This is a genomic window from Citrobacter sp. KTE30 (assembly GCF_000398825.1).
Lineage (GTDB): Bacteria > Pseudomonadota > Gammaproteobacteria > Enterobacterales > Enterobacteriaceae > Citrobacter > Citrobacter freundii.
In genome coordinates, this window is record NZ_KB976058.1 from 1 (window position 1) to 42642 (window position 42642).

Consider the following 42642-nt stretch of genomic DNA (forward strand, 5'->3'; position numbering starts at 1 on the left):
GTCTCTTGAGTGAACATACGTAATTCATTACGAAGTTTAATTCACGAGCATCAAACTTAAATTGAAGAGTTTGATCATGGCTCAGATTGAACGCTGGCGGCAGGCCTAACACATGCAAGTCGAACGGTAGCACAGAGGAGCTTGCTCCTTGGGTGACGAGTGGCGGACGGGTGAGTAATGTCTGGGAAACTGCCCGATGGAGGGGGATAACTACTGGAAACGGTAGCTAATACCGCATAACGTCGCAAGACCAAAGAGGGGGACCTTCGGGCCTCTTGCCATCGGATGTGCCCAGATGGGATTAGCTAGTAGGTGGGGTAACGGCTCACCTAGGCGACGATCCCTAGCTGGTCTGAGAGGATGACCAGCCACACTGGAACTGAGACACGGTCCAGACTCCTACGGGAGGCAGCAGTGGGGAATATTGCACAATGGGCGCAAGCCTGATGCAGCCATGCCGCGTGTATGAAGAAGGCCTTCGGGTTGTAAAGTACTTTCAGCGAGGAGGAAGGCATTAAGGTTAATAACCTTAATGATTGACGTTACTCGCAGAAGAAGCACCGGCTAACTCCGTGCCAGCAGCCGCGGTAATACGGAGGGTGCAAGCGTTAATCGGAATTACTGGGCGTAAAGCGCACGCAGGCGGTCTGTCAAGTCGGATGTGAAATCCCCGGGCTCAACCTGGGAACTGCATCCGAAACTGGCAGGCTAGAGTCTTGTAGAGGGGGGTAGAATTCCAGGTGTAGCGGTGAAATGCGTAGAGATCTGGAGGAATACCGGTGGCGAAGGCGGCCCCCTGGACAAAGACTGACGCTCAGGTGCGAAAGCGTGGGGAGCAAACAGGATTAGATACCCTGGTAGTCCACGCCGTAAACGATGTCGACTTGGAGGTTGTGCCCTTGAGGCGTGGCTTCCGGAGCTAACGCGTTAAGTCGACCGCCTGGGGAGTACGGCCGCAAGGTTAAAACTCAAATGAATTGACGGGGGCCCGCACAAGCGGTGGAGCATGTGGTTTAATTCGATGCAACGCGAAGAACCTTACCTACTCTTGACATCCAGAGAACTTAGCAGAGATGCTTTGGTGCCTTCGGGAACTCTGAGACAGGTGCTGCATGGCTGTCGTCAGCTCGTGTTGTGAAATGTTGGGTTAAGTCCCGCAACGAGCGCAACCCTTATCCTTTGTTGCCAGCGGTCCGGCCGGGAACTCAAAGGAGACTGCCAGTGATAAACTGGAGGAAGGTGGGGATGACGTCAAGTCATCATGGCCCTTACGAGTAGGGCTACACACGTGCTACAATGGCATATACAAAGAGAAGCGACCTCGCGAGAGCAAGCGGACCTCATAAAGTATGTCGTAGTCCGGATTGGAGTCTGCAACTCGACTCCATGAAGTCGGAATCGCTAGTAATCGTAGATCAGAATGCCACGGTGAATACGTTCCCGGGCCTTGTACACACCGCCCGTCACACCATGGGAGTGGGTTGCAAAAGAAGTAGGTAGCTTAACCTTCGGGAGGGCGCTTACCACTTTGTGATTCATGACTGGGGTGAAGTCGTAACAAGGTAACCGTAGGGGAACCTGCGGTTGGATCACCTCCTTACCTTAAAGAAACGTTCTTTGTAGTGCTCACACAGATTGTCTGATGAAAATTAGCAGTAAGAAAATCTCTGCAGGCTTGTAGCTCAGGTGGTTAGAGCGCACCCCTGATAAGGGTGAGGTCGGTGGTTCAAGTCCACTCAGGCCTACCAAATTCTTTCTGATACCGCGTTGTGAAACGACTCGCATACTTCAGTATGCTTCGCCGCTCCACGCCTTGTCTCAGCAGGAATTAAGGTGAATGAGATAACTACGATGGGGCTATAGCTCAGCTGGGAGAGCGCCTGCCTTGCACGCAGGAGGTCTGCGGTTCGATCCCGCATAGCTCCACCATCTTTACTGCAAAAACACAAGAAAACTTCAGAGTGTACCTGAAAAGGTTCACTGCGAAGTTTTGCTCTTTAAAAATCTGGATCAAGCTGAAAATTGAAACGACACACTGTTTCATTTCTCCGTAATAAGAAATGAAAAATGGTGTGTTCGAGTCTCTCAAATTTTCGCAACACGATGGTGTTTTACGAAACATCTTCGGGTTGTGAGGTTAAGCGACTAAGCGTACACGGTGGATGCCCTGGCAGTCAGAGGCGATGAAGGACGTGCTAATCTGCGATAAGCGTCGGTAAGGTGATATGAACCGTTATAACCGGCGATTTCCGAATGGGGAAACCCAGTGTGATCCGTCACACTATCATTACGTGAATACATAGCGTAATGAAGCGAACCGGGGGAACTGAAACATCTAAGTACCCCGAGGAAAAGAAATCAACCGAGATTCCCCCAGTAGCGGCGAGCGAACGGGGAGCAGCCCAGAGTCTGAATCAGCTTGTGTGTTAGTGGAACGGTCTGGAAAGTCCGACGATACAGGGTGATAGTCCCGTACACCAAAATGCACAGGTTGTGAACTCGAAGAGTAGGGCGGGACACGTGGTATCCTGTCTGAATATGGGGGGACCATCCTCCAAGGCTAAATACTCCTGACTGACCGATAGTGAACCAGTACCGTGAGGGAAAGGCGAAAAGAACCCCGGCGAGGGGAGTGAAAAAGAACCTGAAACCGTGTACGTACAAGCAGTGGGAGCCTCTTTATGGGGTGACTGCGTACCTTTTGTATAATGGGTCAGCGACTTATATTCTGTAGCAAGGTTAACCGTATAGGGGAGCCGAAGGGAAACCGAGTCTTAACTGGGCGTTAAGTTGCAGGGTATAGACCCGAAACCCGGTGATCTAGCCATGGGCAGGTTGAAGGTTGGGTAACACTAACTGGAGGACCGAACCGACTAATGTTGAAAAATTAGCGGATGACTTGTGGCTGGGGGTGAAAGGCCAATCAAACCGGGAGATAGCTGGTTCTCCCCGAAAGCTATTTAGGTAGCGCCTCGTGAACTCATCTTCGGGGGTAGAGCACTGTTTCGGCTAGGGGGTCATCCCGACTTACCAACCCGATGCAAACTGCGAATACCGAAGAATGTTATCACGGGAGACACACGGCGGGTGCTAACGTCCGTCGTGAAGAGGGAAACAACCCAGACCGCCAGCTAAGGTCCCAAAGTCATGGTTAAGTGGGAAACGATGTGGGAAGGCACAGACAGCCAGGATGTTGGCTTAGAAGCAGCCATCATTTAAAGAAAGCGTAATAGCTCACTGGTCGAGTCGGCCTGCGCGGAAGATGTAACGGGGCTAAACCATGCACCGAAGCTGCGGCAGCGACACTATGTGTTGTTGGGTAGGGGAGCGTTCTGTAAGCCGTTGAAGGTGTGCTGTGAGGCATGCTGGAGGTATCAGAAGTGCGAATGCTGACATAAGTAACGATAATGCGGGTGAAAAACCCGCACGCCGGAAGACCAAGGGTTCCTGTCCAACGTTAATCGGGGCAGGGTGAGTCGACCCCTAAGGCGAGGCCGAAAGGCGTAGTCGATGGGAAACAGGTTAATATTCCTGTACTTGGTGTTACTGCGAAGGGGGGACGGAGAAGGCTATGTTAGCCGGGCGACGGTTGTCCCGGTTTAAGCATGTAGGCGGAGGTTCCAGGTAAATCCGGTACCTTTTTAACGCTGAGGTGTGATGACGAGGCACTACGGTGCTGAAGTAACAAATGCCCTGCTTCCAGGAAAAGCCTCTAAGCATCAGGTAACACGAAATCGTACCCCAAACCGACACAGGTGGTCAGGTAGAGAATACCAAGGCGCTTGAGAGAACTCGGGTGAAGGAACTAGGCAAAATGGTGCCGTAACTTCGGGAGAAGGCACGCTGATATGTAGGTGAAGTGATTTACTCATGGAGCTGAAATCAGTCGAAGATACCAGCTGGCTGCAACTGTTTATTAAAAACACAGCACTGTGCAAACACGAAAGTGGACGTATACGGTGTGACGCCTGCCCGGTGCCGGAAGGTTAATTGATGGGGTTATCCGTAAGGAGAAGCTCTTGATCGAAGCCCCGGTAAACGGCGGCCGTAACTATAACGGTCCTAAGGTAGCGAAATTCCTTGTCGGGTAAGTTCCGACCTGCACGAATGGCGTAATGATGGCCAGGCTGTCTCCACCCGAGACTCAGTGAAATTGAACTCGCTGTGAAGATGCAGTGTACCCGCGGCAAGACGGAAAGACCCCGTGAACCTTTACTATAGCTTGACACTGAACACTGGTCCTTGATGTGTAGGATAGGTGGGAGGCTTTGAAGTGTGGACGCCAGTCTGCATGGAGCCATCCTTGAAATACCACCCTTTAATGGCTGGTGTTCTAACGTGGACCCGTTACCCGGGTTGCGGACAGTGTCTGGTGGGTAGTTTGACTGGGGCGGTCTCCTCCTAAAGAGTAACGGAGGAGCACGAAGGTTAGCTAATCCTGGTCGGACATCAGGAGGTTAGTGCAAAGGCATAAGCTAGCTTGACTGCGAGAGTGACGGCTCGAGCAGGTGCGAAAGCAGGTCTTAGTGATCCGGTGGTTCTGAATGGAAGGGCCATCGCTCAACGGATAAAAGGTACTCCGGGGATAACAGGCTGATACCGCCCAAGAGTTCATATCGACGGCGGTGTTTGGCACCTCGATGTCGGCTCATCACATCCTGGGGCTGAAGTAGGTCCCAAGGGTATGGCTGTTCGCCATTTAAAGTGGTACGCGAGCTGGGTTTAGAACGTCGTGAGACAGTTCGGTCCCTATCTGCCGTGGGCGCTGGAGAATTGAGGGGGGCTGCTCCTAGTACGAGAGGACCGGAGTGGACGCATCACTGGTGTTCGGGTTGTCATGCCAATGGCATTGCCCGGTAGCTAAATGCGGAAGAGATAAGTGCTGAAAGCATCTAAGCACGAAACTTGCCCCGAGATGAGTTCTCCCTGAGACTATAAGTCTCCTGAAGGAACGTTAAAGACGATGACGTTGATAGGTCGGGTGTGTAAGTGTAGCGATACATTGAGCTAACCGATACTAATGAACCGTGAGGCTTAACCTTACAACGCCGAAGATGTTTTGGCGAAAGACAGACATCATATTCAGCTTGATACAGATAACATTAACCGGCGAAAAGCGGGTTAATAACAGAATTTGCCTGGCGGCTGTAGCGCGGTGGTCCCACCTGACCCCATGCCGAACTCAGAAGTGAAACGCCGTAGCGCCGATGGTAGTGTGGGGTCTCCCCATGCGAGAGTAGGGAACTGCCAGGCATCAAATAAAGTGAAGAAGCCCATCCTGACGGATGGGCTTTTTTGCGTGTGTGCGGGGTAAAAACCGCCGGGCTGAACGTATTGTGCAGGCCTGATAAGCGCAGCGCATCACGCACATCGCAGCACCATCGGGTGCAAAGCAATATCCTGAGCCTCCATAACACAAGCCATCCTGCGGTATATGCGGTAAACTAGGCGCGATTTTGCATCAGGAAAGCGTCTATGAATCACTCCCTTAAAGCCTGGAACACCTTCGGTATCGATCAGCAAACGAATGAACTTGTCTGCGCCGAAAATGAACAACAATTACTGAATGCCTGGCAATTAGCCAATGCATCGCATCATCCAGTACTGATTCTGGGCGAAGGGAGTAACGTCCTGTTTCTTGATACCTTCCAGGGTACGGTGATCGTCAATCGTATTAAGGGTATTGAGATTACAGAGCAACCTGATGCGTGGCATTTGCACGTAGGCGCGGGTGAAAACTGGCATCAGTTGGTGTGCTATGCGCTGGAGCACAACATGCCTGGCCTGGAAAATCTGGCACTTATTCCGGGCTGTGTCGGCTCATCGCCAATCCAGAACATTGGTGCTTATGGTGTGGAACTTCAGCGTGTTTGCGAATATGTGGACTGCATTGAACTGGCGACCGGCAAACATCTGCGCGTCAGTGCTACAGAATGCCGTTTTGGTTACCGTGACAGCATCTTCAAGCATGAATACCAGGATCGTTTCGCAATTGTAGCCGTTGGTCTGCGCTTACCTAAACAGTGGCAGCCCGTTTTGACTTACGGTGACCTGACGCGTCTGGATCCTACAACAGTTACACCTCAGCAGGTTTTTGATTCAGTCTGCCATATGCGCACGACAAAACTGCCCGATCCGAAAGTAAACGGTAATGCGGGTAGCTTCTTTAAAAACCCAGTTGTCACTGGGAATATTGCGCAGGAGCTCCTGGCTAAATTCCCAACAGCACCTCATTACCCGCAGGCTGATGGTTCTGTGAAACTGGCAGCAGGCTGGCTTATCGATCAGTGCCAGCTAAAAGGTATGCGCATTGGTGGCGCGGCGGTACATCAGCAGCAGGCACTGGTGCTGATCAATGCAGATAATGCGACGAGTCAGGATGTAGTGCAACTTGCACACCATGTGCGCCAAAAAGTCGGTGAGAAATTTAATGTCTGGCTCGAACCAGAGGTCCGGTTTATTGGTCCGCAGGGTGAAATGAATGCTGTGGAGATCATTGCATGAAGGATAATACCGTCCCTCTGACGCTTATTTCATTATTGGCCGATGGAGAATTTCATTCCGGTGAGCAGCTCGGTGAAACGTTGGGAATGAGCCGTGCCGCAATCAATAAGCATGTCCAGACGTTGCGCGACTGGGGGGTTGATGTCTTTACTGTTCCAGGTAAAGGATACAGCTTACCGGAGCCTATCCAACTATTAGATGCCTCACTTATTCATTCTCAACTGGATGGTGGAAATATCACTGTCCTGCCGGTTATCGACTCAACCAATCAGTACCTGATGGACCGAATAGGTCAGCTGGAGTCAGGGGATGCCTGCGTCGCTGAATATCAGCAGGCCGGGCGCGGCCGCCGTGGTCGGAAATGGTTTTCACCGTTTGGTGCCAACCTTTACCTCTCAATGTTCTGGCGGCTGGAACAAGGACCGGCCGCCGCGATTGGCCTGAGTCTGGTTATTGGTATCGTCATGGCTGAGGTTTTGCGCGATCTGGGTGCGGATAAAGTCCGTGTAAAATGGCCCAACGACCTCTATTTACTCGACCGTAAACTGGCAGGGATCCTGGTTGAACTGACCGGTAAGACAGGTGATGCCGCGCAAATTGTTATCGGCGCAGGTATTAATATGTCCATGCGCCGGGTTGAGGAAAATGTGGTTAATCAAGGCTGGATTAACCTGCAGGAAGCGGGCATTAACATTGACCGCAATACCCTTGCTGCCCGACTGATACGTGAGTTGCGCGCTGCGTTGGTGCTCTTTGAGCACGAAGGATTAGCACCGTATCTGTCTCGCTGGAAGAAACTGGATAACTTTATCGACCGCCCGGTAAAACTTATTATTGGTGATAAAGAAATATTTGGTATCTCTCGTGGAATAGACGCGCAAGGTGCATTATTGCTTGAACAAAATGGCGAGATCAAACCCTGGATGGGTGGAGAAATATCGCTGAGAAGTGCTGAATAATAAAAAAGGGGAGCTGAGGCTCCCCTTTTTTATTTATTTACGTAGCCTGACTTGCTCAACGGCATGATTGGCGCTTTTAGTCATAATCAAGCTGGCTCTTTCACGTGTTGGTAAAATGTTTTGCTTTAAATTCAGCCAGTTAATTTCTTTCCATAGCGATGTGGCAGTATTGATAGCCTCATCTTCTGATAATTTTGCATAGTTATGGAAATAAGAGTCCGGGTTGGTAAACGCCCCTTCACGGAATTTCAGAAAGCGGTTGATATACCACGTCTGGAGTAATTCTTCTGGCGCATCAACATAAATAGAAAAGTCGACAAAGTCAGAAACAAATACATGATGTGGATCGTGAGGATAGTCCATCCCGCTTTGTAATACATTTAACCCTTCGAGTATTAATATGTCGGGCTGGGCAACGGTTTTGTCGCCATCAGGGATCACATCATAGATGAGATGGGAATAGACCGGTGCCGTGACGTTAGGTACACCTGATTTCAGATCGGAAACGAATTTAACCAAGCGATGCATATCATAGGACTGGGGGAAGCCTTTCTTCTTCATTAGTCCACGATCTTTCAATACCTGGTTAGGGTGGAGAAAGCCATCGGTAGTAATCAATTCAACCTTACGATGCTCTGGCCAGCGACTGAGCAAGGCCTGCAAAACACGCGCTGTCGTACTTTTACCGACGGCAACGCTGCCAGCAATACTAATAATATAAGGAATACGCTCGCCATTCGTGCCTAAAAATTGCTCCAGCACTGCCTGACGTCGCAGGTTTGAACTGATGTAAAAGTTTAGCAAACGCGAGAGAGGCAAATAAATCTCGGCAACTTCTTCCAGCGATAAGTCTTCGTTAATGCCTTTAAGACGAGCAATCTCTTCCTCGGTCAGGGTCATCGGCACGGAATCACGAAGCGCAGCCCACTGGTTGCGATCAAACTGTAGGTAAGGCGACGTTAACGCTTGCTCTTTTATACTCATACGCATGGTCTGGCTGTCATTGCTATATCAGGTCTGCGGTAAAAAACGAAATCATCCCCGGTACGCAATGGCACGCACATTTCAGTTAATTTGGACAATGGGCAGGAGGGTAACACCAGATGGAGGGGAATAATAAGAAAAAATCATCCTCTGAAATGCAATGTGACGGGTATTCCAGATGTATAAAGATGTGCTTTCTCTCTATCAACGCGCGCATGCCGGAGCAAAATTCCTCCCTGAGGTGGCACCTGGCGTTGGAAATTTGTCCAATCCAAAGAAGAAATAGATTATTTATCGGTCGCATAGTGCAAAATGTGAGCGATAGAACATTTTATGCAATTTTTTAGTTGCATGAGTGCGCATGTCTCCATAAAATGCGCGCTACTTGATGCCGACTTAGCTCAGTAGGTAGAGCAACTGACTTGTAATCAGTAGGTCACCAGTTCGATTCCGGTAGTCGGCACCATCAAGTCCGGTGGGGTTCCCGAGCGGCCAAAGGGAGCAGACTGTAAATCTGCCGTCACAGACTTCGAAGGTTCGAATCCTTCCCCCACCACCACTTTCTGGCAGCGTTATCGCCGCCTGAGTTGATTAAAAAATTAATCAGCTCGAACAGAAAAGAGAGAAATCTCTTTTTTGTTACAGAAAGAACTGGGTAGCCGAGTTTCAGGATGCGGGCATCGTATAATGGCTATTACCTCAGCCTTCCAAGCTGATGATGCGGGTTCGATTCCCGCTGCCCGCTCCAGACGTGCTGATATGGCTCAGTTGGTAGAGCGCACCCTTGGTAAGGGTGAGGTCCCCAGTTCGACTCTGGGTATCAGCACCACTTCACTTCTCCTTCCCGTTTCTCTCTGTTTACTTTTAAAAGCATTCAACAGCTCAGGTATATTGCCTGGTTGATGTGGTGATATCACCGATTTATCCGTGTCTTAGAGGGACAATCGATGTCTAAAGAAAAATTTGAACGTACTAAACCGCACGTTAACGTCGGTACTATCGGCCACGTTGACCATGGTAAAACAACGCTGACCGCTGCAATCACTACCGTACTGGCTAAAACCTACGGCGGTGCTGCTCGCGCATTCGATCAGATCGATAACGCGCCGGAAGAAAAAGCACGTGGTATCACCATCAACACTTCTCACGTTGAATATGACACCCCGACTCGCCACTACGCACACGTAGACTGCCCGGGCCACGCCGACTATGTTAAAAACATGATCACCGGTGCTGCGCAGATGGACGGCGCGATCCTGGTTGTTGCTGCGACTGACGGCCCGATGCCGCAGACTCGTGAGCACATCCTGCTGGGTCGTCAGGTAGGCGTTCCGTACATCATCGTGTTCCTGAACAAATGCGACATGGTTGATGACGAAGAGCTGCTGGAACTGGTAGAAATGGAAGTTCGTGAACTTCTGTCTCAGTACGATTTCCCGGGCGACGACACGCCGATCGTTCGTGGTTCTGCTCTGAAAGCGCTGGAAGGCGAAGCAGAGTGGGAAGCGAAAATCATCGAACTGGCTGGCTTCCTGGATTCTTACATCCCAGAACCAGAGCGTGCGATTGACAAGCCGTTCCTGCTGCCTATCGAAGACGTATTCTCCATCTCCGGTCGTGGTACCGTTGTTACCGGTCGTGTAGAGCGCGGTATCATCAAAGTTGGTGAAGAAGTTGAAATCGTTGGTATCAAAGAGACTGCTAAGTCTACCTGTACTGGCGTTGAAATGTTCCGCAAACTGCTGGACGAAGGCCGTGCTGGTGAGAACGTTGGTGTTCTGCTGCGTGGTATCAAACGTGAAGAAATCGAACGTGGTCAGGTACTGGCTAAGCCGGGCTCTATCAAGCCGCACACCAAGTTCGAATCTGAAGTGTACATTCTGTCCAAAGACGAAGGCGGCCGTCATACTCCGTTCTTCAAAGGCTACCGTCCGCAGTTCTACTTCCGTACTACTGACGTGACTGGTACCATCGAACTGCCGGAAGGCGTAGAGATGGTAATGCCGGGCGACAACATCAAAATGGTTGTTACCCTGATCCACCCGATCGCGATGGACGACGGTCTGCGTTTCGCAATCCGTGAAGGCGGCCGTACTGTTGGTGCGGGCGTTGTTGCCAAAGTAATGAGCTAATTGCCGAATAACATTTGACGCAATGCGCAATAAAAGGGCATCATTTGATGCCCTTTTTGCACGCTTTCACACCAGAACCTGGCTCATCAGTGATTTTTTTTGTCATAATCATTGCTGAGACAGGCTCTGAAGAGGGCGTTTAGTCCGAAACGCACCAGAGCATTTCGGTTTGGATCGCCTCGCTTACGCGGGGTGAAAATGTTTGTAGAATACTTCTGACAGGTTGGTTTATGAGTGCGAATACCGAAGCTCAAGGAAGCGGGCGCGGCCTGGAAGCGATGAAGTGGGTTGTTGTCGCTGTATTGCTGCTTGTAGCTATCGTTGGCAACTACCTCTATCGTGACATGATGCTGCCGCTGCGTGCGCTGGCCGTAGTGATTCTGATTGCCGCAGCGGGTGGTGTCGCGCTGTTGACAACAAAAGGTAAAGCGACCGTTGCTTTTGCCCGTGAAGCGAGAACCGAAGTCCGTAAGGTCATTTGGCCAACTCGCCAGGAAACATTGCACACCACATTAATTGTGGCTGCGGTTACCGCAGTAATGTCACTGATCCTGTGGGGACTGGATGGTATTCTGGTTCGCCTGGTATCCTTTATCACTGGCCTGAGGTTCTAAGATGTCTGAAGCCCCTAAAAAGCGCTGGTACGTCGTTCAGGCGTTTTCCGGTTTTGAAGGCCGCGTAGCCACGTCGCTGCGCGAATATATCAAGTTACAAAATATGGAAGAGCTGTTTGGCGAAGTCATGGTGCCGACCGAAGAAGTGGTCGAAATCCGTGGTGGCCAGCGTCGCAAGAGCGAACGTAAATTCTTCCCGGGCTATGTACTGGTCCAGATGGTGATGAATGACGCAAGCTGGCACCTGGTGCGTAGCGTGCCGCGTGTGATGGGCTTTATCGGTGGTACATCTGACCGTCCGGCGCCGATCAGCGACAAAGAAGTTGATGCGATCATGAACCGTCTGCAGCAGGTTGGTGATAAACCGCGTCCGAAAACGATGTTTGAGCCAGGTGAAATGGTTCGCGTTAGTGACGGTCCGTTTGCTGACTTTAACGGCGTGGTTGAAGAAGTGGACTACGAGAAGTCCCGCCTGAAAGTCTCTGTTTCTATCTTTGGTCGTGCGACCCCGGTAGAACTGGACTTTGCCCAGGTAGAAAAAGCCTAAACAGCGATCAAAAAAGCGGCGATTTAATCGTTGCACAAGGCGCGAGATTGGAATACAATTTCGCGCCTTTTGTTTTTATGGACCCTGTCCGTAAAACGAATTTAATCACGGGGAGCCTCCTTGAGGCGCTATAACCCAACTAGAGGAATTTAGAATGGCTAAGAAAGTCCAGGCCTATGTCAAGCTGCAAGTTGCAGCTGGTATGGCTAACCCGAGTCCGCCGGTAGGTCCAGCACTGGGTCAACAAGGCGTGAACATCATGGAATTCTGCAAAGCGTTCAACGCAAAAACTGATTCCATGGAAAAAGGTCTGCCGATCCCGGTTGTTATCACCGTTTACGCTGACCGTTCTTTCACTTTCGTTACCAAAACGCCTCCGGCAGCAGTTCTGCTGAAGAAAGCGGCTGGTATCAAGTCTGGTTCCGGTAAGCCGAACAAAGACAAAGTGGGTAAAATTTCCCGCGCTCAGCTGCAGGAAATCGCGCAGACCAAAGCTGCCGACATGACTGGTTCCGACATTGAAGCGATGACTCGCTCCATTGAAGGTACTGCACGTTCCATGGGCCTGGTAGTGGAGGACTAAGAAATGGCTAAACTGACCAAGCGTATGCGCGTGATCCGTGACAAAGTTGATGCAACTAAACAGTACGACATCAACGAAGCTATTGCTCTGCTGAAAGAGCTGGCCACTGCTAAATTCGTAGAAAGCGTAGACGTTGCCGTTAACCTCGGCATCGATGCTCGTAAATCTGACCAGAACGTACGTGGTGCAACTGTACTGCCGCACGGTACTGGCCGTTCCGTTCGCGTAGCCGTATTTGCCCAGGGCGCAAACGCTGAAGCTGCTAAAGCTGCAGGCGCTGAGCTGGTAGGTATGGAAGATCTGGCTGACCAGATTAAGAAAGGCGAAATGAACTTTGACGTTGTTATTGCTTCCCCGGATGCAATGCGCGTTGTTGGCCAGTTGGGTCAGGTTCTGGGCCCGCGCGGCCTGATGCCAAACCCGAAAGTTGGTACTGTAACCCCTAACGTTGCTGAAGCGGTTAAGAACGCTAAAGCAGGTCAGGTTCGTTACCGTAACGACAAAAACGGCATCATCCATACCACCATCGGTAAAGTGGATTTTGACGCTGACAAACTGAAAGAAAACCTGGAATCTCTGCTGGTTGCGCTGAAAAAAGCGAAACCGACTCAGGCTAAAGGCGTGTACATCAAGAAAGTTAGCATCTCCACCACCATGGGTGCTGGTGTTGCCGTTGATCAGTCCGGTCTGACTGCGACTGTGGCGAACTAATATTCGCCTTTACGTGGGCGGTGATTTTGTCTACAATCTTACCCCCACGTTTCTGTTGAAATAAACAGAACTCTATGCGAGTCATTTGAATTGTAGCAAGGCAGCAATTGAGTGAATCGCCGGGAGTGTAGTTAACTACATGACCGGTGTGAACGAGAGCAGCTAACACAGCTACGGTTCAAAGGGCGAAGTCATAGACAAGATTTGTTCGTTGGAGCCTGGCCTATCCAGGCCTCCGTCGAAGACCGCAGGTGTTTCGTAAGAAACTTAATGCCCTGCGTAGACGGTGACAGAACGCTAAGATTATTTCTGATACTCTGGCTTGTTTCTGCTCACCGTATTTAGACGCTCTCTCCGTTGGTGAGAGTGAAGTGAGTTCCGGAACATGAGTTCCGGCAAACATCCAGGAGCAAAGCTAATGGCTTTAAATCTTCAAGACAAACAAGCGATTGTTGCTGAAGTCAGCGAAGTAGCCAAAGGCGCGCTGTCTGCAGTAGTTGCGGATTCCCGTGGCGTAACTGTAGATAAAATGACTGAACTGCGTAAAGCAGGTCGTGAAGCTGGCGTATACATGCGTGTTGTTCGTAACACCCTGCTGCGCCGCGTCGTTGAAGGTACTCAGTTCGAGTGCCTGAAAGACACGTTTGTTGGTCCGACCCTGATTGCATACTCTATGGAACACCCGGGCGCTGCTGCTCGTCTGTTCAAAGAGTTCGCGAAAGCGAATGCAAAATTTGAGGTCAAAGCCGCAGCCTTTGAAGGTGAATTGATCCCGGCATCGCAAATCGATCGCCTGGCAACTCTGCCGACCTACGAAGAAGCAATTGCACGCCTGATGGCAACCATGAAAGAAGCTTCGGCTGGCAAACTGGTTCGTACTCTGGCTGCTGTACGCGATGCGAAAGAAGCTGCCTAATCGCAGTTATCTTTCTCAAGCATCTGCTTACGTATAAACTTATTCTGATTTTCAGGAACAATTTAAATGTCTATCACTAAAGATCAAATCATTGAAGCAGTATCCGCTATGTCCGTAATGGACGTTGTAGAACTGATCTCTGCAATGGAAGAAAAATTCGGTGTTTCCGCTGCTGCTGCTGTAGCTGTAGCTGCTGGCCCGGCTGAAGCTGCTGAAGAAAAAACTGAATTCGACGTAATTCTGAAAGCTGCTGGCGCTAACAAAGTTGCTGTTATCAAAGCAGTACGTGGCGCAACTGGTCTGGGTCTGAAAGAAGCTAAAGACCTGGTAGAATCTGCTCCGGCTGCCCTGAAAGAAGGCATCAGCAAAGACGACGCAGAAGCACTGAAAAAATCTCTGGAAGAAGCTGGCGCTGAAGTTGAAGTTAAATAAGCCAACTTTTCTGGTTGCAGCCTAAGAAATTAGGCTGATGGCTGGTGACTTTTTAGTCACCAGCCTTTTTGCGCTGTAAGGCGCCAGTAGCATTTCACACTGTTTGACTACTGCTGTGCCTTTCAATGCTTGTTTCTATCGACGTCTTAATATACTGCGACAGAGCATCAGTTCTGTGTAAATCGCAATGAAATGGTTTAAGCGTGATAGCAACAGGCATTGCGGAAAGTATTCGATTTTCCGGTCAACAAAATAGTGTTGCACAAACTGTCCCTTCGTCGGACAGATGGGTCGACTTGTCAGCGAGCTGAGGAACCCTAATGGTTTACTCCTATACCGAGAAAAAACGTATTCGTAAGGATTTTGGTAAACGTCCACAAGTGTTGGACATACCTTATCTCCTTTCTATCCAGCTTGACTCGTTTCAGAAGTTCATCGAGCAAGATCCTGAAGGGCAGTATGGTCTGGAAGCAGCTTTCCGTTCCGTTTTCCCGATTCAGAGCTACAGCGGTAATTCCGAGCTGCAATACGTCAGCTACCGCCTTGGCGAACCGGTGTTTGACGTTCAGGAATGTCAGATCCGTGGCGTGACCTATTCCGCACCGCTGCGCGTAAAACTGCGTCTGGTGATCTACGAGCGCGAAGCGCCGGAAGGCACCGTAAAAGACATTAAAGAACAAGAAGTCTACATGGGCGAAATTCCGCTCATGACTGACAACGGTACCTTTGTAATCAATGGTACTGAGCGTGTTATCGTTTCTCAGCTGCACCGTAGTCCTGGCGTCTTCTTTGACTCCGACAAAGGTAAAACCCACTCTTCGGGTAAAGTGCTGTATAACGCGCGCATCATCCCTTACCGTGGTTCCTGGCTGGACTTCGAATTCGATCCGAAGGACAACCTGTTCGTACGTATTGACCGTCGCCGTAAACTGCCTGCGACCATTATTCTGCGTGCACTGAACTACACCACTGAGCAGATCCTTGACCTGTTCTTTGAAAAAGTTGTTTTCGAAATTCGCGACAACAAGCTGCAGATGGAACTGGTGCCGGAACGCCTGCGTGGTGAAACCGCCTCCTTTGACATTGAAGCTAACGGCAAAGTCTACGTCGAAAAAGGCCGTCGCATCACTGCGCGCCACATTCGCCAACTGGAAAAAGACGATATCAAACATATCGAAGTTCCGGTTGAATACATTGCTGGTAAAGTTGCGGCTAAAGACTACGTTGACGAATCTACTGGCGAGTTGATCTGCGCAGCTAACATGGAGCTCAGCCTGGATCTGCTGGCTAAGCTGAGCCAGTCTGGTCACAAGCGTATCGAAACGCTGTTCACTAACGATCTGGACCACGGTCCGTACATTTCTGAAACTGTACGCGTCGACCCAACCAACGATCGTCTGAGCGCACTGGTAGAAATCTACCGCATGATGCGTCCTGGTGAGCCGCCGACTCGTGAAGCTGCTGAAAGCCTGTTCGAGAACCTGTTCTTCTCCGAAGACCGCTATGACCTGTCTGCGGTCGGTCGTATGAAGTTCAACCGTTCTCTGCTGCGCGACGAAATCGAAGGTTCCGGTATCCTGAGCAAAGACGACATCATCGAAGTGATGAAGAAGCTCATCGATATCCGTAACGGTAAAGGCGAAGTCGATGATATCGACCACCTCGGCAACCGTCGTATCCGTTCCGTAGGCGAAATGGCGGAAAACCAGTTCCGCGTTGGCCTGGTACGTGTTGAGCGTGCGGTGAAAGAGCGTCTGTCTCTGGGCGATCTGGATACCCTGATGCCTCAGGATATGATCAACGCCAAGCCGATTTCTGCAGCAGTGAAAGAGTTCTTTGGTTCCAGCCAGCTGTCTCAGTTTATGGACCAGAACAACCCGCTGTCTGAGATTACGCACAAACGTCGTATCTCTGCACTCGGCCCAGGCGGTCTGACCCGTGAACGCGCAGGCTTCGAAGTTCGAGACGTACACCCGACTCACTACGGTCGCGTATGTCCAATCGAAACGCCTGAAGGTCCGAACATCGGTCTGATCAACTCCCTGTCCGTGTATGCACAGACTAACGAATACGGCTTCCTCGAGACTCCGTACCGTAAAGTGACCGACGGTGTTGTAACTGACGAAATTCATTACCTGTCTGCTATCGAAGAAGGCAACTACGTTATCGCTCAGGCGAACTCCAACCTGGATGACGAAGGCCACTTTGTAGAAGATCTGGTTACCTGCCGTAGCAAAGGCGAATCCAGCTTGTTCAGCCGTGATCAGGTTGACTACATGGACGTATCCACCCAGCAGGTGGTATCCGTCGGTGCGTCCCTGATCCCGTTCCTGGAACACGATGACGCCAACCGTGCATTGATGGGTGCGAACATGCAACGTCAGGCGGTTCCGACTCTGCGCGCTGATAAGCCGCTGGTTGGTACCGGTATGGAACGTGCTGTTGCCGTTGACTCCGGTGTTACTGCAGTTGCTAAACGTGGCGGTACTGTTCAGTACGTGGATGCTTCCCGTATCGTTATCAAAGTTAACGAAGACGAGATGTACCCGGGCGAAGCAGGTATCGACATTTATAACCTGACCAAATACACCCGTTCTAACCAGAACACCTGTATCAACCAGATGCCTTGCGTATCTCTGGGCGAGCCGGTTGAACGTGGTGATGTGCTGGCTGACGGTCCGTCCACCGACCTCGGTGAACTGGCGCTGGGCCAGAACATGCGCGTGGCATTCATGCCATGGAATGGTTACAACTTCGAAGACTCCATCCTCGTATCCGAGCGTGTTGTCCAGGAAGACCGTTTCACCACCATCCACATTCAGGAACTGGCATGTGTGTCCCGTGACACCAAGCTGGGGCCAGAAGAGATCACCGCTGACATCCCGAACGTGGGTGAAGCTGCGCTCTCCAAACTGGATGAATCCGGTATCGTTTATATCGGTGCGGAAGTGACCGGTGGCGACATTCTGGTTGGTAAGGTAACGCCGAAAGGTGAAACCCAACTGACGCCAGAAGAGAAGCTGCTGCGTGCGATCTTCGGTGAGAAAGCGTCTGACGTTAAAGACTCTTCTCTGCGCGTGCCAAACGGTGTTTCCGGTACGATTATCGACGTTCAGGTCTTTACTCGCGATGGCGTAGAAAAAGACAAACGTGCGCTGGAAATCGAAGAGATGCAGCTGAAGCAGGCGAAAAAAGACCTGTCTGAAGAACTGCAGATCCTCGAAGCTGGCCTGTTCAGCCGTATCTACGCTGTGCTGGTTTCCGGTGGTGTTGAAGCTGAGAAGCTCGACAAACTGCCACGCGACCGCTGGTTAGAACTCGGCCTGACCGACGAAGAAAAACAGAATCAGCTGGAACAACTGGCTGAGCAGTACGACGAACTGAAACACGAATTCGAGAAAAAACTCGAAGCGAAACGCCGTAAAATCACTCAGGGCGACGATCTGGCACCGGGCGTGCTGAAGATTGTTAAGGTTTATCTGGCGGTTAAACGTCGGATCCAGCCTGGTGATAAGATGGCAGGTCGTCACGGTAACAAGGGTGTAATCTCTAAGATCAACCCGATCGAAGATATGCCACACGATGCTAACGGTACGCCGGTAGATATCGTACTGAACCCGCTGGGCGTACCATCGCGTATGAACATCGGTCAGATCCTTGAAACCCACCTGGGTATGGCTGCAAAAGGTATCGGCGATAAGATCAACGCCATGCTGAAACAGCAGCAGGAAGTCGCGAAACTGCGCGAATTCATCCAGCGTGCTTACGATCTGGGTTCAGATGTTCGTCAGAAAGTTGACCTGAATACCTTCAGTGATGAAGAAGTTCTGCGTCTGGCTGAAAACCTGAAAAAAGGTATGCCGATCGCAACGCCGGTATTCGACGGTGCGAAAGAGTCTGAAATCAAGGAACTGTTACAGCTGGGTGGCCTGCCGACTTCCGGTCAGATCACACTGTTCGACGGTCGTACAGGTGAGCAGTTCGAGCGCCAGGTTACCGTTGGCTACATGTACATGCTGAAACTGAACCACCTGGTTGATGACAAGATGCATGCGCGTTCTACCGGTTCTTACAGCCTGGTTACTCAGCAGCCGCTGGGTGGTAAGGCGCAGTTCGGTGGTCAGCGCTTCGGGGAGATGGAAGTGTGGGCGCTGGAAGCATATGGCGCAGCATACACCCTGCAGGAAATGCTCACCGTTAAGTCTGATGACGTGAACGGTCGTACTAAGATGTATAAAAACATCGTGGACGGCAACCATCAGATGGAACCAGGCATGCCGGAATCCTTCAACGTACTGTTGAAAGAGATTCGTTCGCTGGGTATCAACATCGAGCTGGAAGACGAGTAACTCTCGATCAAACAGGTCACTGGTGCTGGCGTAACAGCCAGCGCCAGATTGTGCTAACTCCGACGGGAGCAAATCCGTGAAAGATTTATTAAAGTTTCTGAAAGCGCAGACTAAAACCGAAGAGTTTGATGCGATCAAAATTGCTCTGGCCTCGCCAGACATGATCCGTTCATGGTCTTTCGGTGAAGTTAAGAAGCCGGAAACCATCAACTACCGTACGTTCAAACCTGAACGTGACGGCCTTTTCTGCGCCCGTATCTTTGGGCCGGTAAAAGACTACGAGTGCCTGTGCGGTAAGTACAAGCGCCTGAAACACCGTGGTGTGATCTGTGAGAAGTGCGGCGTTGAAGTGACCCAGACCAAAGTACGCCGTGAGCGTATGGGCCACATCGAGCTGGCGTCTCCGACTGCTCACATCTGGTTCCTGAAATCTCTGCCGTCCCGTATCGGTTTGCTGCTTGATATGCCGCTGCGTGATATCGAACGCGTACTGTACTTCGAATCTTATGTGGTTATCGAAGGCGGTATGACTAACCTGGAACGTCAACAGATCCTGACTGAAGAGCAGTATCTGGACGCGCTGGAAGAGTTCGGTGACGAATTTGACGCGAAGATGGGTGCGGAAGCAATCCAGGCCCTGCTGAAGAGCATGGATCTGGAGCAAGAGTGTGAAACTCTGCGCGAAGAGCTGAACGAAACCAACTCCGAAACCAAGCGTAAGAAGCTGACCAAGCGTATCAAACTGCTGGAAGCCTTCGTACAGTCTGGCAACAAGCCAGAGTGGATGATCCTGACCGTTCTGCCGGTTCTGCCGCCAGATCTGCGTCCGCTGGTTCCGCTGGATGGTGGTCGTTTCGCAACGTCGGATCTGAACGATCTGTATCGTCGCGTTATCAACCGTAACAACCGTCTGAAGCGTCTGCTGGATCTGGCTGCGCCGGACATCATCGTACGCAACGAAAAACGTATGCTGCAGGAAGCGGTTGACGCCCTGCTGGATAACGGTCGTCGCGGTCGTGCGATCACCGGTTCTAACAAACGTCCTCTGAAATCTTTGGCCGACATGATCAAAGGTAAGCAGGGTCGTTTCCGTCAGAACCTGCTCGGTAAGCGTGTTGACTACTCCGGTCGTTCTGTAATCACCGTAGGTCCATACCTGCGTCTGCATCAGTGCGGCCTGCCGAAGAAAATGGCACTGGAACTGTTCAAACCGTTCATCTACGGCAAGCTGGAACTGCGTGGCCTGGCCACCACCATCAAAGCCGCTAAGAAAATGGTTGAGCGTGAAGAAGCTGTCGTTTGGGATATCCTGGACGAAGTTATCCGCGAACACCCGGTACTGCTGAACCGTGCACCAACACTGCACCGTCTGGGTATCCAGGCATTTGAACCGGTACTGATCGAAGGTAAAGCTATCCAGCTTCACCCGCTGGTTTGTGCGGCATATAACGCCGACTTCGATGGTGACCAGATGGCTGTTCACGTACCGCTGACGCTGGAAGCCCAGCTCGAAGCGCGTGCGCTGATGATGTCTACCAACAACATCCTGTCTCCGGCGAACGGCGAACCTATCATCGTTCCGTCTCAGGACGTTGTATTGGGTCTGTACTACATGACCCGTGACTGTGTTAACGCCAAAGGCGAAGGCATGGTGCTGACTGGCCCGAAAGAAGCTGAGCGTATCTATCGCGCAGGTCTGGCCTCTCTGCATGCGCGCGTTAAAGTGCGTATCACTGAATACGAAAAAGATGAAAACGGCGAATTCGTTGCGCACACCAGTCTGAAAGACACGACCGTTGGTCGCGCCATTCTGTGGATGATCGTACCGAAAGGTCTGCCTTTCTCCATCGTTAACCAGGCGCTGGGCAAGAAAGCTATCTCCAAAATGCTGAACACCTGTTACCGCATTCTGGGCCTGAAGCCGACCGTTATCTTCGCTGACCAGACAATGTACACCGGCTTTGCTTATGCAGCGCGTTCAGGTGCATCTGTTGGTATTGATGACATGGTCATCCCAGAGAAGAAACACGAGATCATCTCTGAAGCGGAAGCTGAAGTTGCTGAGATCCAGGAGCAGTTCCAGTCCGGTCTGGTAACCGCGGGCGAACGCTATAACAAAGTTATCGATATCTGGGCTGCGGCGAACGATCGTGTATCCAAAGCGATGATGGATAACCTGCAAACCGAAACTGTTATTAACCGTGACGGCGTAGAAGAGCAGCAGGTTTCCTTCAACAGCATCTACATGATGGCCGACTCCGGTGCGCGTGGTTCTGCAGCACAGATTCGTCAGCTGGCCGGTATGCGTGGTCTGATGGCGAAGCCAGATGGCTCCATCATCGAAACGCCAATCACCGCGAACTTCCGTGAAGGTCTGAACGTACTCCAGTACTTCATCTCTACTCACGGTGCGCGTAAAGGTCTGGCGGATACCGCACTGAAAACAGCGAACTCCGGTTATCTGACTCGTCGTCTGGTCGACGTTGCGCAGGACCTGGTTGTTACTGAAGACGATTGCGGCACTCTGGAAGGCATCACCATGACCCCGGTTATCGAGGGTGGTGATGTTAAAGAGCCGCTGCGCGATCGCGTTCTGGGTCGTGTGACTGCTGAAGACGTTCTGAAGCCGGGTACGGCGGATATTCTGGTTCCACGCAACACGCTGCTGCACGAACAGTGGTGTGACCTGCTGGAAGAGAACTCCGTTGACTCCGTCAAAGTCCGTTCTGTTGTATCTTGTGACACCGACTTTGGTGTATGTGCGCACTGCTACGGTCGTGACCTGGCGCGTGGCCACATCATCAACAAAGGTGAAGCAATCGGCGTTATCGCGGCACAGTCCATCGGTGAACCGGGTACACAGCTGACGATGCGTACGTTCCACATCGGTGGTGCGGCATCTCGTGCGGCTGCTGAATCCAGCATTCAGGTGAAAAACAAAGGTAGCATCCGTCTGAGCAATGCGAAGTCGGTTGTGAACTCCAGCGGTAAACTGGTTATCACCTCACGTAACACCGAACTGAAACTGATCGACGAATTCGGCCGTACCAAAGAAAGCTATAAAGTGCCTTACGGCTCCGTTATGGCGAAAGGTGATGGCGAACAGGTTGCTGGCGGCGAAACCGTAGCAAACTGGGATCCGCACACCATGCCGGTTATCACCGAAGTGAGTGGTTTCGTCCGCTTCACTGACATGATCGACGGCCAGACCATTACTCGTCAGACCGACGAGCTGACCGGTCTGTCTTCTCTGGTGGTTCTGGATTCTGCAGAGCGTACTGCGGGTGGTAAAGACCTGCGTCCGGCACTGAAAATTGTTGATGCTCAGGGCAACGACGTTCTGATCCCAGGCACCGATATGCCTGCTCAGTACTTCCTGCCGGGTAAAGCGATTGTTCAGTTGGAAGATGGCGTACAGATCAGTTCTGGTGACACCCTGGCGCGTGTTCCGCAGGAATCCGGCGGTACCAAGGATATCACCGGTGGTCTGCCGCGCGTTGCTGACCTGTTCGAAGCACGTCGTCCGAAAGAGCCGGCAATCCTGGCTGAAATCAGCGGCATCATTTCCTTCGGTAAAGAAACCAAAGGTAAACGTCGTCTGGTTATCACCCCGGTAGACGGTAGCGAACCGTACGAAGAGATGATTCCGAAATGGCGTCAGCTCAACGTGTTCGAAGGTGAACGTGTAGAACGTGGTGACGTTGTTTCCGACGGTCCGGAAGCGCCGCACGACATCCTGCGTCTGCGTGGTGTGCATGCTGTAACTCGTTACATTGTTAACGAAGTTCAGGACGTATACCGTCTGCAGGGTGTTAAGATTAACGATAAACACATCGAAGTTATCGTTCGTCAGATGCTGCGTAAAGCCACCATCGAAAGCGCTGGTAGCTCCGACTTCCTGGAAGGCGAGCAGGTTGAATACTCCCGCGTCAAGATCGCTAACCGCGAGCTGGAAGCGAACGGCAAAGTGGGTGCAACGTTCTCCCGCGATCTGCTGGGTATCACCAAAGCGTCTCTGGCAACCGAGTCCTTCATCTCTGCAGCATCGTTCCAGGAAACCACGCGTGTCCTGACCGAAGCCGCTGTTGCAGGTAAACGTGATGAACTGCGCGGTCTGAAAGAGAACGTAATCGTGGGTCGTCTGATCCCGGCAGGTACCGGTTACGCGTACCACCAGGATCGTATGCGCCGTCGCGCAGCGGGCGAACTGCCAGCTGCACCGCAGGTGACTGCTGAAGATGCGTCTGCCAGCCTGGCAGAACTGCTGAACGCAGGCCTGGGCGGTTCTGACAACGATTAATCGTTGCCGACCATAATAAAAAACCCGCTTCGGCGGGTTTTTTTATGTCCAGGTTTATTTCTGATGGCGCTTATCAGGTCTACGAGGCTACGAAGCCATCCGGCAGTGTCATTAATTTACCGGCGGTAACCGCCGATAAAGCTCAATCATATCTCCCGCCAAATCCTGAATCACCATCGCGTTCATCAGGTGATCCTGCGAATGGACGGTGATGAGATTAACCGGTAGCTTGCCGGTTCCTTCGTCAATTCCGATCAGCTGGGTCTGGATTTTATGCGCTTGTTTAACGTACTCGCGTGATTCCGTCATCGCTTGTTCTGCACCGGAGAAATCACCTTTACGCGCCAGTTGCAATGCCGTCAGGGCCTGGCTGCGTGCAGCGCCAGCGTTTACCAATAACTCCATGATGATCGTTTCTAACTCTTCCATACCATCACTCCAGTAGTTTCAGCGCCTTGTCCAGTACCGCATCGCCTTTCATCATGCCGTAATCCATCATGTCGATAACGGCGACCTTTTTGCCTAGTGGGTCGGCGATCGCCTGTAGCTTGGCTTGTTCATACTTAACCTGTGGACCGAGCAAAACGATATCCGCTGTAGCGATATTCTCTTCAAACTCGGCCACCGGGACGGCTTTGATAGTGACGTCGACGCCTTTTTTCTGGGCGGCATCTTTCATCCTTTGCACCAGCATGCTGGTGGACATTCCGGCGGCACAGCATAAAACGATGTTTTTCATAAGCAGTCTCGATCAACATGTGTGAGTTGATAATTATCGCGAGCCAGCTATAGCAACAACTGCTTTGCAACGATTGTGTGCAAGGCATCACAAAGAAAGCCGCTTTTTCTGAAACCGGTTACAAAAAGAGGCCAAACCCTGCGATCTGGACCGGGACCAGCGGCTTTTTGACTCGCTTATCACATGCTGGAATATATAATTACTGTCAATAAAGACATGTTATAAAAAACAGTATTGACAGCGCTTTTTAAACCCGTATGTTAATACTTAACAGCGGAGAAATTGTAGTTTGCTGTTAACGTAGTAAGTGTTAGTAGAGCTTGATTGGGGTTTGCGATAAAGGCCACGAAGTATTTTTTGTATGGGATAGTCGATGCTGAAAACGCTATTTTTTCACCTCGACAATGCTTTCAGGCCACGTAGTTGATATATCTAATCGCAAAAAATCAGTAAAACGCGACGATGTAACGCCATGATTTAATAGTAATTGTTAGTGATTTCTGCTTTTTGGTTATCACGAGGGAAATAAGGCAACGCATCAAAGAGTATATGTCGCGAGGGGAAGTGTACTTGTTTAGGTCACCAGCCTTGAGTTCTATTATCAAGCGGGTGGAATGTGTTTAACGGTAAATAGAGGAAAGCTTTAGTTAGTATCAAAATCCAATATTATCTGTAGTAAACGTGTACATTTTAAAGTAGTACCATCAGCAGTATTAAATCGTTAAGTTTATTAATGTTAAATTTGAAGTGTGTAGTAACGTAAAGCCCTGACTGCAATAGTCGGGGCTTTTGTTCATTGTAGATCAAGCTGTTATCCAGGATGCTTAGCCGCGTTGGTTCAACATTGCATCACTCAGTGGGTATTAAAAAAATTAATGCTTGCTTAATGATTAGAAGTAGGTCTACTATAGCGGCATCGGTTTGGAACACAGACCTTATGCAAGCAGTTTTAGTAAAGCAGTTCTCAGTTCAAGCGTTATCCTCAGATACTCTTCTTCATGAGCCTCCTCCCTAAGTGCCCCATAAGTTAATTTCTGCAAAACAGGCCATATTCGCTGCATAAGCGGCTCAAAAACATGAAAGGAAGTATCTATGTCTAACAAAATGACTGGTTTAGTAAAATGGTTTAACTCTGATAAAGGCTTCGGCTTTATCACTCCTCAGGACGGTAGCAAGGATGTGTTTGTGCATTTTTCCGCTATCCAGAGTAACGATTTTAAAACGTTAGACGAAGGTCAAAAGGTGGAGTTCTCCGTGGAGAATGGCGCTAAAGGCCCGTCTGCTGTTAACGTTGTCGCGCTGTAAACGCCGATAATTTCACGAAGGCTTACGATAGCGATGAAGGCCAGAGCCCGAGCAGTTAAGCACCAGTGAAGAAAGAACCCGCGAAAGCGGGTTTTTTTGTTTATGCGATAGCGTTGGACTTAGGGCAACTGTGCCGCGCGTCCCAGATAGCTGTCCCAGTCTTTCCACACGGGCTGTAATCCCTGCGCCATCAGTGCTTCAGCAACGGCTTCCGGGCGACGATCGTCGTGCGGGGAGAACTGTTCCAGTTCGGGGTGGTTATCGGCATAACCACCGGGCTGGGTTTTTGAGAAGGCGCTGACGTTGTTGATTGCCAACGGGATCACATGGTCACGAAACCATGGCGATTCGCGGGTGGAGAGCGACAGCTCAATTTCTGGTGCCAGTAAACGAAACGCGCAAATGGTCTGGACCAACTGTCGCTCATCCATGATCGATGCAGGCTCAACGCCTCCGGTGCATGGGCGCAGGCGAGGGAAGGAGATAGAGTAGCGGCTCTGCCAGTAATGCTGCTGCATCCACAGCAGATGTTCAGCTACCATATAGCAGTCAACCCGCCAGCTGTCGGACAAACCAATCAACGCGCCAAGACCGATTTTGTCGATCCCTGCGCGACCCAGCCGGTCCGGCGTTTCCAGTCGCCAGAAGAAATCCTGCTTTTTCCCCTTCAGATGGTGGCGGGCGTAAATCGCCTCATGATAGCTCTCCTGATACACCATCACGCCATCCAGCCCCAGCGTCTTCAGCTCCGCATATTCAGCCTCTGACAGCGGCTGTACTTCCATCTGTAAAGAGGCAAACTGGCGGCGAATGGCAGGCAAATGGCGACGAAAGTAATCCATCCCCACTTTGGCCTGATGTTCACCGGTGACCAGTAGCAGATGCTCAAAGCCCAGCTCACGGATAGCCGCACACTCACGTTGTATCTCATCTTCGTCCAGCGTTTTGCGTTTGATACGGTTGCTCATCGAAAAACCGCAGTAGGTGCAGTCGTTGGCACAAAGGTTGGAGAGATACAACGGCACGTAAAAGCTCACCGTGTTGCCAAAACGCTGGCGGGTGAGCTTTTGCGCCCGTTGCGCAAGCGGCTCCAGATAATCGGCGGCGGCAGGAGAGAGCAATGCCATCAGATCGTCGCGACTAAGATGCGAAGCGTTGAGGGCGCGCTCCACGTCAGCGGCGGTTTTACCGTTGATGCGCAGGCGGATGTCGTCCCAGTCCAGTTGTCGCCAGCGATCGCTGAACGTTTTCATGCGAAGGCCTCCAGGAATCCGGTTAGCGGGCTTGTGGGATTTGCCTGCGAGCTTTTGCTTCCAGGTACCGCCTGGCGCGCCAAAAGACCTGCTTCAACTGCCAGACGGAAAGCGGTGGCCATCATCACCGGGCTGTCGGCTACCGCGATTGCCGTGTTGACCAGCACCGCGTCGGCGCCCATTTCCAGCGCCTGCGTGGCGTGGCTGGGGACGCCGATGCCTGCATCAACCACCACCGGCACGGTCGCCTGTTGGATAATAATCTCCAGCATCGCTTTGGTTTCCAGCCCCTGGTTAGAGCCGATAGGTGCGCCGAGCGGCATCACCGCCGCGCAGCCCACGTCTTCCAGCCGCTTGCACAGTACCGGGTCCGCACCGCAGTAGGGCAGCACCACAAAGCCCTGTTTCACCAGCGCTTCGGCAGCTTTTAATGTTTCAATCGGATCCGGCAATAGCCAGCGGGCATCCGGGTGGATTTCTAATTTCAGCCAGTTTGTGCCCAGAGCTTCACGCGCCAGTTGGGCGGCGAAAATCGCCTCTTCAGCGGTTTTCGCTCCGGAGGTGTTAGGCAGCAGCGTCACGCCCGCGTCGATAAGCGGGGCCAGAATGGCATCGTTATGCTGGCGCAAATCCACGCGCTTCATCGCCAGCGTCACCAGCTGGCTGCCGGAGGCGCGAATCGCCTCGACCATCAGCTGCGATGAGGCAAATTTTCCGGTACCGGTGAACAGATGTGAATCAAACGTTTTGTCGGCAATACGTAACATATCAACCCCCTGCAATAACCTGAAAAAGCAGGATCTGGTCGCCTTCCTGCACGATTTGCTGCTGCCACTGCTCGCGCGGCAGGATCTGCTGATTGAGCGCCAGCGCCGCGCCCGGTTTAAGCTGATTAAGCTCGGTGAGCAGCCCGCTGACGGTTTGTCCCTCGGCGCACTGCATCGGCTCATCATTGAACTGAATCTGCATGTTGCCCTCCACATACCGGGCAGCCATTGGCCCGACGCAGCGCAAGGCTGCGCCATTGGCTGGTTTTACCGTCAAACAGGCGTAACTCGCCGCTGGGTGTCGCAATGCCGCTAAGCAGCTTGATGGCTTCCAGCGCCTGCAAGGTGCCCATCACGCCGACAACCGGGCCGACGATACCGGCGGTACGGCAGTTGCGCTCAGGTTCGACATCATCCGGCCACAGGCAGCGGTAACAACCTTGCTCCCACGGTGGCGTGAGCACCATCAACTGGCCGCCGAAACCGACGGCGCTGGCGGTGATGAGCGGGGTGTTGAGCGACACGCAGGCGGCGTTAATTTCCTGACGCGTGGCCATGTTGTCGGTACAGTCGAGCACCACATCGGCACGCGCTACCGCATGCCGGAGCGCATCGCCTTTCAGTCGCTGCTGGAGCGATACCAGTTCGATATCCGGGTTGAGCCGCGTCAGGCGCTGCTGGGCAATCTGCGATTTTGAACGCGCGATATCATCAGTGGTAAACAGGATCTGGCGCTGCAGATTGCTCAAATGAATGTCGTCATCGTCTACCAGCGTCAGTTTGCCGATACCTGCTCCCGCCAGATACAGCGCGGCAGGCGAACCTAACCCGCCTAAACCGATAATCAGCACATGGCTGTCGAGCAGCTTTTGTTGGCCCTCAATAGCGATATCGCCGAGCAGGATCTGCCGGCTGTAACGCATAAAGTCGCGGTCATTCATCGCCGACTCCCGCTATGTCGAGCAGCTGCGCCGTGGCTGCCTGCCAGTCAGCCGCCTGGGTAATGGCGCTGACCACGGCAATGCTGCCGACGCCGGTTGCCAGCACCGCGGGCGCACGTTCCAGGCTGATGCCGCCAATGGCGACGGTCGGGTAATCGGCCAGTCGTTCAATATGACTTGCCAGCTGCGTCAGCCCCTGCGGAGCGGAAGGCATCTGCTTGGTTAGCGTGGGGAAAACGTGGCCGAGTGCGATATAAGAAGGCTTAGCCGCCAGCGCGATGTCGATCTCCATATCATCGTGAGTGGAGACACCCAGGCGCAGCCCCGCCGCCTGAATCGCCTTCAGATCGGTGGTTTCAAGGTCTTCCTGGCCCAGATGCACGCCGTAAGCGTTGTGCTTAATCGCCAGCCGCCAGTAGTCGTTGATAAACAGGCGGGCGTCATAGCGACGCCCCAATTCAATGGCGGCCATGACGTCGGCTTCGACCTCTTCATCACGCTTATCTTTAATGCGCAGTTGGATCGTGCGTACGCCCGCCTGCAGCAGGCGTTCAATCCACGCCACGCTGTCCACCACCGGGTAAAGCCCGAGGCGGAACGGCACGGTCGGGAAATCAGGCTGGTACATTATGCCTCCTCTTTTTTGAGGTAGATTTCACCGCCTTTGGCGCGGAAGTTCTCCGACATATCTGCCATTCCCACTTCAATAGTCTGCGCGGCGGCGTAGTCGCGTACTTCCTGGCTGATTTTCATCGAGCAGAACTTCGGCCCGCACATGGAGCAGAAGTGGGCGACTTTGCCGGACTCCTGTGGCAGGGTTTCATCGTGATAGGCGCGGGCGGTGAACGGGTCGAGCGCGAGGTTAAACTGGTCTTCCCAGCGGAATTCGAAGCGCGCTTTCGACATCGCGTTGTCGCGGATCTGCGCACCCGGGTGCCCCTTCGCCAGGTCGGCGGCGTGAGCGGCAATCTTGTAGGTAATCAGCCCTTGCTTCACGTCTTCTTTGTTCGGCAGGCCGAGGTGCTCTTTTGGCGTGACGTAGCACAGCATCGCGCAGCCAAACCAGCCGATCATCGCCGCGCCAATGCCGGAGGTGAAGTGGTCATAGCCCGGCGCGATATCTGTCGTCAACGGCCCTAAGGTGTAGAACGGCGCTTCGTGGCAGCTTTCCAGCTCTTCGGTCATGTTGCGTTGGATCATATGCATCGGCACATGTCCTGGGCCTTCAATCATCACCTGCACGTCGTATTCCCAGGCGATTTTGGTCAGCTCGCCCAGCGTATGCAGTTCGGAGAACTGCGCTTCGTCGTTGGCATCCTGAATCGAACCCGGGCGCAGGCCGTCGCCGAGAGAGAGCGAGACGTCGTAGGCGGCGCAGATTTCGCAAATCTCACGGAAATGTTCGAACAGGAAGTTTTCTTTGTGATGAGAAAGGCACCATTTCGCCATAATTGAACCGCCGCGCGAGACAATTCCGGTCAGGCGTTTGGCAGTCATCGGCACGTAGCGCAGCAGTACGCCGGCATGGATAGTGAAGTAGTCGACGCCCTGTTCGGCCTGTTCCAGCAACGTATCGCGGAACGCTTCCCAGGTGAGATCTTCGGCGATCCCGTTGACCTTCTCCAGCGCCTGGTAGATCGGTACGGTGCCGATCGGTACCGGGCTGTTACGCAGGATCCACTCGCGGGTTTCGTGAATATAGCGACCGGTGGAGAGGTCCATCACCGTATCTGCGCCCCAGCGGGTCGACCACACCAGTTTTTCTACCTCTTCTTCGATAGAGGAAGTGACCGCCGAGTTACCGATGTTGGCATTCACCTTCACCAGGAAGTTGCGGCCGATGATCATCGGCTCGGATTCCGGGTGGTTGATGTTGGCAGGAATAATCGCCCGGCCCCCAGCGACTTCATCACGCACGAATTCCGGGGTGATATTTTCCGGCAGACGAGCGCCAAAGTTCATCCCCGGATGCTGGTGGCGCAGCACTTCACTACGAATACGCTCGCGGCCCATATTTTCACGGATGGCGATAAACTCCATCTCCGGCGTGACGATCCCCTGACGGGCGTAGTGCAACTGGGTCACGCGCTTACCGGCTTTGGCGCGCTTTGGGGTCAGCAGGCCGCTGAAACGCAGCTCGTCCAGGCCATCGTCGGCCAGGCGCTCTTTGGTGTAAGCGGAGCTGCGGTCGTCTAATTCTTCGCTGTCGTTACGCGCCGCAATCCACGGCTGGCGCAGTTTCGCCAGGCCCTGCTGGACGTTAATCTCCACGTCAGGATCGCCATACGGCCCGGAGGTGTCGTACACCGGCACGGCTTCGTTGTCTTCAAATTGCGGGTTGTCTTTGCTGCCGCCAATCAGCGTCGGGCTAAGCTGGATTTCGCGCATCGGAATGCGGATATCCGGCTGCGAACCGGTAATATAAATGCGTTTTGAGTTAGGGAAGGCGGTCCCTTCCAGGGTATCGATAAAGTGTTGGGCTTGCGCGCGCTGTTCGCGGCGTGATGGTTTAGTAGTGGCAGACATAGCTCATTCCAAAAAAGTAAGGACGTGGCTTGTCAGACGACGGATGAAGCAAGAGAGGCGATCGCCCAGGGGCGATACGGTTGTAGATTGACTCTTGTTCCCTTCGCAGGTCTTAACCTGATCAGGTTCCGCGGATCCCGAATTAACGGTCTCAGCCTTTTCCACTCATGCTGTTGTGGAAAATAAGCACTCCGACAAGAAGTAACCTCTATCTTAGAGGTAATGAATGTAAACTACGCGTTAATGCGACAAATCTCAAGCAGGACGTTTGAGAGTGCCACTCTCGTGCATCGCATCAAATACCAGCATGATCAGCTTATCTTCGAGCACGAACCGGGCTTCCAGCGCCTCGCCGAGATCCGATAAAACCTTTTGAAACTCAAGGAAGTTATCATGATCAATCGCAGTTTCCAGGCTGGAGTCATAGTAGTCCATGATCAATTGTGTGTTGGCTTCCAGCAGCGGCCAAATTTTTGTGGCTTTTAAAAGCTGCCCGTTCCCTTCCAATTTATGGAGAATACGTTCATAAATACTGAAGTGTCCGGTGGAGAGGTAATCGACCAGGCTCTGACAAAAATCATCCAGCGCCTTTTCATTGAGTCGCATGTACGATTCTTTGCCAGGCTTAATGCCAACCAGATTGTAGTAAGCCACGAGCAGGTGCTTACGTACATGTAGCCAGCGATCAACCAGTTTATTACTTCCTCCGACGTGCTCCGTCAGGCTTTCCAGCTGGTTTAGCATGATTGACTCCGCAAGATGGTGTTTAGGAACTGCTCACCCGTAAATGTAAAAATAATGTAAACAACATGCCTGTGAAGCAAAGGTTGCGCAAGAGATATGGATCGTATAATTGAAAAATTAGATAGCGGCTGGTGGATTGTCAGTCATGAGCAAAAGTTATGGTTACCTCATGGCGAGCTACCTTATGGCGACGCAGCCCGTTTTGATCTGATTGGTCAGCGCGCGCTGCCAATAGGCGAGTGGGAAGGGGAAACTGTCTGGCTGGTGCAGCAGCAGCGTCGACACGATATGGGGTCGGTGCGCCAGGTCATTGACCAGGACGTTGGCCTGTTTCAACTGGCCGGACGAGGCGTACAGCTGGCAGAGTTTTACCGCTCGCATAAATTCTGCGGTTACTGCGGCCATCCCATGCACCCGAGTAAAACGGAGTGGGCGATGCTCTGTAGTCACTGCCGCGAACGTTATTACCCGCAAATTGCTCCTTGCATAATCGTCGCTATTCGCCGAGATGATTCCATCCTGCTCGCCCAACATGTTCGCCATCGCAACGGCGTGCATACCGTGCTGGCGGGTTTTGTCGAAGTGGGCGAGACCCTCGAGCAGGCGGTGGCGCGTGAAGTCATGGAAGAGAGCGGCATTAAGGTGAAAAACCTGCGCTATGTCACTTCTCAGCCGTGGCCGTTCCCACAGTCTTTGATGACCGCATTTATGGCGGAGTATGATAGCGGCGAAATCGTCATCGACCCAAAAGAGCTGCTGGAAGCGAACTGGTATCGCTATGACGATTTACCGCTCTTGCCCCCGCCGGGTACTGTCGCGCGTCGATTGATTGAAGATACTGTGGCAATGTGTCGGGCTGAGTACGAGTAAAGAGCGAGTGGTGATACACTGATGGACTGACGCAATAAGGAACTGCAAAAATGACCGAACTGAAGAACGATCGTTATCTGCGTGCGCTGCTGCGCCAGCCCGTTGATGTCACTCCGGTATGGATGATGCGCCAGGCAGGCCGTTATCTACCGGAATACAAAGCTACCCGTGCCGAAGCGGGCGATTTTATGGCGCTGTGCAAAAATGCCGAGCTGGCCTGCGAAGTTACGCTGCAGCCGCTGCGTCGCTATAAACTTGATGCCGCGATCCTCTTCTCCGATATCCTGACGATCCCGGATGCGATGGGACTCGGGCTGTATTTTGAAGCAGGAGAAGGTCCACGCTTCACCTCCCCGATTACCAGCAAGGCTGACGTCGACAAACTGCCGATCCCGGACCCGGAAGATGGGCTTGGATACGTGATGAACGCGGTGCGCACTATCCGCCGTGAACTGAAAGGCGAAGTGCCGCTGATCGGCTTCTCCGGTAGCCCGTGGACGCTGGCGACCTACATGGTTGAAGGCGGCAGCAGCAAAGCCTTCACCGTGATTAAAAAGATGATGTATGCCGACTCTAAAGCGCTGCATCTGCTGCTTGATAAGCTGGCGAAGAGCGTCACGCTGTACCTGAACGCGCAGATCAAAGCGGGCGCTCAGTCGGTGATGATTTTCGATACCTGGGGCGGTGTGCTGACCGGTCGCGACTATCAGCAGTTCTCCCTGTACTACATGCACAAAATCGTCGATGGCCTGCTACGCGAGAACGAAGGTCGTCGCGTACCTGTGACCCTGTTTACCAAAGGCGGTGGTCAGTGGCTGGAAGCGATGGCGGAAACCGGCTGTGATGCGTTAGGTCTCGACTGGACCACTGACATTGCCGATGCGCGTCGTCGTGTAGGTCATAAAGTGGCGCTACAGGGCAATATGGATCCGTCCATGCTGTATGCACCGCCAGCCCGCATCGAAGAAGAGGTGGCGACAATTCTGGCCGGATTCGGTCAGGGCGAAGGGCATGTCTTTAACCTGGGCCACGGCATTCATCAGGACGTCCCGCCAGAACATGCGGGTGTCTTTGTGGAGGCGGTACATCGGTTGTCCGAACAGTACCACCGCTAAGGAGTCATTATGGATCTCGCGTCATTACGCGCGCAGCAGCTTGAACTGGCCTCTTCATTGATCCGCGAGGATCGTCTGAAGAACGATCCGCCGGATCTGATCGGCGGGGCGGACGTTGGGTTTGAGCAGGGTGGCGAAGTGACGCGAGCCGCGATGGTCTTACTGAAGTATCCCACGCTTGAACTGGTTGAATATAAGGTGGCGCGTATCGCCACTACCATGCCCTACATTCCCGGTTTTCTCTCCTTTCGTGAAACCCCCGCGCTGATGGCCGCCTGGCAACTGCTCTCGCACAAGCCAGATCTGCTGTTCGTTGACGGGCACGGCATTTCGCACCCGCGCCGTCTGGGCGTGGCCAGCCATTTTGGCCTGCTGGTGGACGTCCCAACGATCGGTGTGGCGAAAAAACGGCTGTGTGGCAAGTTTGAACCGCTCGCTGCTGAACCCGGTGCGCTAGTGCCATTGCTGGATAAAGGCGAACAGCTGGCATGGGTCTGGCGCAGCAAAGCGCGCTGTAACCCGTTGTTTATCTCTACGGGCCACCGCGTGAGTATGGACAGCGCACTGGCGTGGGTACAACGCTGTATGAACGGCTATCGTCTGCCGGAACCAACGCGCTGGGCAGATGCGGTGGCATCCGAACGCCCGGCTTTTACGCGGCTTGCAGCAAAAGCGCCCCATATCGGGTAAACTGCGGCTAATTTCCGTATTTGAGAACTCATCATGTTACAAAATCCGATTCACCTGCGTCTGGAGAAGCTGGAAAGCTGGCAGCACGTCACATTTATGGCCTGTCTGTGCGAACGCATGTACCCGAATTACGCCATGTTCTGCAAGCAAACTGAATTTGGCGATGGACAGATTTACCGCCGAATTCTGGATCTGATTTGGGAAGCGCTGACGGTTAAAGACGCGAAAATCAATTTCGACAGCCAGTTGGAAAAGTTTGAAGAGGCCATTCCTTCTGCAGACGATTACGATCTGTACGGCGTTTATCCGGCGATTGATGCCTGTGTGGCATTAAGCGAACTGATGCATTCACGTCTTAGCGGTGAAACGCTGGAGCATGCAATTGAAGTTAGTAAAGCTTCGATTACGACGGTAGCGATGCTGGAAATGACCCAGGCTGGTCGCGAAATGACCGATGAAGAGCTCAAAGAGAACCCTGCCGTTGAGCAAGAATGGGATATTCAGTGGGAAATTTTCCGACTTTTAGCCGACTGTGAAGAACGCGATATTGAGCTGATAAAAGGGCTGCGTGCAGACCTGCGCGAGGCTGGCGAGAGCAATATTGGTATAAATTTTCAGCAATGACACCACAAAACGTGATTTAACGCCTGATTTGTCGTGCCTGAAGGCTTCCCATCCGCCCCCGGTCTGGTCTACATTTGGGGGGCGAAAAAAAGTGGCTATCGGTGCGTGTATGCAGGAGAGTGCTTTTCTGGCATTTCCGTCGCACTCGATGCTTAGCAAGCGATAAACACATTGTAAGGATAACTTATGAACAAGACTCAACTGATTGATGTAATTGCAGACAAAGCAGAACTGTCTAAAACACAGGCTAAAGCTGCTCTGGAATCCACTCTGGCTGCTATTACTGAGTCTCTGAAAGAAGGCGATGCTGTACAACTGGTTGGTTTCGGTACCTTCAAAGTGAACCACCGTGCTGAGCGCACTGGCCGCAACCCGCAGACCGGTAAAGAAATCAAAATTGCCGCAGCTAACGTACCGGCATTTGTTTCTGGTAAAGCACTGAAAGACGCGGTTAAGTAATTCGCGTGGCAGTGAACAGTTTTAACGAAGGGGCGGTTTCGCCCCTTTTGTCCATCTGGCGTCATACGCTTTGGCTTTCAGGTGTTCTGTTACTGTCTGCCTGCGGTAGCCATTCTGAGCTTCCTCCGTTCACGGCCAGCGGCTATGTTGGCGATCAGGGGGCGGTACGCATTTGGCGTAAAGACTCCGGTGACGATGTTCACTTGCTCTCGGTATTTAGTCCGTGGCGAAAAGGCGAAACCACTACCAGTGAATACCGCTGGCAGGGTGATTCGCTCTCTCTGATAGAACTCAACGTTTACAGTAAACCGGCTGAACATGTCCGTATACGCTTCGATGACCGGGGCGAACTGAGCTTCATGCAGCGTGAAGTCGACGGGCAAAAGCAGCAGCTTTCCAGCGATCAAATCGCGCTTTACCGCTATCGCGCCGATCAAATTCGCCAGACCAGCGATGCGCTGCGTCAGGGACGGGTGATATTGCGTCAGGGACGTTGGCATGCGGATAACACGGTCACAACCTGTGAAGGTGAAACGCTGAAGCCAGACCTGGAGTCGTGGGCGATAAACCATATCGAGCGCCGCCAGAAACATTCATCCGTAGAGGTGAGTGTGGCATGGCTGGAAGCGCCCGAAGGGTCGCAGATACTGCTAGTTGCCAATGAAGATTTTTGTCACTGGCAGCCTACAGCCAAAACTTTCTGAAAACCTGAAGACAGGTAGTCAGCAGGCCTGAACCGTATGGCGTCATCAGGCATCAAGTCTTTTACCAGTGACCCATTCCCATATGGCCGCCGCCGCGATGGTTACCGCCACCGCCGCATCCGCCGTAGCCCATTCCCGCGCCACGTGGCACGCCAGCCTGCGCCATTGCGACATCGCGTTTAACGCGCTGCTCGTCCAGAGACTGATTCAACGCTTCCATCTCTTTTGCAACGGCATTAATTTTTGCCGTGTCCGGCGAGCTGGCCGTTAATAGTGCATTGTACTCATAACGTTTGGATGTCAGCTGTTGGCGCAACGCGCTGGTCTGGGAGTAGTAATCATCATAGATTTTCTGTGCGGCAGCCTGCTGCTCAGCGGTCATTGGGATACCGCCCCGTTGCTGCATTCCATCACCATATCCCCAGTGATTCTGCGCCAGTACCGGGGTGGAGCCCAGTGCGATAAGAGAAAGTGCAATCAGTGCCAGTTTGTTGTTCCGTTTCATCGTTCGTTCTCCTGTTGGTTAGCTTACATTCCCTTTTGCATCTTCCGTGCCAAAGCGGCAATCCCAGTCCTGCGGGCGTCGTACCCGCCGTCTTTGCAGGAAAACGAGTAAAAATGACTCGCCAGAACGTGCCAGCGAGTCATTTTTACCCGGTACTTTCAGCTGTTTGTGTCTGAGGGCAGGGTTATCAGGGGGAAAAAATGGCATGATTTCTGCTGTATACCTGCAACGATGAAAGGAACAAGTGGGGTAAAGGGAGAGCGTATGCGTCTTTATAAGGATACGGTGGCAAAGTGGTTGAGCCGACTCTTGCTGGCGGCAATCCTGATGTTAGTCGGCTGGTTTTCGATTATGACCATACGGGACTATGGTCGGGAAAGTGATGCCGCCCGACAAACGCTACTGGAAAAAGGCAGCGTGCTCATTCGCGCTCTGGAGTCTGGTACGCGTGTAGGCATGGGGATGCGCATGCATCATGCCCAGCAGCAGACGCTACTGGAGGAAATGGCCGTACAACCAGGCGTGCTATGGTTTGCCGTCGTCGATGAGCATGGTGTCATTATTACTCACAGCAATTCCGCGATGGTCGGAAAAACGCTCTATTCACCGGATGTCCTGCGACAGCTTAGTCCTGGGGAGCAAGAAAGCTGGCGGAATATTGAAATTCCAGCGAGGGATGGTGAAAAAACGCCGGCCCTGGAAATTTATCGCCAGTTTCAGCCGATGTATGGTCCAGGACGCCACGGCATGGCGCGCTGTGCCAGCAATGACGGGCAGCTTATCACCCCAGCGCAAATCATATTTATCGCCTTTGATGCCAGCGTTCTGACAGCGACTCAGGCAAGAGAGTGGCGTAACACACTGATAGTCCTCTGTGCGCTGGCGGCTGTGTTGCTGGCCACCGTACTGACGTTCTTCTGGTATCAGCGCTATCAGCGTTCGTACAAAGAACTTCAGGATGCGATGAAGCGTAAAGAAAAACTGTTAGCGCTCGGGCATCTTGCGGCTGGAGTGGCGCATGAAATTCGTAACCCGCTTTCATCGATCAAAGGTCTGGCGAAGTATTTTGCCGAGCGAACCCCGGCAGGAGGCGAGTCGCATGAGCTGGCACAGGTGATGGCAAAAGAGGCGGATCGTTTAAATCGGGTGGTGAGCGAGCTGCTGGAGCTGGTGAAGCCTGCACATCTGACGCTGCAACAGGTTGATCTCAATGAGGTTATCACCCACTCATTACACCTGGTGGGTCAGGATGCGGCAAGCAGGGAAATCCAGCTCCGCTTTTCGGCCAATTCTACGCTGCCCGCTATCCAGGCCGATCCTGACCGACTGACTCAGGTTTTGTTGAATCTGTATCTGAACGCCATTCATGCGATTGGTCGTCAGGGCACGATCACGGTTGAAGCGAATGAAAGCAGCGGCGATCGCGTTAAAATTGTGGTTACCGATAGCGGGAAGGGAATTGCAGCGGAACAGCTGGAGGCCATTTTTACGCCTTACTTTACAACCAAAGCTGACGGAACCGGCCTCGGGCTGGCGGTAGTGCAGAACATTATCGAACAGCATGGTGGCACCATTCAGGTGGCAAGCGTTGAGGGCAAAGGTGCGACCTTTACCCTTTGGCTGCCGACCAAAGCGAAACAACAGGATTAACAAGGATGACGCGCGGAAAAATCAATATTCTGGTAGTAGATGACGATATCAGCCACTGCACCATTTTACAGGCGCTGCTGCGCGGCTGGGGTTATGAGGTCGCGCTGGCCTATAGCGGGCGAGCTGCGCTGGAACAGGTGCGCGAACGCGTATTTGATTTAGTGCTGTGTGATGTACGCATGGCGGAGATGGACGGTATCGCAACGCTGAAAGAGATTAAAGCGCTGAATCCGGCCATTCCGGTACTGATTATGACGGCTTTCTCCAGCGTGGAGACCGCCGTTGAGGCGCTTAAAACCGGGGCGCTGGACTACTTAATCAAGCCGCTGGATTTTGACCGTCTGCAGGAGACCCTGGAAAAGGCGCTGGCGCATACGCGGGAAACGGGGGCTGAACTGCCATCGGCGTCGGCTGCGCAGTTTGGCATGATTGGCAGAAGTCCGGCGATGCAGCAATTGCTCAACGAAATTGCGATGGTAGCGCCCTCGGACGCCACGGTGCTTATCCATGGAGATTCCGGGACAGGGAAAGAGCTGGTCGCCCGGGCGCTACACGCCAGTAGCGCGCGCAGCGATAAGCCGCTGGTGACGCTAAACTGTGCGGCGCTCAATGAGTCGCTGCTGGAGTCCGAACTTTTTGGCCACGAGAAAGGGGCGTTTACCGGGGCGGATAAACGGCGGGAAGGGCGCTTTGTGGAAGCCGATGGTGGCACGTTATTTCTTGATGAAATTGGCGATATCTCACCGCTGATGCAGGTGCGTTTGCTGCGGGCTATCCAGGAGCGAGAAGTGCAGCGAGTTGGTAGCAATCAGACCATTGCGGTTGATGTCCGGCTGATAGCCGCTACGCATCGCGATCTAGCAGAGGAAGTCAGCGCCGGGCGCTTTCGTCAGGATCTCTACTATCGTCTGAACGTCGTCACCATTGAAATGCCAGCGCTGTGCCAGCGCCGGGAAGATATTCCGCTGTTAGCCGAACATTTTCTCCAGCGTTTTGCCGCGCGTAACCGTAAAGCGGTGAAAGGCTTTACTCCGCAGGCGATGGATCTGCTGATCCACTACGACTGGCCGGGCAATATTCGTGAGCTGGAAAATGCGATTGAGCGCTCGGTGGTGCTGCTGACGGGGGAATATATTTCCGAACGTGAACTGCCGATGGCGATTGCCGCGACGCCGATAAAAACGGAATTCAGTGGCGAGATCCAACCGCTGGTGGATGTCGAAAAGGAGGTGATTCTGGCGGCGCTTGAAAAAACGGGCGGCAATAAAACGGAAGCCGCCCGTCAGTTAGGCATTACGCGTAAAACGCTGCTGGCGAAAATTTCGCGTTAGCGTTGCTCGCGTTCAATGGCACGCCAGCCGATGTCGTTACGGCTGAAGCTGCCATCCCAGCGGATGTCGGTCATCAGGGCGTAAGCGCGTTTCTGCGCTTCAGCCACGGTGTTGCCCAGCGCGGTGGCGCACAGCACGCGACCACCGTTGGTCAGCACGCGATCGTCTGCAGACAGTTTGGTGCCCGCGTGGAACACTTTACCGTCAGCGACGTCTTCCAGCGGCAGACCGTGGATCTCATCGCCGGTATTGTAATTACCCGGATAACCTCCGGCGGCAATGACCACACCCAGCGAGGCGCGTTCGTCCCACTCGGAGGTTTTCTCATCCAACTTGCCGTCACAGGCGGCGAGGCACAGCTCCACCAGATCGGACTTCATGCGCAGCATGATCGGCTGGGTTTCCGGATCGCCGAAGCGGCAGTTGAACTCGATAACCTTCGGGTTGCCCTGTTTGTCGATCATCAGACCCGCATAAAGGAAACCGGTGTAGGTGTTACCTTCCGCCGCCATGCCTTTTACGGTTGGCCAGATGATGCGTTCCATGGTGCGCTGGTGGACTTCGTCAGTTACTACCGGAGCAGGGGAGTAGGCACCCATCCCGCCGGTGTTCGGGCCGGTGTCGCCATTGCCCACGCGCTTGTGGTCCTGGCTGGTGGCCATCGGCAGCACGTGCTCACCGTCGACCATGACAATAAAGCTCGCTTCTTCACCGTCGAGGAACTCTTCAATCACGATGCGGTGGCCCGCGTCGCCAAACGCGTTGCCGGCCAGCATGTCATGAACCGCGGCTTCGGCTTCCTCCAGCGTCATCGCCACGATAACGCCTTTCCCGGCAGCCAGACCGTCAGCTTTGATAACGATCGGCGCGCCTTTCTCGCGCAGGTAAGCCAGCGCAGGTTCGATTTCGGTGAAGTTCTGGTACTCCGCCGTCGGGATCTGATGGCGCGCAAGAAAATCTTTGGTGAAGGCTTTAGAGCCTTCCAGCTGCGCGGCGCCTTCGGTTGGGCCGAAGATTTTCAGACCGGCGGCGCGGAAAGCGTCAACCACACCAATCACCAGCGGCGCTTCCGGACCAACGATGGTCAGATCAATCTTCTCGTTCTGGGCAAAGCTCAGCAGCGCCGGAATATCCGTTACGCCGATGGCCACGTTTTGCAGCGTGGGTTCCAGCGCGGTGCCCGCGTTGCCCGGGGCGACAAATACCGTTTCGACTTTAGGCGACTGTGCCGCTTTCCACGCCAGGGCGTGCTCGCGCCCGCCGTTGCCAATCACTAATACTTTCATCGTCTGCTCCGTGGATTAATGGCGGAAGTGGCGCATATCGGTAAATACCATCGCAATGCCGTGTTCATTGGCGGCGGCAATCACTTCGTCATCGCGAATAGAACCACCCGGCTGGATCACGCAGGTCACACCGGCGGCAGCAGCGGCATCAATCCCGTCGCGGAACGGGAAGAAAGCGTCAGAAGCCATTGCAGAACCTTTCACTTCCAGGCCTTCGTCGGCCGCTTTGATCCCGGCGATTTTCGCGGAGTACACGCGGCTCATCTGGCCTGCGCCTATGCCAATAGTCATGTTCTCTTTGGCATAAACAATGGCGTTGGATTTCACGAACTTCGCCACTTTCCAGCAGAACAGCGCATCGCGCAGCTCTTGCTCGGTTGGCTGACGTTCGGACACCACGCGCAGTTCACCTTCGGTCACCATACCCAGGTCACGGTCCTGAACCAGCAGACCGCCGTTAACGCGTTTAAAGTCCAGGCCCGGAACGCGCTGCGCCCATTGGCCGCAGACCAGCACGCGAACGTTCTGCTTGGCTGCGGTAATTTTCAGTGCTTCTTCGGTGGCGGATGGGGCGATGATCACTTCCACGAACTGGCGGGAGATGATCGCCTGCGCGGTTTCAGCATCCAGCTCGCGGTTAAAGGCGATGATGCCGCCGAACGCGGAGGTCGGGTCGGTTTTATAGGCGCGGTCGTAAGCGTCAAGAATAGAGGTACTTACTGCTACACCACACGGGTTCGCGTGTTTGACGATCACACAGGCTGGCTCGTTGAATTCTTTCACGCACTCCAGCGCCGCATCGGTATCGGCGATGTTGTTGTAGGAAAGTGCTTTGCCCTGTACCTGCTGCGCGGTGGCAACGGAGGCTTCTTTAACATTCTCTTCTATATAGAAGGCAGCCTGCTGGTGGCTGTTCTCGCCGTAGCGCATATCCTGCTTCTTAATGAAGTTCAGGTTCAGCGTACGTGGGAAGCGACCGGCGGCTTCTTTGCTTTCACCGTGGTAGGCCGGAACCATGCTGCCGAAGTAGTTGGCGATCATGCTGTCGTAAGCGGCGGTGTGTTCGAAGGCTTTAATCGCGAGATCGAAACGGGTGTCGAGGGTCAGAGAACCGTCGTTGGCATCCATCTCTTTAATAATGGCGTCGTAGTCGCTGCTCTTCACAACGATAGCTACATCTTTATGGTTCTTGGCAGCGGAGCGCACCATGGTCGGGCCGCCAATATCAATGTTCTCTACTGCATCTTCCAGAGAACAGCCTTCGCGGGCGACGGTCTGGGCGAATGGATACAGGTTAACAACCACCATATCGATAGGAGCAATGTGGTGTTGTTCCATAATGGCATCATCCTGGCCGCGACGACCGAGGATGCCACCGTGGACCTTCGGATGCAGGGTCTTCACGCGTCCATCCATCATTTCCGGGAAGCCGGTGTAATCGGAAACTTCGGTCACTGGCAGACCTTTCTCCGCTAACAGGCGCGCAGTGCCACCTGTAGATAGCAGCTCCACACCACGTGCGGAAAGTGCCTGAGCGAATTCGATGATACCGGCCTTGTCAGAAACACTGAGCAGAGCGCGGCGGACTGGACGACGTTGTTGCATGGTAAATCCCCTGGATTTGACTATTACAGAGAGCGTTAGGTGAATTCTTGGCTAAAAACTCAGCTAACGCCCCTTACGGGGCATCCTTGTTGTGCGGGGGCATTGTAACGAAAACGTTTGCGCAACGCTCGCGAATTTTTAATTTTCGATTTTGACCTCTTCTTTTTCAGTTGAAAGAGGCTGATATAACGAGAGGATCGTAGAAACGATCGTGTGGTTTGTGGATAACTCTGTGCGTAAATGGGTATAAGGCGGGGTTTTGCTGTGGAATGCAGCAGTCAGTCATTTTTCTGTCATTTAAGGGTTGCGGGCCACAGGAAACTCCCTATAATGCGCCTCCATCGACACGGCGGATGTGAATCACTTCACACAAACAGCCGGTTCGGTTGAAGAGAAAAACCTGAAAATGAGGGTTGACTCTGAAAGAGGAAAGCGTAATATACGCCACCTCGCGACAGAGCGCTAAAGCGCGTCGCAACTGCTCTTTAACAATTTAT

34 protein-coding genes, 6 tRNA genes, 3 rRNA genes, 1 pseudogene and 1 riboswitch are annotated in these 42642 nt (G+C 52.9%); of the genes and pseudogenes, 29 read left to right on the top strand and 15 right to left on the bottom strand.

Annotated elements, in window-relative coordinates:
* Positions 1–58 precede the first annotated feature (58 nt).
* The 7 genes from WC1_RS00205 (at position 59) to birA (ending at position 7463) form a co-directional block, all read left to right on the top strand.
* Positions 59–1600 (top strand): 16S ribosomal RNA (locus WC1_RS00205).
* Between the two features lie 71 nt (positions 1601–1671).
* Positions 1672–1748 (top strand) — tRNA-Ile (locus WC1_RS00200).
* 105 nt (positions 1749–1853) lie between these two features.
* Positions 1854–1929, top strand: a tRNA-Ala gene (locus WC1_RS00195).
* 206 nt (positions 1930–2135) lie between these two features.
* A 23S ribosomal RNA gene (locus tag WC1_RS00190) occupies positions 2136–5042 on the top strand.
* A 95-nt stretch (positions 5043–5137) separates the two neighbouring features.
* Positions 5138–5253: ribosomal RNA gene (gene rrf, locus WC1_RS00185) — 5S ribosomal RNA — on the top strand.
* Together the 16S, 23S and 5S rRNA genes with 2 tRNA genes alongside form the textbook arrangement of a ribosomal RNA operon.
* 222 nt (positions 5254–5475) lie before the next feature.
* Positions 5476–6504 carry a UDP-N-acetylmuramate dehydrogenase gene (gene murB / locus WC1_RS00180; protein ID WP_003845339.1) on the top strand — a complete coding sequence of 343 codons (1029 nt, stop codon included), beginning with the start codon at positions 5476–5478 and terminating at the stop codon, positions 6502–6504.
* On the top strand, positions 6501–7463 hold the full coding sequence (gene birA / locus WC1_RS00175; protein ID WP_003031105.1) for a bifunctional biotin--[acetyl-CoA-carboxylase] ligase/biotin operon repressor BirA: 963 nt from the start codon (positions 6501–6503) through the stop codon (positions 7461–7463). Before murB ends, birA begins: the two co-directional genes overlap by 4 nt.
* A 33-nt stretch (positions 7464–7496) precedes the next feature.
* On the opposite strand, the gene coaA is transcribed toward birA, so the two are convergent.
* Together coaA and WC1_RS25055 are read right to left on the bottom strand one after the other, a co-directional pair.
* Positions 7497–8447 carry a type I pantothenate kinase gene (gene coaA / locus WC1_RS00170; RefSeq protein ID WP_003031107.1) on the bottom strand — a complete coding sequence of 317 codons (951 nt, stop codon included), beginning with the start codon at positions 8445–8447 and terminating at the stop codon, positions 7497–7499.
* A gap of 290 nt (positions 8448–8737) precedes the next feature.
* Positions 8738–8818 (bottom strand): annotated as a pseudogene (locus WC1_RS25055) (hypothetical protein); the annotation flags it as partial.
* 19 nt (positions 8819–8837) lie between these two features.
* On the opposite strand from WC1_RS25055, the gene WC1_RS00165 reads away from it, so the two are divergent.
* The 13 genes from WC1_RS00165 (at position 8838) to rpoC (ending at position 23031) form a co-directional block, all read left to right on the top strand.
* Positions 8838–8913, top strand: a tRNA-Thr gene (locus WC1_RS00165).
* A gap of 8 nt (positions 8914–8921) precedes the next feature.
* Positions 8922–9006, top strand: a tRNA-Tyr gene (locus WC1_RS00160).
* Positions 9007–9120: 114 nt separating this feature from the next.
* Positions 9121–9195 (top strand) — tRNA-Gly (locus tag WC1_RS00155).
* Positions 9196–9200: 5 nt separating this feature from the next.
* Positions 9201–9276 (top strand) — tRNA-Thr (locus WC1_RS00150).
* A 118-nt stretch (positions 9277–9394) separates the two neighbouring features.
* Positions 9395–10579, top strand: a complete 1185-nt coding sequence (tuf, locus tag WC1_RS00145; RefSeq protein ID WP_003031109.1) for an elongation factor Tu — start codon at positions 9395–9397, stop codon at positions 10577–10579.
* A gap of 230 nt (positions 10580–10809) precedes the next feature.
* Positions 10810–11193: a preprotein translocase subunit SecE gene (gene secE / locus WC1_RS00140; protein ID WP_003033128.1), complete on the top strand. Its 384-nt coding sequence runs from the start codon at positions 10810–10812 to the stop codon at positions 11191–11193.
* Position 11194: 1 nt separating this feature from the next.
* Positions 11195–11740, top strand: a complete 546-nt coding sequence (gene nusG / locus WC1_RS00135) for a transcription termination/antitermination protein NusG (protein ID WP_003033125.1) — start codon at positions 11195–11197, stop codon at positions 11738–11740.
* Positions 11741–11894: 154 nt separating this feature from the next.
* The gene (gene rplK / locus WC1_RS00130; RefSeq protein WP_003033122.1) at positions 11895–12323 is read left to right on the top strand and encodes a 50S ribosomal protein L11; all 429 of its coding nucleotides are present in this window, start codon (positions 11895–11897) and stop codon (positions 12321–12323) included.
* 3 nt (positions 12324–12326) lie between these two features.
* A complete protein-coding gene (gene rplA / locus WC1_RS00125) occupies positions 12327–13034 on the top strand; it encodes a 50S ribosomal protein L1 (protein WP_003033119.1) in 708 nt (235 codons plus the stop codon).
* Positions 13035–13452: 418 nt separating this feature from the next.
* Positions 13453–13950, top strand: a complete 498-nt coding sequence (rplJ, locus tag WC1_RS00120) for a 50S ribosomal protein L10 (RefSeq protein WP_001207203.1) — start codon at positions 13453–13455, stop codon at positions 13948–13950.
* Positions 13951–14016: 66 nt separating this feature from the next.
* Positions 14017–14382 (top strand): 50S ribosomal protein L7/L12, encoded by a 366-nt coding sequence (gene rplL / locus WC1_RS00115; protein WP_003033114.1) that lies wholly within the window; start codon positions 14017–14019, stop codon positions 14380–14382.
* A gap of 320 nt (positions 14383–14702) precedes the next feature.
* Positions 14703–18731: a DNA-directed RNA polymerase subunit beta gene (gene rpoB, locus WC1_RS00110; protein ID WP_003033111.1), complete on the top strand. Its 4029-nt coding sequence runs from the start codon at positions 14703–14705 to the stop codon at positions 18729–18731.
* 76 nt (positions 18732–18807) lie between these two features.
* Positions 18808–23031: a DNA-directed RNA polymerase subunit beta' gene (gene rpoC, locus WC1_RS00105; protein WP_003033107.1), complete on the top strand. Its 4224-nt coding sequence runs from the start codon at positions 18808–18810 to the stop codon at positions 23029–23031.
* Between the two features lie 111 nt (positions 23032–23142).
* On the opposite strand, the gene WC1_RS00100 is transcribed toward rpoC, so the two are convergent.
* Together WC1_RS00100 and WC1_RS00095 are read right to left on the bottom strand one after the other, a co-directional pair.
* On the bottom strand, positions 23143–23460 hold the full coding sequence (locus tag WC1_RS00100) for a PTS lactose/cellobiose transporter subunit IIA (protein WP_003033104.1): 318 nt from the start codon (positions 23458–23460) through the stop codon (positions 23143–23145).
* A gap of 4 nt (positions 23461–23464) precedes the next feature.
* On the bottom strand, positions 23465–23770 hold the full coding sequence (locus WC1_RS00095; protein WP_003033102.1) for a PTS sugar transporter subunit IIB: 306 nt from the start codon (positions 23768–23770) through the stop codon (positions 23465–23467).
* Positions 23771–24862: 1092 nt separating this feature from the next.
* Here WC1_RS00095 and cspG point away from each other — a divergent pair.
* Positions 24863–25075, top strand: a complete 213-nt coding sequence (gene cspG / locus WC1_RS00090; RefSeq protein ID WP_003033098.1) for a cold shock protein CspG — start codon at positions 24863–24865, stop codon at positions 25073–25075.
* A gap of 119 nt (positions 25076–25194) precedes the next feature.
* On the opposite strand, the gene thiH is transcribed toward cspG, so the two are convergent.
* From thiH to WC1_RS00060, 7 genes are all read right to left on the bottom strand, one after another.
* Complete coding sequence (thiH, locus tag WC1_RS00085) at positions 25195–26328, bottom strand: 2-iminoacetate synthase ThiH (protein ID WP_016151287.1); 1134 nt, start codon at positions 26326–26328, stop codon at positions 25195–25197.
* The gene (gene thiG / locus WC1_RS00080) at positions 26325–27095 is read right to left on the bottom strand and encodes a thiazole synthase (protein ID WP_003842025.1); all 771 of its coding nucleotides are present in this window, start codon (positions 27093–27095) and stop codon (positions 26325–26327) included. Before thiG ends, thiH begins: the two co-directional genes overlap by 4 nt.
* A 1-nt stretch (position 27096) precedes the next feature.
* A complete protein-coding gene (gene thiS / locus WC1_RS0123060; RefSeq protein WP_003033088.1) occupies positions 27097–27297 on the bottom strand; it encodes a sulfur carrier protein ThiS in 201 nt (66 codons plus the stop codon).
* Entirely contained in the window at positions 27278–28036 is a 759-nt protein-coding gene (locus tag WC1_RS00075; RefSeq protein WP_003842023.1) for a HesA/MoeB/ThiF family protein, read from the bottom strand. Before WC1_RS00075 ends, thiS begins: the two co-directional genes overlap by 20 nt.
* Positions 28029–28664 (bottom strand): thiamine phosphate synthase, encoded by a 636-nt coding sequence (gene thiE / locus WC1_RS00070; RefSeq protein WP_016151288.1) that lies wholly within the window; start codon positions 28662–28664, stop codon positions 28029–28031. The genes WC1_RS00075 and thiE overlap by 8 nt, the downstream gene beginning before the upstream one ends.
* The gene (gene thiC, locus WC1_RS00065) at positions 28664–30562 is read right to left on the bottom strand and encodes a phosphomethylpyrimidine synthase ThiC (protein ID WP_016151289.1); all 1899 of its coding nucleotides are present in this window, start codon (positions 30560–30562) and stop codon (positions 28664–28666) included. The genes thiE and thiC overlap by 1 nt, the downstream gene beginning before the upstream one ends.
* 81 nt (positions 30563–30643) lie before the next feature.
* Positions 30644–30766, bottom strand: a riboswitch (TPP riboswitch).
* 51 nt (positions 30767–30817) lie between these two features.
* Entirely contained in the window at positions 30818–31306 is a 489-nt protein-coding gene (locus tag WC1_RS00060; protein WP_003033077.1) for an Rsd/AlgQ family anti-sigma factor, read from the bottom strand.
* A gap of 96 nt (positions 31307–31402) precedes the next feature.
* On the opposite strand from WC1_RS00060, the gene nudC reads away from it, so the two are divergent.
* From nudC to WC1_RS00030, 6 genes are all read left to right on the top strand, one after another.
* Positions 31403–32176: an NAD(+) diphosphatase gene (nudC, locus tag WC1_RS00055; protein ID WP_003033074.1), complete on the top strand. Its 774-nt coding sequence runs from the start codon at positions 31403–31405 to the stop codon at positions 32174–32176.
* A 50-nt stretch (positions 32177–32226) separates the two neighbouring features.
* Positions 32227–33291, top strand: a complete 1065-nt coding sequence (gene hemE / locus WC1_RS00050; protein ID WP_003845324.1) for a uroporphyrinogen decarboxylase — start codon at positions 32227–32229, stop codon at positions 33289–33291.
* 9 nt (positions 33292–33300) lie between these two features.
* The gene (gene nfi, locus WC1_RS00045; protein ID WP_003033072.1) at positions 33301–33981 is read left to right on the top strand and encodes a deoxyribonuclease V; all 681 of its coding nucleotides are present in this window, start codon (positions 33301–33303) and stop codon (positions 33979–33981) included.
* 33 nt (positions 33982–34014) lie between these two features.
* Positions 34015–34605, top strand: a complete 591-nt coding sequence (locus tag WC1_RS00040) for a YjaG family protein (protein WP_003842015.1) — start codon at positions 34015–34017, stop codon at positions 34603–34605.
* Positions 34606–34791: 186 nt separating this feature from the next.
* Positions 34792–35064 (top strand): nucleoid-associated protein HU-alpha, encoded by a 273-nt coding sequence (gene hupA / locus WC1_RS00035; RefSeq protein ID WP_001044509.1) that lies wholly within the window; start codon positions 34792–34794, stop codon positions 35062–35064.
* A gap of 11 nt (positions 35065–35075) precedes the next feature.
* Positions 35076–35768 carry a DUF1481 domain-containing protein gene (locus WC1_RS00030; protein WP_003033064.1) on the top strand — a complete coding sequence of 231 codons (693 nt, stop codon included), beginning with the start codon at positions 35076–35078 and terminating at the stop codon, positions 35766–35768.
* Positions 35769–35829: 61 nt separating this feature from the next.
* On the opposite strand, the gene zraP is transcribed toward WC1_RS00030, so the two are convergent.
* The gene (gene zraP / locus WC1_RS00025) at positions 35830–36273 is read right to left on the bottom strand and encodes a zinc resistance sensor/chaperone ZraP (protein ID WP_016151290.1); all 444 of its coding nucleotides are present in this window, start codon (positions 36271–36273) and stop codon (positions 35830–35832) included.
* Between the two features lie 18 nt (positions 36274–36291).
* Entirely contained in the window at positions 36292–36480 is a 189-nt protein-coding gene (locus tag WC1_RS24815) for a hypothetical protein (RefSeq protein WP_032937285.1), read from the bottom strand.
* 57 nt (positions 36481–36537) lie between these two features.
* Here WC1_RS24815 and zraS point away from each other — a divergent pair, with 57 nt between their 5' ends.
* The gene (gene zraS, locus WC1_RS00020; RefSeq protein WP_016151291.1) at positions 36538–37923 is read left to right on the top strand and encodes a two-component system sensor histidine kinase ZraS; all 1386 of its coding nucleotides are present in this window, start codon (positions 36538–36540) and stop codon (positions 37921–37923) included.
* Between the two features lie 5 nt (positions 37924–37928).
* Entirely contained in the window at positions 37929–39254 is a 1326-nt protein-coding gene (zraR, locus tag WC1_RS00015; RefSeq protein WP_016151292.1) for a sigma-54-dependent response regulator transcription factor ZraR, read from the top strand.
* Here zraR and purD read toward each other — a convergent pair.
* Both purD and purH read right to left on the bottom strand, forming a co-directional pair.
* The gene (purD, locus tag WC1_RS00010; RefSeq protein WP_016151293.1) at positions 39251–40540 is read right to left on the bottom strand and encodes a phosphoribosylamine--glycine ligase; all 1290 of its coding nucleotides are present in this window, start codon (positions 40538–40540) and stop codon (positions 39251–39253) included. The genes zraR and purD overlap by 4 nt on opposite strands.
* 15 nt (positions 40541–40555) lie before the next feature.
* Positions 40556–42145 (bottom strand): bifunctional phosphoribosylaminoimidazolecarboxamide formyltransferase/IMP cyclohydrolase, encoded by a 1590-nt coding sequence (purH, locus tag WC1_RS00005; RefSeq protein ID WP_016151294.1) that lies wholly within the window; start codon positions 42143–42145, stop codon positions 40556–40558.
* Positions 42146–42642: the final 497 nt, after the last annotated feature.

Bases quoted from the DNA above. Each gene is read 5' to 3' on its own strand.
- murB (WP_003845339.1), top strand. From the start codon at position 5,476: ATGAATCACTCCCTTAAAGCCTGGAACACCTTCGGTATCGATCAGCAA.
- birA (WP_003031105.1), top strand. From the start codon at position 6,501: ATGAAGGATAATACCGTCCCTCTGACGCTTATTTCATTATTGGCCGAT.
- coaA (WP_003031107.1), bottom strand. From the start codon at position 8,447: ATGAGTATAAAAGAGCAAGCGTTAACGTCGCCTTACCTACAGTTTGAT.
- tuf (WP_003031109.1), top strand. From the start codon at position 9,395: ATGTCTAAAGAAAAATTTGAACGTACTAAACCGCACGTTAACGTCGGT.
- secE (WP_003033128.1), top strand. From the start codon at position 10,810: ATGAGTGCGAATACCGAAGCTCAAGGAAGCGGGCGCGGCCTGGAAGCG.
- nusG (WP_003033125.1), top strand. From the start codon at position 11,195: ATGTCTGAAGCCCCTAAAAAGCGCTGGTACGTCGTTCAGGCGTTTTCC.
- rplK (WP_003033122.1), top strand. From the start codon at position 11,895: ATGGCTAAGAAAGTCCAGGCCTATGTCAAGCTGCAAGTTGCAGCTGGT.
- rplA (WP_003033119.1), top strand. From the start codon at position 12,327: ATGGCTAAACTGACCAAGCGTATGCGCGTGATCCGTGACAAAGTTGAT.
- rplJ (WP_001207203.1), top strand. From the start codon at position 13,453: ATGGCTTTAAATCTTCAAGACAAACAAGCGATTGTTGCTGAAGTCAGC.
- rplL (WP_003033114.1), top strand. From the start codon at position 14,017: ATGTCTATCACTAAAGATCAAATCATTGAAGCAGTATCCGCTATGTCC.
- rpoB (WP_003033111.1), top strand. From the start codon at position 14,703: ATGGTTTACTCCTATACCGAGAAAAAACGTATTCGTAAGGATTTTGGT.
- WC1_RS00100 (WP_003033104.1), bottom strand. From the start codon at position 23,460: ATGGAAGAGTTAGAAACGATCATCATGGAGTTATTGGTAAACGCTGGC.
- WC1_RS00095 (WP_003033102.1), bottom strand. From the start codon at position 23,770: ATGAAAAACATCGTTTTATGCTGTGCCGCCGGAATGTCCACCAGCATG.
- cspG (WP_003033098.1), top strand. From the start codon at position 24,863: ATGTCTAACAAAATGACTGGTTTAGTAAAATGGTTTAACTCTGATAAA.
- thiH (WP_016151287.1), bottom strand. From the start codon at position 26,328: ATGAAAACGTTCAGCGATCGCTGGCGACAACTGGACTGGGACGACATC.
- thiG (WP_003842025.1), bottom strand. From the start codon at position 27,095: ATGTTACGTATTGCCGACAAAACGTTTGATTCACATCTGTTCACCGGT.
- thiS (WP_003033088.1), bottom strand. From the start codon at position 27,297: ATGCAGATTCAGTTCAATGATGAGCCGATGCAGTGCGCCGAGGGACAA.
- WC1_RS00075 (WP_003842023.1), bottom strand. From the start codon at position 28,036: ATGAATGACCGCGACTTTATGCGTTACAGCCGGCAGATCCTGCTCGGC.
- thiE (WP_016151288.1), bottom strand. From the start codon at position 28,664: ATGTACCAGCCTGATTTCCCGACCGTGCCGTTCCGCCTCGGGCTTTAC.
- thiC (WP_016151289.1), bottom strand. From the start codon at position 30,562: ATGTCTGCCACTACTAAACCATCACGCCGCGAACAGCGCGCGCAAGCC.
- WC1_RS00060 (WP_003033077.1), bottom strand. From the start codon at position 31,306: ATGCTAAACCAGCTGGAAAGCCTGACGGAGCACGTCGGAGGAAGTAAT.
- nudC (WP_003033074.1), top strand. From the start codon at position 31,403: ATGGATCGTATAATTGAAAAATTAGATAGCGGCTGGTGGATTGTCAGT.
- hemE (WP_003845324.1), top strand. From the start codon at position 32,227: ATGACCGAACTGAAGAACGATCGTTATCTGCGTGCGCTGCTGCGCCAG.
- nfi (WP_003033072.1), top strand. From the start codon at position 33,301: ATGGATCTCGCGTCATTACGCGCGCAGCAGCTTGAACTGGCCTCTTCA.
- WC1_RS00040 (WP_003842015.1), top strand. From the start codon at position 34,015: ATGTTACAAAATCCGATTCACCTGCGTCTGGAGAAGCTGGAAAGCTGG.
- hupA (WP_001044509.1), top strand. From the start codon at position 34,792: ATGAACAAGACTCAACTGATTGATGTAATTGCAGACAAAGCAGAACTG.
- zraP (WP_016151290.1), bottom strand. From the start codon at position 36,273: ATGAAACGGAACAACAAACTGGCACTGATTGCACTTTCTCTTATCGCA.
- WC1_RS24815 (WP_032937285.1), bottom strand. From the start codon at position 36,480: ATGCCATTTTTTCCCCCTGATAACCCTGCCCTCAGACACAAACAGCTG.
- zraS (WP_016151291.1), top strand. From the start codon at position 36,538: ATGCGTCTTTATAAGGATACGGTGGCAAAGTGGTTGAGCCGACTCTTG.
- zraR (WP_016151292.1), top strand. From the start codon at position 37,929: ATGACGCGCGGAAAAATCAATATTCTGGTAGTAGATGACGATATCAGC.
- purD (WP_016151293.1), bottom strand. From the start codon at position 40,540: ATGAAAGTATTAGTGATTGGCAACGGCGGGCGCGAGCACGCCCTGGCG.
- purH (WP_016151294.1), bottom strand. From the start codon at position 42,145: ATGCAACAACGTCGTCCAGTCCGCCGCGCTCTGCTCAGTGTTTCTGAC.